We start from the raw sequence: 57,671 nt of genomic DNA on the forward strand, positions 1-57,671 counted from the left end.
CAAAGCAATCTGTCCTGTGGAAAAAGCCTGCTGACCCCCAGAGCGAACAGGGCAGCATCATTGCCAAAACGAATATCTGCGGCGGCAAGCTGGGTCATCCATGTAGCAGCAGTGGGCTCCGCTGCAAGCGCCGTTAATTCACACCGCAGCAGTGTTTTTAGATTGAATTCATAAAGCTGCTCGTATTTATTCAATCCCTGGATACGGGAAACGCCTGTGTCGTATTCAAAAGGTCCGGGGAAAGCAAAACCGATGTGAAAATTGGCAAAAGTGCCCCGGGTCCCTTTATCGGTACTTAGCCTCTCCATGTAGGCGACGTATGCAGCGGCAAGCTCCTGGATCACGCCAGCCAGATTGGAGGAGATTTCATACGCGCTACTGTCGGAGTGCGATGACCTTTTGACATAAAGTTGTGGCAGAAGATTCCCGTCACTCAGTACGACGGCACCCTTCAAAAAGGTCCCCCCGGCATCAATGGCAATCGTGACGTCAGGGTTCATAAGCGCTCACCAGATTTCCAGTGATGCGGGAGCAAAGGCATGTTCCAGTCTGGCGAAACCTGTGCCCGGATCAGAGTGCACGATCGGTCACCCAGAGACTCCAGACGGAAACCTCCGACGGAGGCAGGAACGATATACGCTTCCGCGTACCCCCACTCCACAGCCGCTGCCTCATCATCCAGCGGAGTCAGCCGCACACGATCGCCTTCTACGAGGTTGAACATAACAAACTCTCCAGCCGTGTCGTCGATCCACTCTCCGTCCAGTTTTAATCTTTTGATCTGAAAAAGCAGATCCTCCCGTTCGCCCAGTAGCTCTTCCTTGCTGTCTCCCTGTACCCGGCTTTCCTTTGGAACCGCTATCAACTGCTTCTGAACGTATTCCGTGTCAAACTGTTCCTGCATGTTGGCTCTGGCATGATCGCCGTTGATCGGACGCGGCCGCCCGTCTCTGTCTAGCCGCAAATGGTCGTATATTTTGAAGGTAAACCACCAGGTTGTCGAAGAGATCTCCAGCACCAGATTGTTTTTGCCCGAAAAATGTACGGCTCCCGGCGGGATCAGAAACAGGTCACCCTTATTCGCATCCCAAATATTCACATATTCTGGGATCTTCAGCGGTTGTCCCAAGGTGTGGGCCGATTCAACCGCCTGAAGCAGCTCCTCCCCGGTTGTACCCTCTGTGAAACCCAGTCCCACAAAAGGTTTGGTGCCTTCCTTCTGTTCCATAATGTAATAGGATTCCTGCTGCGTCATCGTTTCGTTGAAGGTCTGCTCGATGTAAGCCTGCTGGGGGTGGACCTGCAAAGACAGATGATCCCCGTCGATCGTATCGAGATAATCAAACCGGATCGGAAAATAGTCGCCAAACAGTTGCACATTGCGCTCGCCCATAATTGCTTCTGGATGAGCAGACAGTAATAGCGGGAAAGGAAGCTCCACTATAAAATCCCGATAACCGATTAATATCGTGTTTTCCGGTGCGATAGGTTCAAACCCCCATGCGCAGTTATTCCAATCCTTAGGTAGGTCGCATAGTTCTTTTAAATACTGTCCGCCCCAAATCCCCGGTGCAAAAAACGGCTTTACTCGAAAAGGCTGCTGGGCTGTTGAAGCCAAAAGTCGGCGCAGCATAGGAACGGTGACCAAAATGGGTCGTTCCCGGTTGTTCGTATCCACGTAGTAGTCAAAGTCATACAAGTGGCGTTTGCGATATTCCTCCCAGACGGGCCACTCCAGAAACAAGGCCTGTTTATAGGTTTCGACCGTATCCAGGCAAGGACCTAACCCCAGAGACCCCATCCCCTGCTGATGCAGTTTCTGCTGTGCTTCTCTCGATAAGTCGCAAAATAGAGAAACGTTCGTTAAACCTGATGCTGTAGAAAGGAAACCAGAGCCAGGCCCAAAGGTCACAACGATGGGGGCTAACTGATCTACGTTCGGCGACTGGGCCTCTGCATGTTCAGGGGAATGATAAAGCCGAAGTTGATCATCTACATCACTGAGCCAGACCGACTGTGCATATGGCCGGAAATAATCCTTAACGCTGACGTCCGAGGCTACAACGCCAAAAGCACGGTTATCCGTCAGATAAGGGTGAAACTGCTGAAGCAAATCTGCAGAAGACTTTAAATAATCAGCGCTGTCAATCTCAATTAAAACCCTGCTCTCTAGGTGGCAGCGCGACCGAAGTATTTCCAGACATTCGCTGAATGCGGCACCATGCGTACCGTCAATGACCATATAAAAAGGAAGCAAATCATTCTGTACACATTCGGGCCAAATTAGATCAAGCCATTCTTCATACGCATTCCAGATCCCCGGTTCTGCCTCTTGGTCGGGCTGAAGCTGAATGAAATTAATTGGGTTGGTTTGAAAAGCCAAAGGGGCTATTCGGGGCATGTTTAAAACCTCCAACTCTATATCGATTTATGTTCATCATTGTATAGGGAGTTGGAGGTGCTGTCTTTAAACGATCAAGCTGTGTTTTTGTACAATCAGGACATTCGGGGTGGGTAATGCATTTTGCCAGAGCGGCCTTCGGCAAACTGATTGCGTCGGAATTTGGCCGGGGAAACACCAAGCTCACGGGTGAATATCCGGGTAAAATAATGCACGGATTGGAACCCGCACTGGATGGCGATATCTTTAATTGGTGTCTGTTCATTTAACAACAGCCCAGCGGCTTGCCGCACGCGCCGTTCCTGAATGTAATGAACGAAGGACTGCCCTAGATTTTCCTGAAACAATCGGGTCAGGTGACGGGATGAAATGTGGAGGTGCCTTGACACCGTCATAAGCGTAAGCTCATTGATCAGATTATCATCAATGTACCGTTTGGCCTGTCGGAACAACGTATTTGGTTCCACGGGCTGCTCTCCCGTGTCGGCCGAGTCTGTTCGAGTCGGAACGTGCAGATCTGCTATCGATAACAGCAGAGAAGCGGAAATTTGCTTTACAGCAAGAGGAAGAGTTGCCCCAGGCTGGTCGAAAGAAGTAATGAGCGCTTGCCATAAATGGCCAGTTGGCGTAAGGTCCGCTTGCTGGGCTACGCTTTGTCCAAGCTCCGCAAGACGACGGAAGAATTCAGTATAATAAACATCTGTGTGGGCTTCATCCAGTTCGAAAGCCACATAAGAAAGTGTCAGTCCGGTCTGGCTGCGAATTTGATGCCATACGCCTGGAAGAGATAAAAATGCTGTTCCTTTATTTAAAGCATAATGCTGGTTTTGCTCTATGTAGCTTCCTTCACCGTCTACCACATAACAAGCCTCAAAAAAGGAATGCCGGTGGAAGGCATTGTCGAAATGATCGGGCATGAATCCCCAATACAAAATGGACAATGAAAGCCCTGTTTGCTCCACTTTTGTAATATAACGATTGCATATGTGATTGGCCCGGCGGAAGCTGGCTTCGATGGTCATGGCGTTCCTCTCCCTTCAAGCTCTCATTATACGTTTGCATCACAAAAAGGCAAACCGGAAGTCGGTCTGCCTTTTTGAGTATTTTTCAACTAGGTAAATCAGATGATGCCCTTTTCGCAATACGATAATAATCTGCTAAATAAAACAGCTGCCTCAGCCCGGGTCAGATTACGTTTCGGATTAAGCTTGTGATCTGGTGTTCCTTGAATGAGATCAAGCTCAATGCAAATCGCTAATGCTTCCATGGACCAGATTCCTGCCTTATCCGCATCTTTGTACTTAGACAGTACCATTTGCGTTGTATTGGAGACTTCTGGCAATCTCCCTTTCATCTCAAGCGTTCTTACTATAATAACGGCCATTTCTTCACGGCTTAAGGGTTTCGTAGGTTCAAATAAATTACCCGCATAGCCTTTAAACAAACCTGCATCCGTCGCAGCACGAACATCATCCTTATACCACTTATCTTCGGTTACGTCTTTAAATGATGATGACCCATCAGCCTTAAGACCAAAAGCTCGAGTTAACATCGCTGCGATTTCAGAACGGTTTATCGTCAGATCTGGAGCAAATTTCTGATCATTCATGCCCTTGATAATACCTTTGCTCACAAGAGCTTCTATTTCCTTGTTTGCCCAGTGACCAACCGTATCGAGAAATGCTTTGGGTTTGGTGTTGCCCATATCCGGCTTATTTCCAGTTTGGTTATCCTGATCAGACCCATTATTTGTTCCTGTACCAGGATTAGGCTGGATATCGGGTTTCGTACCAGTGCCTGGACTTGATCCGGTGTCTGGATTTGATCCTGTTCCTGGATTTGTACCCGGATTGCTGCTGTCCTTCGCCTTTACTTTGACAGTCGCAATCGCTTTAATGTCCGTCCCATTGACCGCGCCTTTCACCTGAAAAGTACCTGCCTGTGCATAAAGGGAAGGATCAATCGTTTCCCATACAACGGCAGCATTCTCAGTCGTATCATTACTCAATGTCACAGTCACTTGCGAAGGCAATATCGGTGTAGAACCAGCTTCCGTTTCAACCTGTACATTCTCAATGGATACGATGTTAACTGCTAATTTTTCTTTAATGTAGAAATCATCCAGAATGAAGGCGTAATCAGAAGTAGGGCCTCCAGCGCCTTTGGATACCATTTTGAAAATAACTTGGTAATCATTTTGATCACCTGTCGTGAATTTTTTCTGGAAGCGAATATAACCTCCATCTTCACCCGCTTTATTACCCGGATTAGGTAGTGTGCTCAGTGTTTCCTTCAGCACAATTTCCCCTGTAGAACGTGATTGTACAGAAACCTCATAACCAGCATACTTTTCTAAGGTATAAATAAAGCCTAAGTCATATTCTGTGTTTGGTTCCATTTTCACGCTGGATTCATTCGTTTTTATTAATTTACCAACATCGGTTTCATTCACTTTCAACGAATTCTCACCATCCAGAACCCAGGTCATTACAGGACCAACCTTGTTCTCAGATGCGGATACAACGGGATTGTTATCCTGTTTATTACTTTGATCGGTTGCAATATGAATTTGCCTATCCCCACCACCGTACTCAAAAGGACCCCAGCCTTCGTACACATTTTCAAAATCCTCATATACAACATAGCTCTTATGCGTAGGGTCTTTCTCTACAGTTGTATGTTTCCAAATTCGCACATCATCAAATTGAACAGTACCCGCTCCCGGATCAGCTACAAGCTTAACTGTCGCGGAATTAATGCCTGCTGGAACCTTGAATTCAACATTCATTCTTTGCCATTTGGTGTCCACGTACTTGAAGGATGATTTATGGATGCCATCCTGACCTGTCACATGATTGGAATAGGTTTGACCATTAATCGTGACCTGAAGCGAGGATTCCCTCCCCTTTTCAGTCTGTGTCCACACTCCGACGGTGTAATCCTGACCAGGCTGCAATCCGGTAATCTCCTGTGAGATTACACCTGAATTACTACCGACCTCTGCGTATCTGTTCCAATTCGATTTGTTCATTTCTTTAGTGATATCGTATTCTGTATCCCCTTGAACAGTCTTGATTGTAATGTTTGCTGGATCATCGACTGTCCATGAACCTGGAACATTGAACTTCTCTGAATTGAAGGCAAAATCCTTGATCAAACTGCCTTCTCCCCAATTCCCTGCATTAGGTACCAAAGTCAGGGCATCAGCAGTTGCTGGATACAATACATAAGGCGTATTTTTCTTTGCCTTCGTAATCGTAAGAGATTCATTCCGAGCGACCAGCGTATCCACCAGAACTTTACCTTGTTGGGTCAATTCGTACATATTAAACTGTTTCACATCTTTAAATTCATCCGTCAACTGCCAAGTGGTCGAGTTACCTGTTGTGTTCCAATGGTACAGCTTCGCACCATCGTTAACACCCAAGATTTGATTAGCTTTGATATCCCAAACCCATGGAATTAACGAGTTAGCCTCACCTGTATGGCGCACTGATTCATCGGTAGTCGTTCCGGTATCTTTCCAAGAAGAGATCAGCTTGCCATTCTTGGTAAGCTCAATCATACCAGTGGATTTATTTCTCTTAGAGACGACATTATTATCAAAAGTTACTTGGTCCTCTTCATATTTCAGTACACCGAAATGCTGTATATACTTCGTCGGCAATACTTCATTGAAGAATACTGTTACACCCTGCTGTACGTCTGGCTTAGAATCGCCCCAAGTGGTCACACCAGGGATTTTTTGTCCTTTAAATAAAGCATTCCCTACAAAAATATCGAGATTGTTCTTCACCATTCTAGAAAGGATACTCTTGTTCCCTTTATTGGGATATCCTAAATCCGGACCCCAGTGAACGAAATCCACACCTGGTTCAATCGGACCTGAGAATTCTGTTCCTACTTTGACTCCAAGACCATTGGCATATTGCAACAATTTATAGGCATTGTAGTCATTGCCGGTATACACGTCTACATAATAGAAATCTAACGCAGGATCATTAGGGTCGTTGGCGTCCTTCGTGAGATTATATAGATTGGTTAACCGTGATTTCAGTTCACCACTCAGGACATCCTTCGTTTGATCTACATAATAAGCCGTATCGATCCAATCCCAACCTTTGGAGAGCTTATCTGTCTTCGGTCCATTAGCTGTAGCCCCAGTTAAATTGGAGTAATCCAGTTCGTTGGCATCGAGATGATATTCGGTTGCATTCAAATGTACGCCGACGTGAAGGTTGTACTTATCCCCCTCATCGATCAAATAATTGAAATCATCTAATCCACCTTGTCGTACACCAATATTAGAGTAGGAAGGAATATCATCATCATGCCCTTCCGCCTGATACCCCTTATGCAGAATCATCTGTCCAAAACCGTCTGTAAAATTGTACAGAACTTTCCCCGTATCCAAACTGTTCAAGAACGGATCATTGGCTTGACTCGCAAAGTTGAAAGCAATGTACATCATATTGTTCTTCATATCCTGTGCGCCAAATGGCTCATTGTAAATTTCCGTTCGGTAAGCAACAGCCGCATCTTGCCAATCTGTCTTTTCGTCGTTATTGCGTTCCCCAGTGACGACCACTTCATACCATGGCAACTCTTCAGTCTCACTACTTTGAAGATGTCGATACGTCCAACTGCCTGGCTTCACCGTTATTTTATTGACAAGCGGTTTTTTCTCTGTGGTGATTATCAATTTATTGCCACCACTCATGACGTTGTCCTCTGCCGATGCTGCCAAGCCATCTCCACTCACCATAACCATCGTTACACCGGTCGTACCGCTTTGCTTCATAAGAGACATATCGTCAACCAGTTCCTCTGAGACTCCGTGCCACTCCCCGTTTGACTTACTCCATGCATACGATGCATCTTTCATTGAACTATTCACATGGATCAGAGCGTTGTTCATTTGAATCGAACGCACTAAGAAATCCGGGCCGTCGGAAATTTTATCAATTTCAAATCGCACTACATTGTTCGCCTTTGCCTCGAGATGTCCATCAATCACAACGCCGATCTCATCAAACGTCATCGTGTACTGATATGTGCTAGCACTGTCTTTCTTCGATACTGTACGCGGTACATAATCCTTATTATTAATCTTCACGCTATTCGTTTGCTCCACGTCGGCCTGTAGCGTGTGATGATTCACTTGATACTCTACAATGCCTGGAAAATCTTTATATACAGTAACGGTCATACCATCATTCTCAATCGTATCTGTCTCTTGCGCCAGTTTCAGCTTAGGTAGCGACTCAAGTTCGACCATTTTGAGGTTACTCACCGTCATTTGTTTGGTTCCATACCATGAACGAAGACCAAACCAACCCGGCACAACAGCCATCGATTCTTCAGATATCGAACCCATATCTGTTGCTACGCCATCAGGACCCGTAATGTTGAGACTAACCGTTGTTCCCACCAAACGAAGCTCAATATGATAATTTGTATTGGCCTTTATCTGATACGTATTGGGAAAGGCTATCTCATTCCCGTTACTTGTTGTGACCTTCCACTTCCCATTAATATCATGAACGACACCTACATATTTGTCAGCTGCCGAACCTCTCACGATAAAACCATAACGGCCACCATCTGCTCCAGCGGAAACATTGGTGTTAAATTCAAAAATGATTGCCTGATCAGCGAATTTAGGGCTATCCTTATCCACGGCTAATGAAACCCCTGGCATGTTCAATCGGATTTGGCTGTCTCCATTGGCGAGAACCTCTGGTTTACTGTTATCAAGAGGACCCCAGTTCTGCGCATTATAATCTGGTGCATACACCCGAACCTCTTCTGCAGTGATCGCGTCTATCTTGGCTTGAATCGCATGGGTCACAGAATTGTAGATGCCAAATGAACCTGGTGTATATCCAGTTACATTCACACTGCCAGCCCTAATTCCATTCACGTAAAGGCCTAGCTCGTTCTCGATCATTTCTACACGTAGCGTGTAATCTTTGCCAGAAGCAAGTGCAGTAGTAGCACCAATCGCAAAGGCATCATTACTGCCTTCCAGCTTGTATTTCCAATTCCCCGGACTTTCTTCGTAAATCACGATATTTCCAAGTGTAATCCCAGTAGCTCCATCCGACTGCATTTTCACTTGATATATGCCGTTGGCTACTGGTGTTACATCCTTATTGATAGCAGCCGTTCCAGCATCCAACATCCCTTGCAAATATCCACTAGAAACTTGCGGCGTATCCTTGAAGCCTTCCCAATTTACGATTGAATCACCTTCATAGTACTCTTCATATCTCAGCTTGCCAACATGGGATGAAGACGTATTCATATCAAGGAATTCTTCAGTAAAAACAACATTATCAATATAAATGTAATTCTGCGCAACTACCCCAAAAGACCCTTCCCCGAGTTGCTGCACTGTCGGTAAGTTTGCTTGCAATGTAGCGCCATTAATACTTAAGATCACAGAATGATCAGAGTATTGAAGTCCAACTTTGTTCCAGGTATTAGGTAAAGGATTGAATTCCATCGCATCAGAAATGACAAAGTCAGTGCTGGTCCCATCCTTATTCAACAATACCCATTTCGTGCCTTCATATTTCACAATAGCACCATCGCCTATAACAAATCCGATATCCGATGTTGCTGGCTTCACATTCAACATATATGTGGCGCTTTGCAAGGACGGTGCATCCAAGTTCATTACATTGTCTTTGATATTGGATAGTCTCAATACCCGATTACTACCTTCTGTAATAATTGTAGAATCAGCACCAGTCCAAGTACCTTTAATTCCATCCTCAAAATCATTACTGTATTGTGCAATTTGTTTGGGTTCAATGATCTCATTCGTATATTGTACATTGTCGATTTGAAGCTCTACAGTGCTTCTAATGCGTAGCCCGAAGCGCCCAGCTGCTTCAGAATACTGTTCAAAAGTAATATCGCCAATCCGCTTTTTATTCAAAAAAACCGTTATTTTCTTACCATTAAAATTAAACATGAGATTGTTCCAACGCCCTTGAATCGGATAAGGAATCTCTTGCTTATCTCCCCAGCCCGTATTGGACTCCGGTATCCAGCTGCTCGGATCAACCCCGAGTTCATTGAAAATACTTGCTGAATCATTCATTCTGAAACCAAACGCAAATCCTTGTCCGCTAATCAATTTGTCCGGATTAACCAGTTTGAAATCTAATGAAAGAGTTCCTTGTTGAATTTGTGGCGAATCCAGATCCACACCTCGTTCGCTAGATCCTTTTTTAAGGGAGAGAACTTTATTGCCCGTAATATCCGTCACGACCGCTGCTTTCAGCCCTGACCAATGGGGGGTATAATTGGAGTCTTCATAATCTTGAACATAATTAACAATGTTTGAAGGTTTCTCCCTCGTGCCCACACCTTCAATTCTCACACTCTTGATGGCAATCTCTCCTGTAGCATAGCGCTTATACAGCCCGACTTGACCTAATCCAGACAACGAACTCAATAAATCAGTATTCTTATTGTAATAAGTCACGTCGTCTACAATGATCAGAAGCTTTATACCATTAAAGCCGATTTGAATGTGATAATCTGTGTCCATTTTTAGTTCTGGTCCGTCAAATGTTTCCCATTTACTTGTTCCATCCGGACTCTGAATAACCCAGGTTGTGCCGGAATCATAACGAATAGCTATGCCTTGGTTACTATCATTAGATCCTAGAACAAATCCAATATTGCTTTGATTTGTGCTGGTATACCGCATCGTTGTATCTATGATTCCTCCGGAGAGCCAAGGAGCCTTATCCCATGTTGCTATAGCTCCACTGCCACCCAGATTGTTAATCGTTACTGTCAATCCATTGTTTACTGAAGTTGTTCCATTTCCTTTGACGAAAGTTATGGCTTCCGGTTCCATGGACTGATAGTTATTCATATAAGAAACAACCTCTTGATTACTTGGAACATTATTTTTTAATTCTGCTAAGAATGTATCTATATCTACATTTCCTGTTGTTTCCATACTCTTTTCATGCACCGTGATTGCAGCTTCAGCTTTAATACTCGTTCCCTCTACAGAACCCTTTACGGTAAATGTCCCTACCTGCGCATAGTTAGAAGATTCGATTGGATCCCAGCTCACCATGACTTCTGCGGTAGTGCTGTCACTGTATACTGCTTGTATTACCGATGGGATTTCTGGCTGCTCTTCAACGTATGTTTCAACCTTAATTGGGGGGATGCTCTCGATCGTTTTTTCCTGTGGCTCAATCGGCAAATCACCAAATTCTCCTGAAGTAGCATAAGCAGTATTGCTTGGGAGTACCATTAACTGACTTGAAGCAACCAATAAAACCATCATCCAAATCCATAATTTGAATATCATTTTATTATTTTTTTTCCGCATCAAATCATTCCTCCTACAATAGAATGCTGGATTTTTTATATTTCGTACCACTTGATCTCATTTGCATCCAGCTTCAGTGAGAAGCTGGAGCCATCACCGCGGTAAACGACTGTTTCCTGTGGCTCATACGTATTATTCACGACGCAGAATTTGTCCTTTTCCACATAAGCATGAACCTCAACATTATAGTTCTCACTGAACCAGCTGTTCAGCTCCTGATCGCTGTGGGCGCTCCAGAGGATCGCACGGTACAGCAAGCGGCTATTCTCGAAGCTATATGGTAAACCGCTTATATATACGCTTCGCCCGTCGCCGAATTCGTTCACCGCAAGTTGAACTTCCTTGTCCGTTTGACGGAGAATCGTAGTATCTTCAAGGGCAAAAATATTTTTTTTGCCTTCTCCAAAGTTGATTTCCTTGCTTCCATCCGGATTGATTTTACAATCTGCCGTAATGAAATGTTCATGCTCATCCCAGTTATATTTATCATAACCCAGCGTAAAGCCACGTTCTTCCTCTACACCGAGGATGTTGGCCAGTTGGAAAAAGCGCCCATTCGCCTGATGCGCTGTGGGTTCGCCAACACCGATAAATCCACCGCCTTCATAAACAAACCTTTTTACGGCGGTAACAATATCCGTATCCAGCCACCATTCTCCACCCGTATAGGCCGTATCTGCATCTCCGACGTTTAATATGACGTCAATATCATCTAAAACGGAAGGATTTTCTTTGATATCGTCGAAGCTGATGAAGCTCACTTCGAAAGGTGCACCAGAGAGAGCTTCAATAATACCGGCATAACTGTAATTTTGCTTGTAATAAAGTGCATGATGGACCATATGGTTCCCCCAGGCCCGCATTTTGCCCCAACAGTTGAGCACGGCTACTGACTTGACGCAATACGGCGAGGTTCCCTGTACATTGTCATAGAGCGTACGGAACTCATCCGTAACGCTTTCTACATAATCAATAAACTCGGGAAAATCAAGGGCTAGCTTAAGATATCCGCCGTAGCCGATCCGATCGATCGGTTTGCGGAGAATCGCACGTCGCGCGGTGACCCAATTTACTTTGGCTTCCTTTACGGGGTCCCCGCCTGTATGAAAGGTATCCGGGAAAAAGTAAGGTAAGAAACGGCCTTCCGTATATTGCACGCCCGGGATATCGCTGATCAGCCTTAGTGTTGAACCGTTTCCTACACTGCCAACTACGGCATCCAGACCGATTGATGCAAATTCCTCCATGAAAGGCTCTGTGCCGATCCAATGATCACCCAGGAACATCATGGCCTCCTTACCACATTCGTGGGTAATATCGACCATTTCTTTGGCAAGGCTCGCCACTTCCCGACGCTGGAATGCTTGAAAATCACGGAACTCTTTCGTAGGTATTCGATAGGTGTTATTGTAGTATCCTTGGTCGATAATAAATTCAGGTCTGAACCTGTACCCGATCTCTTCCTCAAACTGTTCGAGGATATAAGGGCTAACTGAGGCTGAATAGCCGTACCAGTCCACATATTTTTCACGAGCGAGCTCATCAAAAACCAAGGTGAATTGGTGGAAGAAGGTTGTATAGCGAATCACATTGACATAAGGATGATCTTCGATAAACTTGCGAATTCGCTCCATCGTATACTTACGAGTCTTCGGTTGACGAACATCAAAGGTAATTTGATGCTCGACATCTTTCCATTCATTGGTGACCGCATTGTACATATGAACCGGATCCCACATAATATAAGCCAAAAAACTAACGGTATAGTCATGGAACGGCTGGGTTGTGATGGTGACATCGCCGATTTTCTCGTCATAGCTCCATTGTTCGGTCGGAACGACCTCTCCGGTTGTACGATCGATGACTTCCCACCAGCGCTGAATATCGTCGCGACAATTCACTTTGAGCATGTCAGGATAAATCCCCTTCATAAGGGAAACGGAAATGCTTTCGCCTTCAGCCGTATGAATGGGAGTCATCAAATACATTTGTTGAATCTCTTCAGGGTTGGCATTAGCCCATACGTTATCCTTACGGGTTGTATAATAAGTGGAATAGACCTTGGCATCGATATCCCGCAGTTCGGCGGGAAAGTCAGTTCCATCACAATCACGTACAGCGTCGGCTCCCCAGCGTTTCATGATCTCCAGGGTTTGCGGAATAACATCTAAATCAGTAGGGATCGTTACACGTCCTCTTTTTGTACTCATGGTTGAAAACTCCTCTATTTATATTTTCGGTTATATAGCCATAGCAGACCGATCAGCATAGCGAGACCAAGCAACATCAGACCCAGTCCGGGGGCTCCAATGTTCTTTTGGCCGACAATGACCAATCCGATACCGACGATAAAAACAATCAGCATTAACAAATTACGCAAAAAATTCTTTGTAGAGTCTTCCATCATCGCACCTTATCCTTTCAGCCCGCCCATCGTCATACCTTGGGTTAGCTTTTTTTGTACCAGAATATATATAATCAAGGTTGGAAGCATGACCAGCACCAGACCTGCATACATCTGACCATACTGAACTGCGGATTTTTGCGCCGCCATCAGGTTCATTAAGCCGACAGGTAATGTCTTCAGGGTCGGTTTGGTTAGGAGCGTCATAGAGATAATATATTCGTTCCAGTAGGACAGGAAATTGAACAGAATAACCGTTACGATACTGGGTTTGGCCATAGGCATAATGACTTGCACCATAGTACGAAAATAGCCAGCACCGTCCACCGAGGCCGCTTCCTCAAATTCTTTGGGCAGCGATTTAAAATATCCCGACATGAGATAGATCGTAAATGGCAGTGCCATCGCAGCATAAACCACCGCGAGAACAAACAGGTTGTTCAGCAAAAAAGGGTGTCCCAGTATGCCGCGGAGCATCTTGTCGCCGTTATTAAGCATCAGAAAGATAGGAACAATGATATAGTTTACATTAATAAACAAACCCGCCATAAACATCATATTCCAGAATCCGTTCCCTCTAAATTTAAAACGAGAAAGTACATAGGACGCAGGCAATGCCACAATAAGTAGAAGCACCAGTGCGATTACCGTCACCAATACGGAATTGAGCATAAAAGAACCCATTTTTGCCTTGAGCCATGCATCAGCAAAGTTCTGTAGATGCATCCCGGCGGGAAGTGCCCAGGGGCTGCCGTAAAACTCACTGTCTTGTTTGATGGAGGCCATGAATGCCCATAGAACAGGGATGAGGATGAGGATGGCTAAAGCGATCAGTATAACGTAAATGAAGCCTTTGTATAATTTGTCGCTAACACCTCTCCGTGAGCGGTTGTTTGTATTCATCTTATTCCCTCCTAAAATTCCAAATGCTCTCGTCTGGTAACTGCGTTTAGTATTCCAGCAAGCGCAAACGAGAACAGGAACACAATTACACCGATGGCCATCCCATAGCCATAAGAGGAATTAGTATATGCTTCTTTATACATATAACTGAGGAACACTTCGGTGGCACCGTCTGGACCGCCGCTTGTCATCGTCATCACGAACAAGAAACTCATGTTAATCGTACTGATGATGAAAAAGGTGAGCGTCGTCCGTATGTTCGTCCAGATTAAAGGAATGGTTATCTGGAAAAACTGAGCCATTCGCCCTGCTCCTTCAAGCCCTGCGGATTCATATAAGCTCTCTGGAATGTTGGCCATACTAGCCATGTACATTACCATGTAATAGCCGATCGCCTGCCAGATCATCGCGCCTGCAAGACTGAAAATAACTACTTTCTGATCCCCTAGCCATAGAATGGGCTCTGCTTGTAATCCGCGAAACAGCTTTAGCAATGAGTTCATAAGCCCGCTATTCGGATCGTAAATCGCTGAGAAGATCGCACTGATGACAACCACAGACAGAATGTTAGGAATATAGAAGATTACGCGTAAAACATTTTGCCCTTTGAGTTTTTCACGTGTGAGCATCGATGCAAACAGAAGTGCCAGAGCAAAGGTCACGATTGTAACCAGAACAATGAGCAGAACACTATTTTGAAAGGTCTGATAAAACTTATCGCTATGAAACAGCTTATTGAAATTCTGCAAACCTACGAAGGTTTTGTTATCGGTATAGCCGCCCCACTTGTACAATGACATCCGAAAGACATCGATCGTAGGAATAATTAAGAAAATTGCAAAAAGGAGGACGGCGGGTGCTAGACAGAAGAAGATAAAACGTCCTCTTCCTTTTTTCATATCCATGGCTTTCTCTCTCCTCCCAAAGGTCAGATCATGGTGGTCAGCTCAGGTCGCCCACCATGATCCTGTTACATTCTCAAGGCCCAGGCCTCTTTATTATTTCAATGCTCCCCGCAAGGCGTCGCTTGCTTTAATGATTCCCTCAACCCACTGTTGCTGTGTTTTAGCACCTGTTACAAGGGAGTCAATGGACGCAAACACTGCATCCGATATATTCACCCCTTCAACTGGGTCAGTTGTTGCAAATGCACCCATAGCAGCCTTTGCCCCATTGTCATAGATGCTGTAGAAAAGCTTGTTGTCTCCATCCAATTTGTCGGACATACCTTTGATCGGTTGAATCGCGCCAACCTTTGCAAAAATGGCTGCTGCCTCATCGGAATAAAGATAAGCAATAAATTGTTTTGCCAGATCTGCGTTTTCCGCTTTGGCAGGAATCCAAATTTGTTCGAAGAAGGTATACGAATAACGGTCGCCACCGTCTTTTATTGCCGGAAGAGCTGTGAAGCCCCATTTGAAGCCTTCTGCTCGCGGAGCTTTGCTCATTTCGCCAACGACCCAAGTACCGTTAGGCATGAAGAGTGCTTTATTGTCCAGAATCAGTTGTTGGTTTTTGGTAAAGTTATCTTTGTTGGCATTTGCGGGAACCGTTTTTTCGGTGTAAGTAGCCAGTTTACCGATCAGTTCAACCGTTTGTTGAGCTTCTGGGGTTTGCCAAATGCCTTCGTTGTAATGCGTCACTTTAGTGAAGAAATCCGCGCTGCCCACCTCGTTGAGCAAAGCATAGAAGAAAGAGTCAAAGTAACCTGACGTCGGATAAGCAAATAGTGAAATACCCTCGGCTTTAGCTTGATCACCTAGAGCCCACATTTCTTCCCAAGTCGTAGGAACTTTCCAACCTTTTTGTTCAAACAAACCCTCGTTATAAAACAAACCGGTAGGGCTGTAGAACATAGGCATCAGATAGGTCTTTCCATCGTTATACGGATTCGTGATCGTTGTATCAGTGAAACCTGGAATCAGCTTATCCTTGACGGTTACACTTTCGCCGGGTATGGTCATGGACAGCACATCTGAAAGGTCAGTTAGGTTATTATCCTTTACAAAGGTTTCAGTCAAGCCCTTCGGCTGACCCGTTGCCAAATGGATAACATCAGGAAACTCACCAGATTTCATACCGGGTCCAATGACATCTTCAATATTTTTGTCAATCGTCGTTTCGACTTTCACGCCAGGATTGGCGCTTTCGAAGGCAGCCGTAATTTCTTTCCATACATCAGCCCCGTAAGCGGTTTCCAAAGCAGCTAGCTTAAGAGTACGTTGTTCCGTAGATGTTGCCGAGTTCGTGTTGGATGAATCCTTTGTTGAATTAGGGCCATTTTCAGAAGAGCTGCCGCAGGCTGCCAAGCTAAGAGTCAATGCTGCCGTGATCGCAAGGCTAAGAATTTTTTTCATAAATCCATTCCCCCTATATTTAGTGATCATACGTAACCGCTTACATTCTTTCTCGCCCTTTTAATTTATCTTAACGGCCTCTTTATATCTACATACATGTTGTCGTTGATTTTATATATCTTGCTAATATAATAAATTTATAAATTAACAATTTTTTCACAACATAAAACGTTGAAATTGGTTTAACTGTAGTTCACTAAATGAGATTGAGGAAAGGACGGACTGCAGATGGGAAATGTACGCTATTGGCTTCCCGGAAAGGGACGTGGAGAGATTCCCGCAAAGTTAATCTATGTTAGCTCTTCCATTTATGAAGGAGATTGGTTCAGCATTCGTCATTCACATAACTTCGCGGAGCTGTTTTATGTCCGAAGTGGACGAGGGAATTTCATCGTAGAGGATGAGATTTTTTCGGTGCAGCAGGACGATCTTGTCATCGTGAACCCGAACGTAGAGCATACCGAAGTATCCATTGGGAGTGACCCTTTGGAGTATGTAGTGCTTGGGGTTGAGGGGATGAGTTTTGATTTTGGAAAGCAAAGTGGAACCCGTAATCATGAAATTATCAATTATTCAAAACAGAGGAATGAACTCTTGTTGTATTTCAACGCTATGCTTTCGGAGACCGAAAACAAGGATGAGAACTATGAGGACGTCTGTCAAAACTTACTTGAGATTGTAATCATTAGTTTAATGAGAAGATCTGGTCATCCCTTCTCTGTTGTAACCACGCAAAGGGCTGACAAGATATGCAGCCGGATCAAGCGACATATCGACTCGAACTACGCGGAGGAAATCTCGCTCCACTCTCTTGCAGAAAAGGCGCATATCAGCAAATATTATCTGGCACACACTTTCGCTAAATATTACGGTATGTCACCTATTAATTATCTCAATGAGGTCAGGATTCGTGCGAGCAAGGAGCTACTAGAAACCACAGATCTTTCCATTGCTCAAGTTGCGGAATCCACTGGTTTTTCCTCTCAAAGCTACTTCTCACAAAATTTCCGCCGGTGCTGTGGCCTAACTCCAAGCGGTTATCGTCTTCAGACAAAAAAATGAGCTCAAATTAATCGCCAACTAGGTAACTTCTAATGCAACTATATGCTTGTCTCCCTAGAGCAAAAAAGTCCGATTGCGCTCAGTATCAGCAATCGGACTTCTTGTATTATGAATTATTGTTCAGCTAATTTCAGGAAATACTCTGAAGCCAAACGAACAGCCAGAATACTCGCACTATTGAGGGAATTATCAAAGATAACTACATGGTTATTTTTTACTGCCTCCAGAGAGTTCCATACCTTCGAAGATTCCTTTTCCTTCACGGCTGCCTTTGCAACGTCAATATCATGCTGGATAATAATATAATCGGGATTCATGTCGTATAGTCCCTCCAGCGTAAGCGCCTCGCCACCCTCAGGATATCCCTTCGGTGCCAATAATCCAAAGCCTGCAGTTTGATTGTAGTACATTGTATTTTTAGATCCTTGAGCATTAAAATTGGCTTTTCCATCAACCCGCAACAAGGCAAAGGTCTTATCCTCAAGAGTACCTAACTGTTCTTTCGTTTGTGCTATCATTTCTTGGGTTCCCTTAATCAATTGTTCTGCGAGCTCTTCTTTTCCAACAACCTCAGCAAGGAGCATCGTTGTTTTTTCCCAGGTATCGGTGTAGTCGATTAAGATGACTGGAGCAATCTTGTTCAACTCATCATAGATGGTATCCACAGACCCCTTAAAGGTTACAATCACATCAGGCTGGGCCTCAATAATCTTTTCCAAATTCGCTGAGTCGCTACCCAAATCAATAATATCAGTAGACCCGGCGTAAGGCTGTAAAGTTGCAAACTTCTCCATCGCTTCCGAAGCGCTTATTGATGCGATTGGAGGTGTATCCAGAGCAAAAAAGTAATCTAAGTATAATGGATGCAGCACCGCTATACGCTCTGGTCGTTTCTCAAGCATCACCCCATTATCGCTGGCATCCTCAATGGTTCTTGGCCATCCTTCACCCTCGATCTTGCTGGCCTCAGGAGTAACTGCAACGGGCGTTTCGGAGCAACCAGCCAGTATCCCCCCTGCAAGTAAAATTACAGTTAAAATCAATCCAGTTAGTCTTTTCATATGTCCTCCCCAATTACTGTGTATGCAGTGTTTTATGAATTTCCTAAATGATCTCGCAACGTTTCCCCGGTATATTCACTTCTGAACAGACCTCTTTCAACTAACTTTGGAATCAGCTTTTCAAAAAATATTTCCATCGATTTTTCTGAACCGCCTGGCAGGGCGATGAATCCATCAATAGCACCAGCCTCAACCCGCTCAATAATATCATTCATTACGGTCTCGACTGTTCCCACAGATACCCAATGAGCAGATCCGACAACCTCAGGCCGATTCAGGATATCTTTTACTGTAGGCTGATATTTTGTAATATAACGGCGCAACAGCTCAGCATGTGTGCGACTGCGAACAGCCTGATCAGGATCAGGCAGCATATCCTCGGTTACGCGTTGATCTAAGGGGAAACTGCTTAAATCAAGACCCATCAACGATTTCAGAGATGCGTGTCTGCGCTCAAGACTTAAATGGGCATGAGCAGCCTTATGTAATTCAAGCGCTTCTTCGTGCGTATCGGCCAGGAAAAAATATAACCCCGGCAAAACTTTAATCGTGTTCTGATCGCGCCCATGTTCTACAGCTCTTTTTCTCAAATCACTTCGCAATTCCACGCCCGATTCAAGATCCGGCATTGCCGCAAAAATAGCATCCGCTACGGAAGAAGCAAAATTCCGTCCAATATCCGAAGCACCAGCTTGAAACAGAGGAATGGTTCCCGATGGATGAGAAGGTAAAGTGAGTGGCCCTTTTACATTGAAAAATTCACCGGAATGATGAATAGCAGTCACTTTTTCCTTATCAGAAAACATGCCTGACTCACGGTCAATAACAATAGCCTCATTCGGAAAACTATCCCAAAGCTTGCATACCACTTCCGTAAATTCTATTGCCTTTGCATACCGTTCTTCCGGTGATGGCATTGGCGAATTCCCGAAATTATCGGCGCCTTCAATAGAAGTGACAATATTCCACCCGGCACGCCCATTACTTAGCCAGTTTAAGGACTGAAGCTGCCGGGCAACAACATAAGGCGGATTAAACGTGGTAGAAATGGTCGTAACGAGTCCGATGCGGTTGGTTTCACGAGCTATTGCTGCAAAAAACAAAGTAGGATCTGGGCTGCCGAAATTAGAAGAATCGCCTAACATCTGCGGGCTAATATACAGATAATCAGCTCTGAAAAGAAAATCGAGCTTAGAGTTCTCCGCCATTTTTGCCCAATGAATATAATAGTCAATGGTTCCTGTCTGCTCTACTCCGCTATCCCGGTGCCGCCAACCGTCACCTTTATTCCATGTTGCATTTAAGGACAATCCAATACATAGTTGTCTGTTTGAAGTCATTTCTACCAACCTTTCTTAGTTCTTATCATTGTTTTGCTCTAGAAAGCCCTCCGGACAAATTTTGCCCCCACCAAATAATAATGATTCTCATTATCAAAACAAAGTTTAGCAAGGATTCAAGCAAATTTAAATACACAAGTTACAAATTCGATATGCACAATTATCTAAACTATGGTTGGACGGCAAAAGGTCTGGTTCTTGCCCCACGACAAAACAAAAAAAGCCGCATCAATGCGACTTTATCTTTCAACACTCTAACTTGTGTCATTTGTACTGCTTCCACCCTATTGTCTCGGTTCCGATTCGACCTCTAAATTAGTCTTATAATCAAAGTAACTCCAGAGCTTTCAACAACGCATACTCACTAGAGGTGGCACCTATTTGAGAAAAATGTGCATTCGGAAACATTGGAGCCAAATGATGATATCCAGGAAGTACTTGCAATTCGATCAAAACACCGTCAAAGGCAAGTTGTTTGGCAAATAATAAGGTTTCATCTATGAACAAATCAATGCTGCCTATGCTCATATAAGTGGGTGGTAAACCGGCAAGAGATTTTGCACGCGCTGGCACGTAATATTCACTTGTTTCCTCTTGTCCGGGTTCGTGACCTAAGACAGATTTCCAGCCGAAATAATTGCTTTTTTTGGTCCAAACAAACTCGCCGGCATAAGGATGGTCTGGCAAAATACTTGTACGGTCATCGAGCATGGGGCTGCGCAGTCTTAGATGATGGATGTCGAATTCCTTCTGGTCGCGAATGTACAGGGCTAACCCCGCTGCTAATCCACTACCGGCGCTGCTGCCTGCAAGAGCGACTTTCTCGGTATCTAACCCTAATTCCTCGGCATGCTCGATGCACCATTTCAGGCCGGAATAACAATCCTGTAATTGACTTGGCTGAATATGTTCTGGCGCTAGCCGATAGTAAACAGATACACAGCAAAAACCATGTTGCACAGCCAGTGCCGCATTGCTTTGGCGTTCACCGACCGGACTGCCCATAACCATTCCCCCACCATGAATCGAATAATATAACGGCATCTTACTGTTCTTTGGTTGGAGGGGTTTAATAATTTCGATACGAATATCAGGACCACCAAAATAACTTGGAACCGCCCTTTCTTCGAATGTGACTGGAAACAGCTGCGTTACATCGATTTGCTGCATCATTTTTGTTTGACTTTTCCGTGCTTCCATTAGTGTGGCAGCGGAAAGATCGGTGGCTGGTATTAAATCAATTGCACTTATTAGCTCCTGATCGATCAGATGTCTGCTTCTGCTTTTTGGTTCATTCATATTTACTGTTTCCTCGCTCTCTTAATTATGTCCAATGAAGTACTGCTCTCTCCAATGGTCCAGTATTCCCGATTTGAATCCAGATCAAAAGTTACATTTTCTCTCACTGTATCGACTCCTCTTCTGCCTAATCCTATTGTAAAGAGAGCAATTAACTATTCAAATGAAAACAATAAGTTAGAATCGTTTTTGACATAAAAAACACTGATGAATTTCTTCATCAGTGCCGTGTACTACTTATTTTTGGAATAAACAATTTTCTTAATGGTTTCAACAGAGAGAAAGTAGTCCTTAGCAAGTTGCTCAATGCTGCTATTACTCTTAAAGGCTTGTCTAATAGTGGCATTTCGGTGATCTAACCATTGCCTTCCGCCACTCAAACTTCCCCAATGATTATATTCCTTTTCCTGTTTTGGGATGTAAATCGTCTCTCCCTGGACATACTCTTGAATCATTATTATTAACTTTTCGGGCAATATTTTTTTAGCGTTTGTATATTTCACTCTGCTTCACTCCTTATTTTTGAAAATAAGGTGCAAAGCCAAAATATTAGAAAAGCTTATTTAGCGTTAGAAAAGATTTAACCCCATGCAAAGTAACGCTTCTCCAATACTGGCTTTGCACAAGTGAAGCAAGTCACAGACAATCTTAACAGATTCTCCATCAGTAAAGCACCTCCCTTTTTACGTTGCCAGTATAGCATATTTCTAATTACTTCGGACCATCTCATGAACAATAGTTAGTCGCTCCTATGGATATATTTGATTAACTTAACCTTACGTGTATCGATGTCGAATGTAATAAACTCCTTCGCATTTGGAGGATTGTGTGGACTAAACCATAACTTGGTTGCGGCTTCTGAATTTTTTGATAATACTGAGTAATCGCCATTTGTATGGACGGATTAAGTAACGTCAAAGATACCCTTACCTATCAAGTTTCCCAATGGTTGATTTTTTTAACACAAGTCAACGACAAGTCGCTTGGGAGTTTATTTTATAAACCGTATAATCATAAGCAGAGGTGACGTTGATGAACGAAATTAATTTAGCATCGATCCTTGTAGCAAAACGCAGAGAAAAAGGATTAACACAGGATGCGGTTGCTGCATTTATCGGTGTTTCCAAAGCGTCTGTTTCCAAGTGGGAAACGGGACAAAGCTATCCTGACATCACATTTCTGCCACGGCTTGCGGCCTATTTTAACATTAGCATTGATGAATTGATGGGTTATTCCCCGCAAATGGAGCAGTCGGACATCGCAAAGCTTTACACCCGACTGGCCAATGATTTTGCTGCCCTTCCTTTTGATGAGGTAATCGCTGAATGTACGGCGATCATCAAAAAATATTACGCCTGCTTTCCGCTTTTATTGCAAATGGTTAAGCTGTACACAAATCACTTCACGCTGGCGAGAACACAAGAGCAAAAAGAGACTCTTCTTAACGAAAGCGTGACCCTGTGTGAACGGATTCAGGGCGAAAGTGGCGATATGCACCTTTCCAACGATGCGATTTTGTATCAGTCGGTTTGTCATCTTGCGTTAAGGAGCCCTCAGCCTGTCTTAGATTTACTTGGGGAGACTGTCCGGCCCGTGATGCCAAAGGGCGTGTTAATTTCACAGGCATATCAGCTTATGGGCAACATCGCCAAAGCCAAAGAAACCTTGCAGGCTGAACTGTATCAACACGTAATGACAGTCTTTCAAGGGCTACTGAACGTCCTACAACTAAATATTAATAATATCGAAAAAGCCGAAGCAGCTTTTATGAGAGCGTCCGATTTTGCACGGATTTTTGATATGAAACGGCTAAATCCAAACAATGTCATTCTGCTTTACGCACTAGGCGCTCATCTATATTGCGTGAACAAATCACCCGAAAAATCGATTGAACTACTTGAAAAATATGTGGAAACCTGCGTGGAAGGATTCTTTCCTTTTGAGCTCCGTGGAGATTCCTTTTTTGATCTGATTGATCCGTGGCTGAAAGATTTCGACGTCGCCGCTCCCCGCAGCGAGCAGGTTATAAAGAATAGCATGATGAGGGATGTGCTGATGAATCCAGCATTCGATTATTTACGTGAAGTTCCCGAATATCAACGACTAGTTCAGAAAATGAATCATTTTTTAGAAGAAAAATGTTAATTGGAGGTTATGGGAATGAACGAAAAACTAATCATTGGCAAAGAAACGAATTATCCTCTAAATGGAATTTTGTCACTGCCGGAGGATTGCTCATCAAAAGTTCCGGCAGTGGTACTAGTACATGGCTCTGGCCCTGCAGATATGGATGAAAAGGTGGGGAATAACTTCCCTTTTAAAGACCTCGCCGAAGGGTTGTCAGACAAAGGAATCGCCGTGCTGCGATATGACAAAAGAACATTCGTCTATGGAAAAGAAATGAAAAACGATACCGGCTTATCCGTTAAAGAAGAAACGATTGAAGATGCTATCCTCGCAGCAGATTTATTGCGCAAAGACCCACGTATTGATACCAACCAAATATTCATTATTGGTCATAGTTTAGGCGGGATGCTAGCTCCACGAATTGATGCAGAAGGTGGACATTTTGCTGGGATCATTATTATGGGTGGGTCTCCACGCAAGTTAGAAGAGATTCTAATGGATCAAAACAACGATGTTTTAGACTCATTAAATAAGTTTTTGAAAATGATTGCGAAGAAACAAATAGCAGCACTATCAGCTAAGTTTGATAAAATTTATAAATTAAGTGATGAAGAAGCGAAATCAACTGTGGTTTTGGGGAAATATTCTAGAGCCTTCTACTTCAAAGAGATGGGAGAACATCCCTCCATTAATTACCTTAACGTATTAGATAAACCCGTACTCATTTTGCAAGGAGATCAAGATTTCCATGTATCCGTAGACAAAGATTTTAAGGTTTACAAAGACCTATTGGGTGAAAAACCAAACGTAATGTTTAAACTTTATCCCAACTTAAATCATTTATTTATGCCAGCTGTTTATGGAGAAATATTAAAAATGAAAAAAGAGTACAAAGTTGCACAACATGTAGATAAGAACGTGATCAATGACATTTCCGAATGGATTCATTCAATTTAGGAAAAAGCCATCAATAATCAGTAACTGACTGATTTCTTCAATACTTCTATACTTTCCTGAAGGAACGATTGATTTCTTTCAACTCCTCTGTTTTTACACCAAACAACGGCACTGAAAGCATCATAGAAATTATAAAACGGCAATACAATTTCGAGATTTAACATGTTCCGAATGGTCTGATAACCTTCGAAGTACGGGGACTTCGTTCTCGGGTTTACTTCCCAAATATATCTATTGATTTTAGTAAAGTCTATTTCAGAGGAGCCACCCCGAGCACTCTCAAAATCAATAATGCCAGTAACCTTGTTACCATTCACCAATATATTGCCATGTCGAAAATCCATATGTACCAAACAGGGTCCGTCAGGATCTGGTAAAGCAGAGAACACGCCATCAAAATGAAGAATACATCGTTCATACAATGCTGGTTCGAGGAGCTCTTTGCAGGGCTCTTTCCACTTTTCAAAATTATTTTTGATATGTAGTCTCCAATTATTTTGGTCAAGAATATTAAATCCATCGGTTGAATGGTATCCATATCCTGGAGTTTTTACCTCATGGAGCATTGCATGATATACACCCATTTGAAAAGATAGCTTTTCATCCATATTTTCTGTACAAGGCACCCCTTGAATTGCAGAGAGAAGCAATGCTCCAGTATTACTTTCATCCCCATACCAAATGTCAAATACCTTAGGAACAGGTATGACGTCCTTCAATATTTCAAGCATCTGAAATTCGCGAAATAGCTTATCCTTGTTATATGGAATCTTAACATATACGTCTTCTCCACTAAGAAGAGTAAGTTTATATACATCCGAACTAAATGATTCCGGAACATTTTCAATATTCAAGACATTCAATTTCAGCTTTTCTATAACGTTTAGAATGGAACTCATGTGGCACCTCCTTTATTTGCGTTCAATATAAATCAGCGAGCCCTTTTGATGTGGCTCGCTGATTTTATGGGCTCTTATATTAACATATTTATCCTGGAGTTGGCTAAAGAAATTACAGAAAAAGCGGATATAATGCTGCTAAACAGCGATCAATTCTTTACTTTTTCAAGCTTTCCATAAAATCGTGCAGTGCGTTGGATACCCACTTTTTCGGATGAAGAACGAGTTGAATTTCGAGTTGAAGCTCTGCATGTTCAAGGGGTAAGGCTTTCAGCTCCCCCCGCTCGATTTCTTCCATTACAGCCATTTGCGGCAGAATCGAAATACCCTCACCTGACTTAATACTTCTTTTGATCGCTTCCGGATTGCCAAGTTCCAGACCGATCCGATAAGGGATTGAATTTGCGCGAAGCACTCTTTCAAGCAGCTGCCTGTAATTACAGGTATCTTCAGGCATGATCCATTCCATATCCTTTAGATCATTCAATTCAATCTGCGTTTTGGCGATCAGCGGATGCTGCGGATGGACGATCAGCAAAAGCGGTTCTTGGCGAATGGTAATCCACTGCAAAGCCGGATCGCTCGAATCATCTGCGAGAATAAGTCCAATATCGGCTTCACCTTCCCTGACCTGATGCAAAATTAACCCCTCACGATTCGTATGCAGTCGTATGTTCAGATCCGGGTATTCCTTACGGGTGGCTTGCATATATGGAGGTAAAAAGTAAGAAGCGATAGAGTCCATCGTACCGATCGTTAAGGAGCCACCACCCTGCTTCGCCATTTTTTCCTTGGACTGCTCAAACAATTCCAACATCTGTCCGGCAAGCTTGAACAGCTCTTCCCCGGCAGAAGTCAGACGAATCTTGTTATTGCTATAGCGTTCAAACAGTTTGACTTGATATGCTTTTTCCAGCTTCTGAATTTGCGTAGTAACACTGGATTGTGCATAACCCAGCACCTCTGCAGCTCTGGTGAAGCTCTCGCGAATTGCGACTTCTCTAAACGTCTGAAGATAGATTAAATCCAACTTGCTCACCTCATCGAAAATATTGATGACAACTATCATTTGTTATAGGTAACTGTGATGCTGGTTCCTATGTTACATTAGTTTCAATATAACGGGAAGAGGTAGTTGATTATGATGAACGAACAACATGTTCAAGGAATTTATATACCGGTAATTGCCCCTTTTACGGATGACCACAAACTCGACATTGAATCGTATCGCAAATATGTTACCCATCTTGCCAAACACGACATTCAGGGATTGGTCGTAAACGGCACGACAGGAGAATCTCCGACTGTCTCCTGGGATGAAGTAAAGCAGATGGTGGAAGTAACGAAAGAGATTTTGATAAGTCTGAACAAAACCATTCCCCTCGTCGTGGGAACAGGAACCAATGATACCTATTCGACGGTTCATCGGACCGAAATGGCCGCTGAATTAGGAGCAGATGCTGCTCTGGTGGTCACTCCTTATTACAACAGACCGACGCAAGAAGGAATTCTTGAGCATTTTTCCAACGCGTCCCGGACAGGATTGCCGATTCTAGTCTATGAGATTCCGGCTCGAACCGGTAGTCGCATGACCTTGGATACAATGAGAAAAGTCATGGATCTGGATGGGGTTATTGGCCTGAAGGACAGCACTGGCGGTTTGGATCTGCTGCTGGCGCTAACCCAATATGAGACGAAGCCTGTACTTTGCGGCGAGGATGCGTATTTCCATGCGATGCTATGTCAAGGTGCCGCAGGCGGGATGGTGGCCTCTGCCAATATTCATACCCAAAGGTATGTGGACGTGTATCAACGCTTTGTATCTGGTGACGTGAATGCATCAAGAGACAGCTTTAAGCAACTGCAACCGCTGATTAGTGACGTGTTTGCAGAGCCTGCTCCAGCCTCGATCAAATGGTGGCTGGCTCAGCAACAGCTGATTGCTTCTGCAAAACTGCGTCTGCCGCTGACTGCCGCATCGGAAAAAGCAAAACAAAGGTTGTCGGATACACTCGCAGAGATGGTCGTACCTTCTTAAACAAGCGCATATCTTGCTACGATTTATGTATATATCTAGTCTGATTTATTGAGACATCATGGAATGAAAATCAAAAAACAACCAGTATGGATAACATCTATACTGGTTGTTTTAATTTTAAACAGAGGTCTCCAGACGGAGAACGAGATATTGCCAATTCATCATTCATCAGGGAATGCTGATCATTACTTTGAATATTAAAAGTAATCCGAAAAGTAAGGCGCCTGCTGCTCAATAGCATCTTCTAACAAATCAAGCGTTTCTGGATCACATTTAATACGGCCAATCTTATGCAAATACTCAGGACGCTTATAACCTAACAACATGGTCGTCATGGTTTGGATACTTATGCTATCTTCACTACGTCGACTTTGACTCCGAATTACTCTTCCGCTTCCATTCGGTTCAATCTGTAGAGTAAATGTGCCTTGATTCCAAGACAGCAACGGATCTTGCAACGTAAACGTCCACTCTCTATCCATCGCTGCGGGTTTGAACGGATATTTTGAGATAAATTGCTCAATGTCCACGATCCGTGCCATAAAGTAAGGTGAAATGGTTTCCTTAATATCCGCATCTTCCAGCAAAAAGGCAAGCTGTTCATCGGTATGAATATTGCCTACCACTTTAGATATCATTGAAAAATGTGCACTAATGAAATTCCACAGTCCACTGCGTGCCTCTTCATGAATGAAGATCATATCTTTGACGTGGAACACTTCTTCTTCAATCCAATATAAAATGTAGCCATCCGGTTGACCGTCTTCTCCATAATAGACAGCTGCAGTTAAATCATCTGAATCCCATCGCCAATACTCACTCCACGCAAGTTCTTTCCGCAGCATGGCTCCATGGGTTTGCATTGAAAAGCGTTCATAAGCCACCTTCACATCTTCGCTGTCGGGTTCGACACGTGCCACATCACCAGGAACAGGTTTGTTTTTGGGTAATTGGAAGTCTTGAACCTCAAACACGATTTTATCAGAAATGATCTCCCACCCTTTACGGCGATAATACGGTATGGAGTAAGGATACAAGTAAGAAATGGATTGTTTCTGTCCACGCATATTGGTGAGAGCTTGCAGCAGCAGTTTATTCATTAAGCCTTGACCCGAATATTCCGGAAAAGTCCCCACACCAGTGACGCCACCCATAGCGTATGTTTCGTTAAATATCCGAACTTCAAATGGATATATGGATACCTGAGAAATCAGTTTTTCTCCATCAAACCATCCAAGTACATCTGCTTGTTGTAAGACAGGTGATTTTTCATGGAGAATTTCGCTTTCTTTCCAGCCATGTTTGTGAAGATCATTATGAGTAACTTGAAATACATAGCGTAACAGTTGACTATATTGTTCTAAATGCGCTAAATCTACTTTTTTCATTTTTAAATTTTGCTTACGATGCATGCCAGTTATTCTCCCTTGGTTTTAAATTATATTATTTACCAATTGCTGCAGAATAATGCTGGCTCTGATCTAGATCAAGATAATTATTAAGATCTTGTTTTTACCTCTCTAAGTTTCCCTGTCGAATCTCTAAGGATAATATCCAGAAACTTATGTGCTGCATTATGTGAGAAGCTGAGCTTAAGATTCATATCTGACTCCAGTGTTGCTTTAGAGCTATATGCAAACATTTTTTTCTCGTAGTGCTCTAAAGCCGTTTTTAGATCGCTGTGATTAGCAAGAGATAAGCCTAACTCAGCTGCATCAAGCATCGCAATATTCGCTCCTTTTCCTGCAAATGGAGACATTAAATGCGCAGAATCTCCTATGAGAGTGACCCCGTCCTTATGCGTCCAGCTGTGGTCGATTGGCAACATATAGATTCTACGAGGCAACATCTCGCCATCAGAATAACGAATGTAATTTTTCAAGTCATCACTCCAATCGGATAATAATTGGAGCAGAGATTCTTTTGCCATTGTTGGTTGTTCAAATTTAATACCGCAATTATCCAGCCATTCTTTTTCAATCCTGAAAGCCAAATAAACTCGGATGCGGCCGTCACCATTAAGCTGAGCCATAATCGCTTTTTGATCTTGGAATGCAAACATACTCCCTTTCCCGTTGAATTCAGCTAAATCCGGGTGAATTTCATCAACATTTGATATCCCCATCTCAACCGCGCTTATTCCCGTGTAGATCGGCTGCACATCCGAGAGAAACTCGCGAACTCTTGAAAAAGCACCGTCAGCACCAACAACAAGATCTACAAGTTCTGTATGCTCATTCTCAAAATGCAACTCAAGCTGACCGTTGTCTAGTGAATTTATACTTTTTAGGTGATGGCCCCATTTTATTGTGTTTGGTTCAATAGAATCCAATAACAATTTGCGAAGTACGCCACGATCTATCTCAGGTCTATGGTTATCTTCGGGACCTGATATTGCGTCCCAATAGACTTTTCCGGTTTTATCTAGAAGCCGTAAGTCCTGGCCTTCATAACGAGCATTCACTTCGAATTTTTTTATCAGTCCAGCTACCTCCAATGCATATTGACCTGACTCAGGATGCATATCAAGTGTGCCGCCTTGTTGACGAGAGTTGGAGGATGGTTCACGCTCATATACAGTAGCTTTCATTCCATTTTGCTGCAGAATTCGAGCAAGCGTTAATCCAGAAGGACCTCCACCAATGATAGCAATACGGGCATTTTTATTTGACATACGAAAATCTCCCTTCAATCATATTAATAGTTAAGATAAATAAAATGCCGTCAAACGTATTATTATTTACCTGTAAACAATAATAATTGATAAAGATTATCATTGTCAAATGTTAACGTGATAATGTCTATATCTTAGAATACTAACGTTTGTTTTAAAAATCATGCTAGAATTAAGCGAAACGAACCATTTTGTCTATTCATTTGACCTGAAGCTGATAAATTATCGCTTTGGTTCCTTTATCCAATTTAAATGCTACTCATGTGCTCATAAAATATTTCATATTATAATCTGTTTTATTGTAAACTAGTTAACTAAATTACATGAACAAAAATGCTATTCACAATCCGTTTAAACACATTATGTCTTCTGCTTATAAAAAATCCAGACATGTGTTGATCTTCTCATTTGGGACAAGATTTCGTACCAACAAAACAAAAAAAAGCCGCTAAAATAGCGACTTTCAATGGATCCATCTTATTGCCTCGTACCAAGTAGTAATTAATTTTTTAAGTCCAATGTAAATCCTTCCAGCTCTTCTTCAGCTTCATGCATCAGATCCAACAACTGATCTGCGTACTCTCCAAGAGACTTCCGACTTGCCTCAAAATCAATCCACTGAATGGTAAGTGGCATAGGAAGAAATCCAGTTAGGCAATCCCATAATGCGTCCAAATTCCGCCCATACGTTTGACCTAACTCAAGACTGGTCTGAAGTACATCATGTAACTCTTCTTTTCCATGAATGTCCTTTCCATTGATGACTACTGTCTTCATATGATCACCCTTTCTCTATTCGATTTGCTCGAACGTACGATAATGATCGGTTGTTTTATAGATTAATCCATCATTGGAGTATAAAATCCGATCACTGCCCCGCGTTCCTCCCGAATAGTTAATATCTGCTTCGTACCAAGTCCTTCCTTTTTTCTTGGGCAACAGCCCTTCTCGATTTTGAAATACGTCACCGCCAATGCTTTTGCCTGGAGCCACTTTTTCCAAATTACCTTTACTAGGCTCCCATCCTAATTCTCTAGCTTCTTTCTTGGTTATATAATTTTCCGGGAGTTCATTATGCTCCGAAATATACTTGGCTACTTCATCAAATTGCGTTAGAGTTGCATTCTCTTGAGATGAGCCATTTAATGAAACCGTTTCGAGTGAGCAGCCTGTAAACAGGATGGTCGCCAGAATAAAAAGTAAAGCACCTAACCACTTTTTTACAACCATTGATTTTGATCTCCTTCTGAAAAATTAGCATCCTCCCTATCATAACATGTTCCTTTCGTATACTCCTCTTTATATTCGTTTCTCGCGGCTTTCAGCCGTCCCAACAGAAAAAGGCTGGAGTAGGGATATCCCCGCTCCAACCTTTATTATGCTTGCCTGCTTACGGCTCAATTCCCCAAACCAGTTGACCGTTGATATAGCCGGTAACCTGTTCATGGTTTGCGAACTGAGTACTCGATGCCTTAAACGAGTAATCGTTAGCCTGGTTGTAATTGGACCAGTTATTTTTGGAGAAACGTGCTTGAATTTCTGCGCTTTGTCCGGCATTAAGCGTTCCGGCAGAACTCGTAAAACCAACTTCCAAAACATAATCCGCTCCGGCAACTGGCGTTGCCAATTTAACGAATTTGCTGGTTACATTTGCACTTCCGATACTGGCCCAGTCAGACCAAAAACTCTGTGCTTCTTCCCCGTCGATCGTATAGTAATACCGGAGCTTTACATCACTTAACTGAATCGCCGAATTACCGGTATTGACCACTTTGAATTTAGGTGAGATTCCGTTGGTGGACACACTTGTATTGCCGTTAAAGGCTTGGATCGTCAAATTCCCAGAGGGTACAGAAACACTGCTGTCCACTACGTTTACTGTTAGAACAGCGTTATTTCCTCCATTAAAATGAAACGTTATCGTATTTTGGCTTAGCGGCAGCGTGGAAAGGTAGGATTTGCGCAGAACGATGGCATTGCTTGATGCCGTATAATCCTGGCCTGATACAAGTGTATAATTCCCATTCGTTATGCTTGTAAGCTGTCTTCCGTTTAAGGTAAGAGTCAAGGAAACATCCTGTGCTAGATTCGCTGCTTTATCAAATGTTGCATTCACGGGCGAAATTACAGCGCTTGTGCTTGGTGTTGAATCAACAATTTTAACTTTTAATACAGGATCTTGCCCTTGATTAAAATCAAAAACGATGGAATGTTCGCCAACCGGCAGTCCGGCTAAGAATTCTTTTTTCAGCAGTAACGTACTTCCGCTTAACGTATAATCCTGATTTGCAGTCAATGCAGAGGTACCTATCCGTAGACCGGTTAACGTATTACCGTTAAAGTTCACGGTTATGGCCTTGTCGCTTGGATTGGGCGTATGTTTGTCAAATTCAACGGTTGTAGGTGTGAGGGACGCGTTTGATGTTGGATTGTTAACCTTCAAATTAGGCAGTTCATTCAGCGTAATGACATAATCGCTTTGATAAAGCGTTTTCAGAGTTGCCGGATAATTAAAGGCTGAACTCATGAGATGCTCGCCGTACCACGGGCAGAAGTAGAGCCATCCTGATTTTTCCTCTGTCAGATTCTGTACACTTGGGACGGTATCATTCTCCGTCATGGCCACCATTTTCTTGCCGCCCGTTAAATCAACCAGTTGATAGAAGATCGAGGTAATGGCATCCTCATTCGGTACGCCGGACAACCCGTCAGTGCGGTTGTAGATCGTATTGTATTTATCATAGCCGACAATATCTACCCGATCGTCACCAGGGTACCATGCAGGAGAAGTGTTATATACGTAGCTGTTGTAAGTCCAAATCAAGTTGTGCAAACCGTAGGTCTCTGTAAGTTCAGTGTAGAGCATATCCCACAGTTGTTTGTACACATCTGCACCTGCGGAAGCCCACCAGAACCAGGCGCCTTCTCCATTTAACCCACCGTTGCCCTCCGCCTCATGATAAGGACGGAAAAGAACGGGCACATTGTTATCTTGCAGAATCAACAGTTGTTCCGCCAGATCATCAATCGTACTCATTACGTATTGATATTCTTTCGTACCAGGAATTACGGCGTTGGCTGTATTAAAATTGGTTTCTGTTGGTTTATAAGTAGCCTCTTTCCAATCCACATGGTCACCAAGCTGGTAGGTCGTGAAATTTCGGGGTACATTAATATGCCAGGAAGCTGTCGCAATTCCATCCCGGTTATTCACCCAATCGATCATTCGATCGGTTGTGCCGTCTTCCCATCCGTAGAGCGGATTATAGTTCATAAAATCAAATCCGCGGATAGCCGGATACTTTCCGGTTAAATTATGAATCCAATCAAACTCCAACTCCGTATTGCCATCGTTTCCACCACCGTATATCTCCTGTTGACCTGAGATAATATGATTGCCATAAACCTCCGTTAAATAATTCATCAGAAGTTGTGTTTCCGGTGTGGCTTGAGAATCAGTAAGGACAGGCTGAACATCCAGGGGATCAAGATTGGCATAGTCCACAGTGAAGGTGTCGAAATAAGCGAAGCCCCAACCAGCCTTCAGTTGAATCGTGTTGCTTCCCTGATTCAGCTTCTGATAACCAAAATTGAAATCAGACCATGTTGTTGTGTATGGCAGCATATATGAGCCCTTGGTAACACCATTAACGGATAGATATTGAAGTCGGCCGTCGGCACTAAGCTCCTGCATGTATCGGGTAGAAATTGCATACATGCCTGTTTCGGGGACAGTCACAGTGAAGGTTATCGTGCCGGAATTCTGCATCCAGACAAATCCACTTCCAGAAAATCCGGGCTTGGGTTGTCCGTAAATTTCTGTCGTCACTTGAAGATCGGAGGAAAGTAAAGCGTTTTCGCTTTCGATCGTAAAAAGTGGGGAATCTGCATGAACGGGTACTGTCATCAATCCAAGAAGCAGAGTCAATGCCAGCATTAATACGCCTGTCTTTTTGAGCAAAATCATCATCATCATCTTCCTTCCCATTTTAAAATATGATAAAGAATGATCCCTCTGTTTACTCATGATGGCGCTTTCATTGTAAACATAGCATATGTATCAAGTTTTGCAAATATATGGACGAAAAAAAGCCGCAATTTGCGGCTTTCATTGGGAGGCTGTTTTTATCTCCCAACATTTTATCCTGTCCTCCCCTCCAAGTAGTCACACGGTCAACTTAAGGGGAGACTATCAAATTGGCGACTTCCTTCATAAGATCATACATGTTTGCCTTCTGGCAGGTTACCTACTATTCATTAATCAGCGGGATAAGACAGCCTCTTGGTCCTGACAGAAGTAATGCTACCTGTCATTCCATTCGGCAACCGAATATCCAGTTCGATATTTTCAGGAGCGGTTATCCTGAGAAACATCGTATTATCTTCAATGCGCCAATCCACCTCGATTGTCCCAGCGCCTGGCAGCGGTACCGCTCCCCGAGCCCAGCTCAATCCACATGGCACCGGTTCGATACGCACTTTGGACCAGCCTAATGCATCGCGCTTCACCCCGAGCACGCTTCGCCCCAGGAAATAGGCAGGTCCGGCAGACCATGCATGGCAATGGCTACGCGTAAGCTGGTCAGGATTGGCCCGGTTTTCCTTGAAGTTCGGGTACATCTCCCAACAAGTCGTTGCTCCATGCTCGATCATTCTCCCGAAGTTTTGGCGAATGTCGCCCAACATGACCTGTTCACGTCCCATCGCCTCCAGTGCTTCGTAATAAAAGAACGACATAAATGGGCTGCCGCTCGGAACGAAAGAGACAGGCGGTTTATCTAAATAATTTTCCAATTGTTCTTTCCGGTCACCTTCGGCGACACCGCATAACAGGGCGATGACCTGCGTCTGCATACTGAAGATATCGGAACGGCGGCCATCTGCGTGGATGCAGTCGATATATGCGCTCTGCTCATCATCCCACAACCTCTCGTTGATTGCCTGAGCGAGTGATGATGCGGCCTGCTCGAATTTCAAGGGATCCGCTGTGGAGATTTCCGCTTCGGTTGCGAGTTTTACAGCCTGACGCAGAGCCATGACAAGCAACTGATTCTGATGAGTCACGACACCGTTATTCGGTTGATCGATCGGTGCCCAATCCAGCAGATTCCATGCTCGTATCTCCAATAGTCCTTCTTTGTTGAGATGCTGTAAGTAATGTTCCAGTGTATAACATACATTTGGCCACATCTCAGCCGCAAACTCTCGGTCCCCAGTGTGCTCGACATATTCCAAGCAGGCGATTGTCCAGAGAAATGTCCAGTTCGGAATGACACTGTTCCAGCCGCTGGGAACCTGATCAAGATAAAGTGGTGATTGATACTTCGAGCCCGGCACAAGGCGTAGACAACGCTTCACAATATCAGTGGCCCCAAAAACATAATAGTTAACAAGTGCTTCATTGCGACTGTCGCCTATCCAAAATGTCTGCTCATATGCCGGGCAATCAACAAATGTGTCTTCCATGCACAGTTGTGTCGTGTGTCGGCTAATTTCCCAGATGTCGTTTAGCAGCGGATCTGAGCATTGGTACGAACCAACCTCCGTTACGGGATACGTGCTTTGAACTATATAAGTCTCATACAGCTTGACCGGATCTATTGCTCCACGTATCGTCAGCACCGCATATCGTAAACCTCGACGGATCGGTGATTCATAACGCTGCCTTCCGCCGCTGCTAATAAAACGGAGTGTATTGTCGAGAGAGTAAGTATGTTGACGATATTCCCCCTTCATATACTCAATGCCATAGAAATCGATGACGGTTCCCTTCGTTGCCTCAATTTCGAACCCGAGAAACCCGGAACGTTGCTTGCCAAAATCGATAATAAGCTCCATATCACTGTCCATGAATCGAGGCAACTCGGCGTACTCCGGTGTTGCCAGCAGACAACGCTCTAGTTGCTGCGGCACCGCGTACGACTCCGCTATAGGACGCCACACATTTGCTCCGAATACATCGTGTTCGGTGTAATATAAGGAAGCCAGCGGTCGAATCCACTCTCGTACTGGCTCTAATTCGAGCATTGATGCTGCACCAGCGGACTGATTGAAGTGCGGATCATATGAATTCACATGACGCTCCTGCAGCGTGTCGATGCAGATCACTTCGTCGAAAGGTCCGACCAGCACAAATGGCGTTTCTCCCCCATGCAATGGGCATTGGAAGGAAAAGGGTATTGATGTATCAGCGGCAATGTGGAACGTACCACCATGGTCCTGCTCGGATACATCCATAAGAAGGAAGTGCTCCCCTGCATCCAGATGCACATCAAAATACCGCTCCGGGAATACTCCGTACCAATCTTGGACTAGCTGTCCGTCGATCCATACCCGCTCTTTGCGTGCCGTGTTGGGAAATCCTAATGTAATGTTACCTGTCTCGGGAACAACGAGCATCGTTGCAATATACCCGATATACTGAATCTGATTGGCATGATCAGCCGAGCTCGGAACCATGGCGTTGCGGAGATCAATTGCCGCGTTCCAAGCCGGTGGTTTAACACGCTGTAAGGACTCGACGCGCGATGGATACAACTTTTCCTCTGTAAGGATTGGAATATCTCTGGGGATGAGTGTTTTCCAAGGTCCAGCACCTACTGGCCCCACGACGTCAGCTAACGACCATGACGAATCACAAAATGATGACTCTTTCCAACCTTCCTCCCCTGCTCTTGCGTCGAATACCTCAGCGAATGCTTGCTGGCATGACATCCGCGGCGAGATTAAATGTGCGCCATGCTTTTCCGTTCGCCACGAATCATCTGTCGCCGTTATCACCTCTCCGTTCAGTGTAATCTCCGCAAGTAAACCGCCACGTCCTCTAACGTAGTAAAAATTAGATACGCCGTAATGCATGACAAGCACTGCGAGCGTATTTTTGCCTCCAGGTTTAAGCAGATGTCCGATGCGATGTGTATCATAAAACTGTTGCGCTGGCCACGACCGGATAGGGCCGCGTCCAATGCAGATCCCATTTACATACGCTATATAACGAGAGTCCGCACTGATGCGCAGCACCGCTTCCTCGGCGTTGTCCGTAACATCAAAGTTCTTACGGAAACGTCTCCACTCATTGCGTGGACTGTCCTCATCGCCGCCCCAGATCCATCTCGCCTTCCATGTTAAGTCGGTCATTGACTTTCCCCCACATTTGTATTGACAGGACTTCCAGATCGAAGTATCCTAGCAAATTGCGACTATTATGCAGCTGTTAATTTACATTTACAAATCGCATGGCCTCTCCCTCTCGGGCATTCACCGTGACGTGATCCAGCACAAGTCCGCGGATGTTATTCGCTATAAAGCCATGCTTGCCAACGGCAGTGATGTTTTCAAGGCGGATATTCTCAAGCGGACTCTCTACTAGGCCAGTGAGATAGATAGCGTTACCGGCAACCGTATCCAATGTGATGTTCTGGAACAATATATTTCGAATGACCGGAGTTTCCTCATTCTTAGGCTGGGTTCCATGCGGATCAAAAATCAAATCGCCGTAGAATTGGTCCACATACAATGCCCCACGGAACCATTGGGTATCTTGAAGTTCAAGATTTTGGTTGGTGAATGTGCAGTCCCGGTAAGTAATATTTTCGATCACATTACCTCGACCACGGATGGCTTTAACGCTAGCGATACTGAAGACATTATGGAACTCGCAGTCTTCTACCAAGACGTTACGCACACCGCCGGACATCTCACTGCCCATAGCCACCCCGAAACCGCTGGTAAAGCGGCAGTTACTGATACGCACATTCTCCGTCGGAATGCCTACTGCTCTACCCTCGGCGTTTCGACCGGACTTGATGGCAATACCGTCATCCTGGCTTGCGATGTGGCAGTTAAAGATATATACGTCACTGCAGGAATCGGGATCCAGCCCGTCGCCGTTCACAATACCTTCATACAGGTTGCCCTCTTCGTCATATTTTGTGTGAATGCCTACACCGTTGACACTTACGCCATTACAGTAGACTATATGCACACACCAAAAGGGAGATTGACGCACGGTGACCCCGTGGATGTACACATTATCAGTATTTCGGATACATATGGCTGACCCCGGTTTGCCCGCAACTTCCGATAACTCTTTTTTGCGAAGTGCGCTGCCGTTGGCATCTATTTTACCGGGACCAGCGATGGTGATGTTGCTTAAACGACCACCCTGCGTATCCTGTGTGTTAACAAGGCTGGCGTAACATGTTCTTTGCAACCCCTCCCAACGAGATTCCAAGAGAGGGTAGTCCTCTGTATCGGGACTGCCAAGCAATACTGCTCCCTCTTCAAGATATAGGGTCATGTCGCTTTTAAGGTATATGGCTCCAGTCAGAAACACACCTTCGGGAATAGTTACTAGGCCGCCTTGGCTGCAGGCGTCGATAGCAGATTGGATTGCCGATGTGTTCAACGTTTCGCCGTCTCCCACTGCGCCGTAGGCTGCAATATCAAACACTTGGGGTTGAGGCCTTGTTATGATGCATATCGTGTTGCTTTGCAGCGGTTCCTCTGTCGACATATACGTAAGAACATATATAAAATACTCGTGTTCAGGTGCAAGACCTTGCAAAGTGTAGTCTGTGTTCTTAGTGGTTGCAGCGAGGGAATTGTTCACATACACCTCGTAGCGTTCCACGCCGTAAGATGCGGGCTTATCCCACAAAAGGGCTATACTGTCTGCTGTTTGGGCTGCGGGCGGCGACGTAAGACTGAAGGTTAAGTGTGTTGGTACTTGTTCGGTCTGCATTATGCGTTCTTCCCTTCCTATTCGTTCCGTAGAATACCTTGCTTGATATATCGTTGTAATCATTCTATCGTTCACACATTATCCTTTGACCGAACCTAACAGCATCCCCTGTGCGAAGTGCTTTTGCAAAAAGGGATAAACGATCAGCAATGGTAATGCCGTTATCAGAATCGCAGCCATCCGAGCCGATGGCGTATATGAGAATATCGGCTCAGCCAATTGACCGATCTGTTCATCATTAATGATTAACATCTGTCGCAAGAAGACTTGGAGCGGCCATTTCGAATTATCATTGAAGTAAATAATTGCCGAGAAATAGGTATTCCAGTTTCCTACCATATAAAACAATGTAAATGTCGCAATCGCGGGCTTGGCTAGAGGAAGAATGATCGTACCGAGTAAACGCCATTCCCCACAGCCATCAATGCGTGCTGATTCCTTCAATTCCATGGGAATCGAACCAAAAAAACTGCGCATGACAATTACATTGAAAGGAGAAACCGCTGCGGGAAGCCAAATAGCCCAAAAGGTATCTACTAACCCCAACCCATTGACCACCAGGTAAGTGGGAATCAAGCCTCCACCGAACAACATTGTAAAGAGCACCATAAAGTTGATTACTGTTCTGCCTTTTAACCATTGCACGGATAACCCATAGGCCATCAGCGAAGTGACTGTAATATTGATAAATGTACCGACCACTGTAATAATGACCGAATTTTTAAAAGCATCAAGGAAACCAGGATTATACAGCAAATATTGATACGCCTCGAAGGTCCATTTACTTGGTAAGAGAAAGAAGCCCCTTGAGTAATAATCGCTTTGTGGTGCAAATGAAGTGACGGTGACGTAAAGGAGCGGCAGAAGAATAAAGACAGAGGCAAGCAGCAGCAAGATATATATAACCGTTCTAAATACTTTTTCTCCAACCGTTAATCTTGCATTCATCAGTAAACCCCTTCCTCTCCAAGACGTTTGGCGATCGTATTTGCCGTAACGACCATTACAATCCCGACAACCGACTTGAACAGACCAATGGCTGACGAGTAGCTGAAGTCGCCCTGCACGAGACCCTGTCGGTACACATAGGTATCGAACACGTCAGAAACACTTAAATTCAGCGAGTTTTGCAAGAGAAAAACATGCTCAAATCCAATGTCGATAAAGCTGCCAAGCCGTAATATGAGCATAATCAATATGACGGACTTCAGCGCAGGAAGAGTTATATGCCATATTTGGCGCATCTTTCCTGCACCATCCACCTTTGCGGCCTCATACAATGTGGGGTCAACGGCGGCGAGCGAAGCTAAATAAATGATTGCTCCGAAGCCAGCGCTTTGCCAAATATTTTGGAATAACCAAACCAACCGGAAATATTGAGGATCAGTCAACAGTTCAATACGGCTTAAGCCCAAACTGTTTAACAATTGGTTGATCCCGCCATCCTGTGTACTAAATAGCAGTACCGTAATTCCGACTATGACCACCCAAGATAAAAAATGTGGGGCGTATAAAATCGTTTGAACCGTGTTTTTGAAAAATCGATTTCTCACTTCGTTTAACAATATGGCTACTATGATGGGAGCCGGGAATGCAACGAGCACGTCAAGTAGATTGAGGAAGAGTGTATTTTGCAGTAGCAGAAGAAAATCCTTCTCAGTGAAGAGGCGTACAAAATGATCCATACCTACCCATTCGCTTCCCCATACCCCTTTGAAGGGACTGTAGGACTTAAAGGCAATGAGAATGCCCCCCATCGGACCATAGCGGAAAATTAAAAAGTAAAGCAAACCTGGCAGGATCATCACATAGATGGGAAATGCTCGAATCAAATAACGCTTAAACTTGCTGGATTGAGAAAACACTCCGTATCTTGATGCTGAATGTCTGATTTCCTGATTATTCATTGCGTTTGCTCCTCCTGCGAACTGCTTCCATTAATTCATCTGGTCATTTGGCGGCGGCTTCATTGACTTCGTCTATGATGTTTTGACCACCATTGGCGAGCCATTCAGCCGAAGCATCTGCAATACTGTCAATGGGAGCTCTTCCTACGATAATTTTGGATGCCGCCTCTTCGAATTTCAAATTTAAATTCGCAAGCTTCGTCTTTGCGGTATCCGAATAATATTCAATCCCGGGTGCCGCATTAGGCCATTGGTATTTCAACACGTTTTCCGCATATTGTTCATTTCGTTTCATTTCCTCTTCATCGGTCCACAGATACAAATTGAAATCCGTCCCTGGACGTTTAAACAAACTACTGTTTAAATAACGCGGCATTTCAGGCTCCCACCGATCCGTAACTTCATAGCTTCCATCTTCCTTTTTCACATAATGGATACCTTCAATTCCATTTTTCATGACAGTTGTACCTTCATCCGTTACCCACCAATCCAGAATTTGCAGAATACGGTCTTGCTTTTCCTTACTGGCCTTCGCGTTGATTACCTGTTTATTGGTGCCGACGGTCCAATTCAAATTACCGCGCTGACCTTCTGGTCCAATCGGCGGAGCCAAAGGTACAATTTCGGGGTTCGAGTCCGGGAAATTATTTTTAATTTGCCTTACGAGATCCGGATAGTTGTTGTGATAAGTAAACAACCCAAGTTTATTGCTTTTATGGAGTTCCTCAATATCACTGGATTTACGCAACGCGAAATCTTGATCTAACACGCCTTCCTCATATGCTTTGCGCATGAAAGCGAGATAGGCTTTTTGTTCTTCAATTTGCACTTGCGGTGGTATCAGTTGTCCGTCTTTTTCAATCCATTCGTTAGCAAGCCCAAAGGCGCTTTTCAATGCCAAATTGTCCTTTGAGAAGCCTATCGTATCCTTTTGGTTATTCCCATCGGGATCTTCCTGTACAAATGCCTTCGCTATTTCATAAAATTGGTCAACGGTGAAATGTTCTTCATCCGGTACGGGTATCCCCAATTGTTCTAACCAATCTTTACGGACTTGGATGGTGTCCCGCGCAAGCCACGATATTTCTGGCAGTCCGTAATTTTTGTCTATCGGATTAAGGATAGTCACGGCCGGATCATCAGCAGGAAAAGCCTCGCTCAAGTTAGAATAGTTCGGGAGTAATGGCTTAAGATCAACGAAAGCTCCTTCACCCTGCCATTTCAGATACGTATCTGGGTCAACCCGATAGAAATCAGGAAGGTTCCCAGAAGCTGCCATTACCTTTAACTTCTCTGCATATTCAGGACCATTAATAAATTGCAGTTTTAAATCGATATTAAATTTTTCATTCAAATACTGAATGGTGGGATGATCTGCTGCCCACTTCGATCCACTCCAATACTGCACTGCCATGTTAATCGTCAGCTTTTCCCCAGCAGCTTGTTCGTTTGAACCTTCTTGATTGACGCTACTCCCGGAACATCCTGCTATAAGGCTCATCACTAAAATAATGGCCACTATAGTTGTGATTACCTTGTGGTTCATATGCGTCCTCCTTTACCAATGTTCTTTACAGACTTAAGTATACGCTTTCAAAAATATCGAAAATTGCACAATCCAACGATATGTTATCTGATTTTCTTTTTATTTGATTATCCAAATGGCAACCGAATGGATACCACAGTTCCTTTCCCTGGAAAAGAACTGAGATGAACGCCATAACCTTTTCCGTAAACCAACACCAACCTGTTATGAATATTGACAAGTCCAAGCGAGTCTTTTTTTGATATGTTATTTCCGGTTGAATACGTTATATCAGCTAATTCCTGCTGCAGTTTGCTCAGAAGTTCTTCCTCTATCCCTTGTCCGTTATCCACTATTTCAATAATCAAATCCCCTTTGTCGGGATATGCACTGACGATAACCGCTGCTTTACCGTTTCTCGGCTCTACAGCGTATTTGACAGCATTTTCCACAATCGGTTGCAACGTTAATTTGACGATGCGAATGCCAAGATACTTGGAATCCACATAAAGCTTGCTCTCAAAATGTTTTGAATATCTGACGTGAATAATATCCAAGTACTTAGATAGTTGTTCAAGTTCTTCGCTTAAACTTACTTCTGTTTGATCAAATCTGGCCGTATACCGATATAATGACGCCAAATTATCTGCCATACGCTCTACGCGTGAGGAACCTTCCAGGAAAGCAATGCTTTTAATAATGTCCAGGGTATTGTAGAGAAGGTGCGGGTTAATTTGATTTTGTAACGCTCGGATGACAGCCTCTTTCTGCATTAGCTGAAGCTCCACTTCTTTTATTTCCATCTGGGTAACGGTCTTCACTAATTCATCCAGTCTTTTGGTCATCCGGTTAAAACTCAAATTTAACAACTGAATTTCATCACGCCCAGGTTTTACGTTCGTCTGGACTGTCAAATCGCCTTTCTGCACTTTGTCCATAGCTGCTTTCAACTGAGTAATCGGCTTAACAAATCTGGTAGCCAGAATCGGTACAGTTACAAAGATAAGCAGAGCAAGCACAGCCATTGCGATAATCGCCGAGTTACGCGCAATTTGCTGCCCAGAGGCCATTTCATCTAACGGCACGATTGCGACTGTCTTCCAGCCGGTTAATTCTGATACACTGTAAGAATGTAAGTACTTTTCACCATTCCAATTTTGGATCTCGTTTTTGTGTCCTAACGATAATCCTTCCAATCCCGTTTTCTCTATTGGTAACGACAAATAAGAGGAATCGGAATGATAAACAACCGAATTATCCTCGGACACAATAAACATATAACCCGTCTGCCCAATGCGCATTTTTCCGATGATTTCCTCGATTTCGCTTAATCTCATATTGATAATGAGCTTTCCCGCCAACCCTACGTTTTCAACGTCGTAAATAGGAATAATGAGTGATAAGACAGGATAAGAGGTTCCTTTTACATAAAAGGTGGGCTGTAATTGTAGATGTTCCGTAAAATCCAAACCATACCATGGCTGTGTCTCAACAACATCTTTAGAGGTGTTCCCTTGCGCTTGTAGCACTCGATCATCCAATGACATCAAGTACATGTTGTCTATTTCCGGATAATTGAAAGAGATGTATTTGTTTAAAATGTCCTTAATGACTCTTTGTTTTTCCGTGCTTAGATCGGAACTCCGTAGCCACTCTTGAATGAGCCCAGAATCTTCATTGTCAGATAAGGGACTGGTATAACGCAGCGGACCGGCAATCATGGTATACGTTGATTTCGCCATTTGTTGAAAGTAAATATCCAACTGGTGATTAAGGCTAACGGTTGTTCCCTCGGCTATATTATAAAAGTCTTTTTCAGTTGCCCTGCCGTAATATAAGTTAGATAAAAAATTCATTACAAGTACTGAAAGTAAGGCAACGCCAATAAAAGCAACAATCATTTTTTGGTTTAGTGTAAACCTACTGAGTAACGTCTTCAATGCTCACCCTCCCATCCGTTTCCGATACTCGCTTGGAGTCATGCCAGTAAGGCTCTTAAACACGCGTATAAAGTAAGGTTGACTAGAGAAGCCCGTATTCTCAGCTATCATATAAACTTTATCATTGGTATTCAGCAGCAGCTTCTTTGCTTTTTCTATCCTTACGTTATTGATATAAGAAACTAGTGATTCTCCAGTATATTGTTTGAATAAAAGACTGAAGTGGGAGACACTCACCGCAGAATACGCGGCCATCTCCATAAGGGAAATATCATCTTTGTAATGCGATTGAATATATTCGCAAGCGCGTGTGACGAGTTGACGATGCTCTTTTCGGTTAAGATCCGGCTGTAAAAACCATGATTCCAGCATCTGACTAAGGTGGCGGCGGATCATTTGATCATTCATACTTTTAAAATCATTGATTAGCTCACGGGATATTCCAGTCGTCGCTGTCCATAAATCACTGAGTTGCGTTTGCACAATTCGCAAAAAGCTGAGATATGCCCCATGATTGACTGTTTTCAACTTGAAAATGGCATCCAGTAATTCACTGAATTTTTTCATACCCACGATGGGTTCCAATTCGTTCACGGTCTCAAAAAAAGTTTGGATCCGAATCAGATGATGATTCATTTCCGATATAGCCGTTAGCTTTTCCATCGTTCTTAACAAGGTTGATTTCAACAACTCCATCTGAATAGGTTTTAACAAATACTCTGTGACGCCGTATCGAATTGCTTTTTGTGCGTAATGAAAATTATCGTAACCACTAATAATGATGGTGGCCATTGGTATTTTTTCTTCCTCTATGTTTTGAATTAATTCGAGCCCATCCATCTCGGGCATCATAATATCGGTAATAAGTACTGTCGGCCACAGTTGCTGTATCATAAACCAGGCTTCCAGACCGTTTGTAGCCTCACCGACTACTTCAATGCCATGACCAATGCTTTCTACCATTTCCACGATAGCCGCCCTTATCCACGGTTCATTCTCTGCTATAAGCACCCTAAGCATCCTCGTTCCCCTTTCAGCTCTCTAACCATCTTTTTTTTAAAACGCTTTCATAAAAGATTCTACCATTCTTAATTAGATCGATTATCGCCCGTTCATAATGTAAGTGCAATAAAATTCAATAACATCATTGCTATGGATCCCTCCCGGATCGGTTAACTTTAAACTGAAACGCAACAAAACCTGAAGTCAATACTTCAGGTTTTGTTGCGTTTCTATATGTTAAAGATCCTCATTTTCGGACGTAACTTACTCCTCTTATTGGGCGGTGTATCCACCATCCACGATTAGACTATTTCCTGTCATATAGGATGAATCGTCGCTAGCTAGGAACAGTACGGCTTTGGCCATTTCATCTGCTTGACCAAGCCGCTTCATTGGTGTTGCCGAAGAAAGAGCCTGTTTGCTCTCTTCTGGAATAATCGGTGTATCGATGAAGCCTGGGCAAAGTGCGTTCACCCGAATATTTTTCTCAGCATACTCAAGCGCAAGTGAACGAGTCAGATTCACAACGCCACCTTTTGCTGCATTGTAGGCTGCAGAACCAGGTGAACCAACCCATCCGTACATGGAAGCCGTGTTGACGATAGTCCCTCCGCCAATTTTGAGCATTTCTCGGATCGCTTCACGTGCGACCAAGAATACGCCATCCAGATCTACATTCACCGTATTGCGCCATTCAGCATATTCAAGCTCATGCGAAGGATGAACACGTCCGATTCCTGCATTGTTAAATACGATATCCACTTTACCGAAAACCTCTACGGTTTTTTTGAAAATCTCAGCAACCTCTTGTTCACTCGTAATGTTTGCTTTAAAAAACAGAGCATCAGCTTTAAGCGCTTTCAGTTCTTGCTCAAACGCCTGACCTTTTTCTTCATTCAGGTCCACCAAGACCACTTTGGCTCCTTCTGAAACGAATAAGCGTGCTGTCGCTGCGCCGATTCCGGATGCCCCTCCCGTAATAACTGCCACTTTGTCTTGAAGTTTGCCCATGATTAAATCCTCCAGTATACTATTTTGAATAGCACCTATTCGCATAAGTGCTATATGACGTTTACAAACATAATTGTATGCTTAAAATTGTAACAATCCAATCATTAAGATACGATGATATGTCTACTACATAGACACTTGGTGAAACAATGTCTATTTTTATAGGAGTTTTTATGTATGAATGATGAACAAATTTTGAAATCTCAACAGCGCAATCGAACAGAAAAGCATCTTAAAAGCGCTCTGATCCAACTCATTAAGAAAAAAGGCTATCATGCCATCTCTGTCAAAGACATCGTTGATCAGGCAGGTTATAATCGCAGTACTTTTTACTTACACTACCAAGATAAATTCGTGCTCGCCGAAGAATTGTTGAATACGAAGCTCGAAGGTTTGAGACTCGCCGTAGGCAAGCCATATTCGCATGGTCAAAAGGTCTACACCAACAAGCTTAATTTTGAATCCTTTCAAATCATCGATTATATCTATGAAAACCGAGACTTCTTCGAACTGATTCGATATGGTGATACGTTACCTGGTCTGCATACAGGTTTTCCTCAGACAATCCTGAAAATCTATGAGGAGCAGTTTATCTTCGAGACGATCAACGATTCCCCCGTTAACATGGAGTATTTTAAGTACTATACGGCTTACGGTTTTTTTGGAATATTGAACAATTGGATATTAAGCGATTTTCGTGAATCACGTGATATGTTTATCAAGAACGTAATCGAACTATCTAAAACACATATTCATTCTTTTCATTATGTGGGGGACAATTAGTTAAATTTCATTTAGAGACAAAGAAGAGGAATCGTATCCTCCACTCTTTGTCTTTTTTTGTCTTTCCCCCTCTTTTTCTTATGGAATTTATTGAATGATTATTTCTCAATCTTCTTATCTATAAATTCGCCTCTTGAGTAAATTTGCACAATGAGCAAATTAAAGTTATGATAATTTCGAGTAAATACTAAGGAGTTGAGTGAATACCAAATGAAAACAATCTACTATCGAGAGAGTTATTTTCTCCAGAAGCATGCATGTGGAGGTGTACGCATCTGATGGCCAAGCAAACCCTGCGACATTTAAAAAAAGAAGCTACTGAAAAAGCGCTAGCGACTACAGCATTTGAACTAGCACTTGAACATGGGTTGGACGGTTTTGTTGTCGAAGATATCGTGCAAAAAGCCGGTTATTCCAGAAGAACTTTCGCAAACTATTTTACATGCAAGGAAGAAGCAGTAGCCATTGGAGCTACTTCAGTTAATAACACAACTGAGTTTGAGAATTTGATCACCAAAATTCCACCAAATGCCTCTTTGCTTGACATTTTGTATCAACTAATCCAGATGCAGCTTACAGCAGACCTTATAGGAAGATTGCGTGAACTTCTGTTACTTTCCCAAAAATATCCTGTTCTCGAACCGCATTTCCTTGGAGTAGTACACCAAATGCAGACGACTGCTCAAGAGACATTATTAGACTTATCAAACGGGAATGATGACGAGGTATATACTTATCTACTTATTAACGCGGCCTACGGAACCATTCTTCCATTAATTGACGGAAGACTTAATGTGCTGTTACCAGGACAAAACATAAGTGACCACCAAAGAACTGGGGCTGTATCGTTCGATGAGTTTTTAGAAAACATGTTTGGTCACTTGCGCAAAGGATTCTAATACAGTAGCAATCCATATTCACCATAGAGGGAGTGTAAAACAAAGATATGTCTACATTATTATATAGAGTGGGGAAAACCGCTTTTCGCAAACCGGGGTACTTTATACTCGGATGGATTTTAATTTTAGGAATTGTCGTCTCGATGATCAGTGTGAATGGTGTGCATATCAGTTCCGAAATGAAGATTGAAGGCACAGAATCTCAAAAAGTTCTGGACCAGTTAGCCAAAGAATTACCTGCGGCCTCAGGCGGTCAAGGGAGTGTTGTGTTTGAAGCACCTCCAAACGAGCGTCTAGATACGCCAGAACGATTGGCAGCAATCACAAAGGGTGTTAATGATGTTTACGGGATAAAAGATGTGATTAACCCTGCAGATTATGCTGCTGAAGCCAGCGGATCAACTGCTGAGATGGCTCAGGCTTCCAATACAGAGCAGTCTGCAACAGTGGCTACTCCCTCCTATGGTCCTCTGATGGTGGATGGTGTTCCTGTGCCGGGTGTTCTTCTCTCTCCCGACGGCAGAATCGCTTTGTTCCAATTTCAGTTTACCATTGAGCAGTCTGCTATCACGCAGGATGTTTTTGACTCCGTAATAGATTCCGTCATGACTGTTGAGAAAGGAACCAATATTACGGTCCTACCAGGCGAAACACTAAAAACCGTATCCATCGGTGTAGGATCCGCCGAAATCGTTGGACTTGTTATTGCCGCGGTTGTTTTGCTGGCCACACTTGGGTCCGTTGTAGCGGCAGGACTGCCTCTTGTAACTGCACTTCTAGGTGTCGGCATCGGAGTGGGCGGAGCATTCTCCATTTCCAAATTCATTGAAATGCCTAGTGTCACTTCGGTTTTGGCTCTTATGGTTGGACTAGCAGTCGGAATCGATTACGCTCTATTCATTGTAAATCGTCAACGCCGGATGATTATCGATCAACGTTTGAGTGCACAAGAAGCTGCTGCCAGAGCAATTGGTACATCGGGCAGTGCTGTATTTTTTGCAGGTTTGACGGTTATCGTAGCTCTATGCGGTATGCTAGTAATCGGTCTTACGTTCTTATCGACAATGGCGTTGGTAGCTGCTGCAACCGTGCTCATCAACGTATTCGTTGCCTTAACCCTTTTACCGGCGCTGCTCGGGTTGGTGGGTGAGCGTATCTGTTCGCCTAAAGCTCGTGAGAAAAGCGCCAAGTCTAACAAAGCGGCTGGTCGTGGCGTAGCTGACAGATGGGTTAAATTCGTTATCAAGTATCGTTGGGCCACAATTGTTGCCATCATCGTACTTCTTGGTGTCGCAGCAATTCCGATTACAAAAATGGAGATGGGCATTCCTGGAGCTGCTTCAGCGAATCTGGACACGACTGCAAGACAAAGTTATGAAGCAATTTCTGAAGGCTTTGGAGAAGGCTTTAACGGACCACTTATTCTGGTCGCTGAGCCCAAGGATTCTTCAACGCAGGTCTCTCCAGAACTCGTAGGTAATCTTGTGAAAGAGCTTCAAAGTCAAAAGAATGTTGCGCAGGTTTCACCTTTAGGCATGACTGAGGATATGGCTATTTTTAGTCTGATTCCTGAAACTGGCCCTAATGATAAAACCACCAAAAACCTGGTAAATGATTTACGTTCTTCTGAGTCGAGTATTGCACAGACGTATGATGTTAAGCTTGGAGTTACCGGATTCACTGCCGTAAATATCGATATGTCGGCCAAGCTGGCAGAGGTATTCCCTATATATGTAGGAATTATTATTCTGTTGTCCCTAATCATTCTACTCTTGGTATTTCGTTCAATCATCGTGCCAATCAAAGCAACTATCGGCTTTCTTCTTAGTATTCTTGCTACGTTCGGAATCACGACAGCTGTGTTTCAGTGGGGCTGGCTCCACTCTCTCTTCGGCTTCGATACAGGTGGTCCGCTGCTAAGCTTTATGCCGATCATTGTTACGGGTATCCTTTATGGACTCGCAATGGATTATCAGGTTTTCCTTGTTAGCTCCATGCGGGAATCGTATGTTCATGGTCATCGGGGGACTGAATCCGTCGTTCACGGGTACAAACAAGTGAGTCGTGTCGTAGTTGGAGCCGCTGTAATTATGGTTTCTGTTTTTGCAGGGTTTATTTTCACGGATGATGTCATGATCAAACAAATTGGATTTACGTTAGCTGTAGGAATCTTGATCGATGCCTTCATTATTCGAATGGGATTGGTCCCGGCCATCATGGCTATTTTCGGGAATAAAGCGTGGGCGCTTCCCAAATGGCTGGACCGCATTCTGCCGAACCTTGATGTCGAAGGCGAGAAACTGATTGCTTCACTCAATGCTAAAGATAACGAACATCACAAGTCTTGATGCGGCAAATTATTTAGATTTGAATTCCTTTGGATGAAAAATAAGAAACAGCGACCACGTTCTGGTTACTGTTTCTTATTTTTTTTCATATTAATTTAGCTTAATGGATCTGGAGTTCCGCCACCAACATGATGGAAGCTTAGTTCCTGAAGTACTGCCTCTTGGTCACTTTCGATGATTTCAACAATAACACCCCGAATTTTGATCGCAGGGATACGAATAATTGCCTTATGACCTATATGTTGCCCTTCATAAATGGTCACAGGTCGTCTTGACTTCTGAGTAATGATGTCAATCTTGAAGCTTCGTATATTTTCACCAGCTGTAAGATCCTCTTGGATGATAACGTGGTCGAGCAACTGGGGCACCTCTGTCTCGTAAACCCACGATTTTTCAATTCTTCTGCATTGCTCGATTGTTGCAAATGGACGTTCGAAACGGCGAATTTCCGATCCGAATTCCAACAGTCTCTCTACGTCTTTCTGTGGAAGCAGACCGTTGCGATCCGGTCCAATATTCAGGAGCAGGTTTGCACCACGGCCAACGGAATGATAATAAATGCCCATAAGTTCTTCCGTACTTTTCAGGGTAAGTTCATTGCTATCGCTATAAAACCAATCTCCCCTAATTTGGACGTCACATTCCGCTGGCAGCCATAGGTGTTCAACCAATTGCTCTTTCTTTTCTGTCAAAATTGAAAACTCCGTTGAATCCACTTCATTCCAGCATGGAATAGGTGCAATACCATCCTCGTTCCCAACCCACCGAAAGTCGGGGTCACCCATATTAAAAATTAAAATATGAGGCTGCAAGCGGCGAATTTCATCAATAATACGTTTCCAATCATATGAATGTGCCTCAGAGCCACAACCGTCAAACCACAGAATATCGATGTCGCCATATTGCGTGAGCAACTCTGTGATTTGATTGACGAAATAATCGTCGTAGGCCTTCGCATCTTGGGTGTAAAAGTCAGCTGAACCATCATACGGTGAATAGTACAAGCCTGGTTTCATATCATATTTTCGGCAAGCATCAACAAATTCGCGTATGACATCCCCTTGCCCACCCTTCCACTGAGAAGCCGCCACACTAAATCGACTGTAGTCGGAAGGCCAATTGGAAAAGCCGTCATGGTGCTTCGCAGTTAACACAGCATAGTTCATTCCGGCTTCTTTGGCCGACCGGATCCACTGCTCACAGTCTAAGTCAACAGGATTGAAAGCAGCCGGATCCATCTGCCTTTCATCGAAATCGACATATCCTTCATAAAAGGTGCGAAGTCCGAAATGAAGAAACAATCCAAATTCCCATTTTTGAAAAGCAAGTTGTTTGGCTGATGGCGTTAATTTTTGAACAAGATTCATATGATCACACCTTTCTCATCCCATTGTTTAATACAGCTGTTCATTCTGTTTGTCCGTTCTCAATCTCATATAATCGATCGTAGTCCTCGATATTAAAACTGTATAATTGCATGGCCGTTTTGCCAGAGGAGGGTGCAAGCTCTCTCGGATGATCGAATCGAAATACTCGCTGGAGAATCTTTTCAACCTGCTCTTCCTGTCCATTCTGCTTTGCTATCTGCATATATTCATAATCGCGGATGCCTCGCTGCAGCCACTTATAACGTAGTGAAAGCAGCGGTTTGCCCCTTTTTCCCGGGTAAACGAAATTGGTATCCCCAGCCTTCCAAATCATAGGACGATAGGAAAGCCTCTCCAGAGGTTTGTCGGGCCACACGGTATAATTCCACCGTAGAAAGCCATCCAATTTCAGCTTTTCTGCGAGCCAAGGGATCACCCGAGACTCAATTGACGGCGAACTGAGGAACGTGTTGGGTTTCTCTGGCGAGCAGCAAACGTAAAATGTAAATGTCCCCTTCACTTCTTTTCTTAGCTGCTCTAGCTGTTCATACTCTTCTGCAGCACAGTCAAGCACAGGCACATAATCAACGATTCCTTTAATATGTTTACGAATAAATTCGGTATGATTGATTGCTGCTTTATAGAGGAATGATGGCGCCATCTCGCGTAAGCATGCTAAACTTTCCTCAAATAAGCAGATATCAGCCGGTTCATCCGCAACAACACGAACGCGGTCAATCCACTTTTTCGAGATAAAATGCTGCTCTAATGCCACTACATAAGCGCTAAGATCTGATTTATTTCGGATAAACTTATAGCTCCCGGTTTCTTCATCATAATAGCGGACGCGAATGGCATCGGGGTAATCATCCACAACTCCCCCAAACCCTTCATCCTCATGCTTCCAAATATTGATCAAGCCGAATACTTCTATTTCTTTGCATATTCCGTGCTTCTCTCCTATCTCAACATACCGATCCAAGTGCGTAAAATCATAGTCAAATCGACCGTCGCTCCGTCTCACGATTTGAACGATACTGTATTCATTCAAGTCGGATGGCTCAGCATCGATAAATGATCGTTGTCCGCTCCATGGCTCCTCTGAAACAACAAGCGTCAACGCCTTTTGTCCGAGCTGAGACAAGCTGTGAAGATACGAATCAAGAAGCGTAAAATGTTCATCGGACCAATAGGAAACATCATATTTTCTTGCAATATTACAGTTATGCTGCCACAAGTCCAAAACGAACGTATAATTTTGAGGCTCTGGCAGCACTTGTTCACTGATCGTTAAACGAAACGTCAGTTCTTTCTCCAAAACCTCATCCTCGAACATCGTATGCGTGTAGAATTTCAGCTTGCCTTCATATTGACCGCTTACAACGGAATCATCGGCATGAAGCTCCACCCACAAAGGTTGGATCTGACGCTTCCTAAGCCATTGGTAGGGTTCATCCAGCAGAACATCTGAAGTCATAACGCGATTATCGTCCTCTATCAACCCGATAAGCTGAAGATCGATCTTGCAGGGAGCATCCGTCTCCACCTCACAGCGCACGATTTTGATCGGCCCGCCCTTCCATAACAATGCATCCCGGTTAATCGTAACGAGCATATCCTCTTGATCTGAGTTGACCAATGCCTGGAAGGCGGCGCTGTCATTTTTACAGCAGCGAAGTTCCAAGTGTTTCACCTGCGTGTCTTCACGTCCCTGATTCCACCAATTGGACGACCACATATACTTATAGAACATGTTTTGCAAACCACAGTTCACTTTAAACTGCACCTCCGAGTCTAATCTGAAATCCTCCAGCTCCTCCTCCAGGTCAGACTTGAAGGTAGAATTATTTAGGGGAAATTTCGAATTATTTCGTATCAATTGCCTTCTGGTAAATTTCTATATACTGACCAAGCTGCAGACCATCCAGACCTTTTACATAAGAATCCCATTCTTTCTCGATGTCCTTGCTGCCCGTAATGAACTGAGCCATGTTTGACTTGACGTAATCTCGGATTGATGTTTTTAGTTGAGCCGCAACCTGAGTGTCTTCCAATGCTATGAATACGCTGGACGGATAATTCTCCTTCGATTGGAACGGCTCATATTTGGCTGATTCACGCTTCAGACGAACCTCGTAAGCGCCTTCAGCAAGCGGATCCTGCAGAGCTGCCCATGAGTCACGATACTGGTATGTGCGGAGGGACGGTCCAAGCTGATCCCAGCGATCGTTATACGTAATTTTGGTTTCACCATCAGAAATAATTGCATAAGTTGCCGGTTTGCCGTCCATACCCAGCTCGCCATCCTCCGCTTTGCGCCATCCTTCACCTTCTGGACCATGCTCTTGATTCACAATGGCTTCTTCTGTATATAAATAGTCGGCCAAACGGATTGCGGCAATTTTCTGTTCATCGGTCGCTTTATTCGTAATGGCCATCTGCGACACACTTACTCCCGCAAAGTATCCTGCTTGCTGCACACCGTTCGGTCCTTTAAGGGGAGGCACGGTGACATACTCTTTATGACGCGGGTGTTTGTCATCGGGGCTGTGGGCGTAACTGATTAGAGCGGTTGTAATGCTGCCAATTACATTCGCGTCTTGACGGTTGCCCAACTGCTGGATGGCATCGGAGTTCTGTGTGAATGATGCTGGATCGATCAGGCCTTCCGTATAGAGCTTGTTCAGGTACAATAATCCCTGCTTCCATTCTTCCTTATTGGCGACGAAATCCACTTTGCCGTCCTTTACCTGGAGAAAAGTCCCGTTGTCTTTGTCCACCTGATCGTCGATGATAAACGAATTCATCAAGAAGGAAGCGACGTTCCCTGCCCACATGTCGTCAGCGCCGGTAAGCGGAATTTCGTCTTTTATACCATTACCGTTCGGATCATTTTCTTTAAAAGCTTTTAGCACTTCATAAAACTCGTCCGTTGTTGACGGCATTTTTAACCCAAGCTTATCCAGCCAAGACTGATTGATCCATAGCTTCTGTGCATAGTTGCAGTGATAACACTCGTTCACTTGCGGAAGTGCATAAATGTTGCCGTCCGGTGAAGTGATAGAGCTCTCCAGGTACGGCAGTTCAGCCATTGCTTTTTTGAAGTTAGGCGCATATTTATCAATCAAGTCGTTCAGTGGAATAAACACACCCTCTTTGCCGTACTTCATCTGCTCTTCTTTGGTTAAGCTCCCATGCAAAATTACTTCAGGATAATCACCGCTTGCCAGCATCAATTGTTTGCGGTCGTTTAGCGCTTTTTCGGGTACGAGATCCCATTTTATTTGAATATTCGTCTTGTCCTGGAGGTATTTCGTGAATGTATTGGTTTCCATATTCTCTATGACGGCGTACTGCGGAGCAAACATTTTGATCGTCATGGGCGTATTGACAATCGGATATTCTCCAACGGGCGTAAACACGTCGCTTGCTTCTGGTGCACTAGCAGAAGGTGTATTCGTAGTTGTGCTCGAATCCCCGCTACAGGCGCTCAAGATGAGTGATAAACAGAGTGCAGCTCCGAGGACGCAAGAGAATGACTTTTTCCATGTTTTCATAGTTATGACCCCTCCCATTTATCGAACATTAATTTCAATTACGGAAGCATTCTATCTGGTCTTCAACCCCTCACCTCCTTAAATGCTGGTTGAGCTACCTCCCCGTCACTATCCTTTTAATGAACCGATCATGACACCTTTAACAAAGTGCTTCTGCACGAACGGATAAATGATCAGGACAGGTGCACTTGCGACAACGATAAGTGAATATTTAAGCAAGTCCTTCAATCCTTGCTGCGCCAACATCTGATCAACATTGGTCACCATAGTCGGATCGATCGAGTTTAGAATAAGAATGTTACGCAACACGATCTGTAACGGGAACAAATCTGGAGATTTCAGGAAAATCAATGCATCGAAGTAAGCATTCCAGTGGCCCACAGCATACATCAACGTCAGCACAGCCAAAATGGGTTTGGAGAGCGGAATTACCATACTGGTAATGAACCGGATGTCACTACAGCCATCGAGTTCGGCAGCTTCCGCAATTTCCTCGGGAATCGTGGTCTGAAAAAAGGTCCGAGCGACAATCACTTGAAACACCGCCATGGCTCCTGGCAAAATCATCGCCCAACGTGTATCGAGGATATGAAGGTTTTTTACTACGAGATATAAGGGGATAAGCCCTCCTTCGAACATCATCGTGATGACTAGAAGGACCATGATGAAATTACGGCCGTAGAACGTTTTTCTGGCGAGCGGATAAGCAAGCATAACAGTCAAAGCAACGTTGACTGCTGTACCTATGACAGTATAATAGAGCGAGTTCAAGTAACCGAAAACGATTTGTGGATTTCGAAACACCGCTTTATAGCCTTCCAGCGTAAAGTCGACGGGCAACAGCCACACCTTGCCGGATACGACGGCTTGAGGTGAGCTAAACGATGATGAAATGATAAAGATGAGCGGAAAAAGGACGACAATCGTCACTACGCTCAAAAAAGCATAGACACCGAGTAGAAACAAACGGTCACCATACGATTCCCGAATCCTTGACGCTTTGAACATATTTGTTCCTCCTTTCTGCTGATTTGCTGCTACCATAAACTCGAATTGGATAACTTCTTGGCAATGTAGTTAACGCTCACAAGAAGAATCAGATTGATGATCGAGTTGAAGAAACCGATTGCAGTCGAAAAGCTGAAGCTGGAGCTGAGCAGTCCCACCTTATACACATAGGTAGAAATGACTTCAGAAGTGCTGATGTTTAGGGGATTTTGCATCAAATATACTTTTTCGAATCCAACCTTCATGAAATTCCCTAAATTCAATATGAGCAGAATGACGGATACAGGGATAAGGCTCGGTAAGTCAATATTAATAATTTTCTGCATCCGGGACGCACCATCCACTTTTGCCGATTCATATAGTTCAGGGTTGACTCCTGCCAAAGCTGCAATGTAGATAATCGCACCATAACCTGAAAATTGCCATACATCCGACCAGACATAAATCGATTTGAACAAGCTCGGAATTCCCATGAAATTTGTATTTTCAATGCCGAGTAGTTGTGTGAACTTGCTAATAATCCCAACACTTGGTGACAAAGTTACGATGAGAATGGAGACCATGATAACCGTTGAAATAAAGTAAGGCGCGTAGGTGATCATTTGTACACTGCTTTTGAAAAAACCGTTACGAATTTCATTTAATGCCAGTGCCAATAGAATCGGAGCAGGAAAACCAACAAGCAAACCGTACATATTAATGCCAAGCGTGTTCTTCAAATACAGCCAAAAGTTTGGTGATTCAAAAAATTGTTCGAAATATTTCAGTCCGACCCATGGGCTACCCCAAATACCTTGGATAACGTTGTACTCTTTGAAAGCAATGACAACGCCAGACATAGGTATATACTTGAAAATAACCAAATACATCAACGGCAGAAATACGACCAAGTATAACTGCCAGTGACGCTTCATTTTTTTCCCAATGAAGCGTAATGATGATTTGCTGTCAGGCAATGCCGGTTCATGTGGCTGGCCTTGCATTGAAGTTTCGGATTTCCTGATTCTCTTTTGCATGCTTGACATATGCTCCTTCTCCTTTCGTTCGATCTGATTGTTTGCGCTTACATTCTACATAGTAAAGTAGGATAACGAGGTGCAGCAAGAAACAATAATCGTTAACTTAACCGTCTTCGCATCGCCTGAAAATGCGCAGCAGCTCCGGTGTTTAGCCGGAGCTGCTGCATGAAATACATTATGAAACTGCTGGGTAAGCAGGCGTAGCAAACCATTTTCAACCAGTTAACCAAATTCAACCGATCTGTCTGCGCGCTGCTTCTTCGCGAAATTCGCTTGGGGAGTAGCCTACCACTTTCTTAAACACACGGCTGAATGAGATCGCGCTTGTATAACCTACCTTCTCAGCTACCTCCTGCATGGAACCTTGTGTTTCCGTGAGCAAGCGCTTTGCGGCCTGCAGGCGGATGTCAATCAAGAAGTCGACGAATTTCTGTCCGGTCTCTTCCCTGAACAGCTTGCTTACATATTTCCCATTAATGTTAAAGATTGAACTGAGATATTCAAGCGACATGTTCGGATTGGCATACTCCTCTTCGATCATTTTCCGCATATCTCGAATGGTAGCTGCATGCAGACGCCTGTTTTGCGCTTCCTTCAAATCTGTGAAAAAGCTGTTCAACACGCTCAAAGATTCTTCGCGCATTTGCTCTAGTGAATGGCACTCATCTATGA

At 43.8% G+C, this 57,671-nt stretch carries 41 protein-coding genes (2 of these 41 running past the window's edge); 7 read left to right on the top strand and 34 right to left on the bottom strand.

Annotation, left to right across the window (positions count from 1 at the left end; translation table 11 throughout):
* The 9 genes from BLS14_RS08340 to BLS14_RS08380 all read right to left on the bottom strand — a co-directional run.
* On the bottom strand, window positions 1–500 hold the 5' portion of the coding sequence (locus tag BLS14_RS08340; protein WP_090951017.1) for an ROK family protein. 469 nt of this gene lie to the left of the window's left edge; 500 of the gene's 969 nt are visible here — the first part of the coding sequence; its start codon is at window positions 498–500; its stop codon lies beyond the left edge, outside the window.
* On the bottom strand, window positions 497–2,401 hold the full coding sequence (locus tag BLS14_RS08345) for a class I mannose-6-phosphate isomerase (protein ID WP_090806950.1): 1,905 nt from the start codon (window positions 2,399–2,401) through the stop codon (window positions 497–499). Before BLS14_RS08345 ends, BLS14_RS08340 begins: the two co-directional genes overlap by 4 nt.
* Before the next feature lie 95 nt (window positions 2,402–2,496).
* On the bottom strand, window positions 2,497–3,423 hold the full coding sequence (locus BLS14_RS08350) for an AraC family transcriptional regulator (protein ID WP_090951022.1): 927 nt from the start codon (window positions 3,421–3,423) through the stop codon (window positions 2,497–2,499).
* A gap of 98 nt (window positions 3,424–3,521) precedes the next feature.
* Window positions 3,522–10,769 carry an endo-alpha-N-acetylgalactosaminidase family protein gene (locus BLS14_RS08355; RefSeq protein ID WP_090951026.1) on the bottom strand — a complete coding sequence of 2,416 codons (7,248 nt, stop codon included), beginning with the start codon at window positions 10,767–10,769 and terminating at the stop codon, window positions 3,522–3,524.
* A 35-nt stretch (window positions 10,770–10,804) separates the two neighbouring features.
* Window positions 10,805–12,979: a 1,3-beta-galactosyl-N-acetylhexosamine phosphorylase gene (gnpA, locus tag BLS14_RS08360; protein WP_090951029.1), complete on the bottom strand. Its 2,175-nt coding sequence runs from the start codon at window positions 12,977–12,979 to the stop codon at window positions 10,805–10,807.
* Window positions 12,980–12,993: 14 nt separating this feature from the next.
* Window positions 12,994–13,176 carry a DUF6903 family protein gene (locus tag BLS14_RS08365; protein ID WP_256336288.1) on the bottom strand — a complete coding sequence of 61 codons (183 nt, stop codon included), beginning with the start codon at window positions 13,174–13,176 and terminating at the stop codon, window positions 12,994–12,996.
* Window positions 13,177–13,182: 6 nt separating this feature from the next.
* Window positions 13,183–14,076, bottom strand: a complete 894-nt coding sequence (locus BLS14_RS08370) for a carbohydrate ABC transporter permease (RefSeq protein ID WP_079693845.1) — start codon at window positions 14,074–14,076, stop codon at window positions 13,183–13,185.
* An 11-nt stretch (window positions 14,077–14,087) separates the two neighbouring features.
* A complete protein-coding gene (locus BLS14_RS08375; RefSeq protein WP_063562707.1) occupies window positions 14,088–14,981 on the bottom strand; it encodes a carbohydrate ABC transporter permease in 894 nt (297 codons plus the stop codon).
* 93 nt (window positions 14,982–15,074) lie between these two features.
* Window positions 15,075–16,433, bottom strand: coding sequence for a carbohydrate ABC transporter substrate-binding protein (locus BLS14_RS08380; protein ID WP_090951033.1), 1,359 nt, complete (start codon window positions 16,431–16,433; stop codon window positions 15,075–15,077).
* A 228-nt stretch (window positions 16,434–16,661) separates the two neighbouring features.
* Between BLS14_RS08380 and BLS14_RS08385 the strand changes: the two genes are divergently transcribed.
* A complete protein-coding gene (locus tag BLS14_RS08385) occupies window positions 16,662–17,495 on the top strand; it encodes an AraC family transcriptional regulator (RefSeq protein ID WP_090806964.1) in 834 nt (277 codons plus the stop codon).
* A gap of 113 nt (window positions 17,496–17,608) precedes the next feature.
* Here BLS14_RS08385 and BLS14_RS08390 read toward each other — a convergent pair whose 3' ends face one another.
* The 4 genes from BLS14_RS08390 to BLS14_RS08405 form a co-directional block, all read right to left on the bottom strand.
* Window positions 17,609–18,556, bottom strand: a complete 948-nt coding sequence (locus tag BLS14_RS08390; RefSeq protein WP_090951036.1) for an ABC transporter substrate-binding protein — start codon at window positions 18,554–18,556, stop codon at window positions 17,609–17,611.
* A 32-nt stretch (window positions 18,557–18,588) separates the two neighbouring features.
* The gene (locus BLS14_RS08395) at window positions 18,589–19,896 is read right to left on the bottom strand and encodes an NtaA/DmoA family FMN-dependent monooxygenase (RefSeq protein ID WP_090951037.1); all 1,308 of its coding nucleotides are present in this window, start codon (window positions 19,894–19,896) and stop codon (window positions 18,589–18,591) included.
* Window positions 19,897–20,223: 327 nt separating this feature from the next.
* Window positions 20,224–21,195 carry an alpha/beta hydrolase gene (locus tag BLS14_RS08400; RefSeq protein WP_090951040.1) on the bottom strand — a complete coding sequence of 324 codons (972 nt, stop codon included), beginning with the start codon at window positions 21,193–21,195 and terminating at the stop codon, window positions 20,224–20,226.
* A gap of 233 nt (window positions 21,196–21,428) precedes the next feature.
* The gene (locus BLS14_RS08405; RefSeq protein ID WP_079693852.1) at window positions 21,429–21,698 is read right to left on the bottom strand and encodes a CD3324 family protein; all 270 of its coding nucleotides are present in this window, start codon (window positions 21,696–21,698) and stop codon (window positions 21,429–21,431) included.
* Window positions 21,699–22,227: 529 nt separating this feature from the next.
* Between BLS14_RS08405 and BLS14_RS08410 the strand changes: the two genes are divergently transcribed.
* Window positions 22,228–23,340, top strand: a complete 1,113-nt coding sequence (locus BLS14_RS08410; RefSeq protein ID WP_090951043.1) for a helix-turn-helix domain-containing protein — start codon at window positions 22,228–22,230, stop codon at window positions 23,338–23,340.
* Between the two features lie 15 nt (window positions 23,341–23,355).
* Window positions 23,356–24,279, top strand: coding sequence for an alpha/beta hydrolase family protein (locus BLS14_RS08415; protein WP_090951046.1), 924 nt, complete (start codon window positions 23,356–23,358; stop codon window positions 24,277–24,279).
* Window positions 24,280–24,296: 17 nt separating this feature from the next.
* Here the strand turns inward: BLS14_RS08415 and BLS14_RS08420 are convergent, their stop codons facing one another.
* Window positions 24,297–25,178, bottom strand: coding sequence for a phosphotransferase family protein (locus BLS14_RS08420; RefSeq protein WP_090951049.1), 882 nt, complete (start codon window positions 25,176–25,178; stop codon window positions 24,297–24,299).
* A 157-nt stretch (window positions 25,179–25,335) separates the two neighbouring features.
* A complete protein-coding gene (locus BLS14_RS08430; protein ID WP_063562717.1) occupies window positions 25,336–26,208 on the bottom strand; it encodes a LysR family transcriptional regulator in 873 nt (290 codons plus the stop codon).
* 111 nt (window positions 26,209–26,319) lie between these two features.
* Between BLS14_RS08430 and dapA the strand changes: the two genes are divergently transcribed.
* Complete coding sequence (gene dapA / locus BLS14_RS08435; RefSeq protein WP_063562718.1) at window positions 26,320–27,216, top strand: 4-hydroxy-tetrahydrodipicolinate synthase; 897 nt, start codon at window positions 26,320–26,322, stop codon at window positions 27,214–27,216.
* A gap of 197 nt (window positions 27,217–27,413) precedes the next feature.
* On the opposite strand, the gene eis is transcribed toward dapA, so the two are convergent.
* The 13 genes from eis to BLS14_RS08500 form a co-directional block, all read right to left on the bottom strand.
* On the bottom strand, window positions 27,414–28,628 hold the full coding sequence (eis, locus tag BLS14_RS08440) for a GNAT family N-acetyltransferase (protein ID WP_063562719.1): 1,215 nt from the start codon (window positions 28,626–28,628) through the stop codon (window positions 27,414–27,416).
* Between the two features lie 86 nt (window positions 28,629–28,714).
* Window positions 28,715–29,890 carry an FAD-dependent oxidoreductase gene (locus BLS14_RS08445; RefSeq protein WP_090951055.1) on the bottom strand — a complete coding sequence of 392 codons (1,176 nt, stop codon included), beginning with the start codon at window positions 29,888–29,890 and terminating at the stop codon, window positions 28,715–28,717.
* 501 nt (window positions 29,891–30,391) lie between these two features.
* A complete protein-coding gene (locus tag BLS14_RS08450) occupies window positions 30,392–30,667 on the bottom strand; it encodes a barstar family protein (protein ID WP_063562721.1) in 276 nt (91 codons plus the stop codon).
* A gap of 15 nt (window positions 30,668–30,682) precedes the next feature.
* Window positions 30,683–31,120, bottom strand: a complete 438-nt coding sequence (locus BLS14_RS08455) for a ribonuclease (RefSeq protein WP_063562722.1) — start codon at window positions 31,118–31,120, stop codon at window positions 30,683–30,685.
* A 160-nt stretch (window positions 31,121–31,280) separates the two neighbouring features.
* Window positions 31,281–33,860 (bottom strand): glycosyl hydrolase, encoded by a 2,580-nt coding sequence (locus tag BLS14_RS08460; protein ID WP_090951058.1) that lies wholly within the window; start codon window positions 33,858–33,860, stop codon window positions 31,281–31,283.
* 287 nt (window positions 33,861–34,147) lie between these two features.
* Window positions 34,148–37,027, bottom strand: a complete 2,880-nt coding sequence (locus BLS14_RS08465; RefSeq protein ID WP_063562724.1) for a family 78 glycoside hydrolase catalytic domain — start codon at window positions 37,025–37,027, stop codon at window positions 34,148–34,150.
* A 76-nt stretch (window positions 37,028–37,103) separates the two neighbouring features.
* On the bottom strand, window positions 37,104–38,633 hold the full coding sequence (locus BLS14_RS08470; protein ID WP_090951061.1) for a glycoside hydrolase family 28 protein: 1,530 nt from the start codon (window positions 38,631–38,633) through the stop codon (window positions 37,104–37,106).
* Between the two features lie 78 nt (window positions 38,634–38,711).
* Window positions 38,712–39,581, bottom strand: coding sequence for a carbohydrate ABC transporter permease (locus tag BLS14_RS08475; RefSeq protein WP_063562726.1), 870 nt, complete (start codon window positions 39,579–39,581; stop codon window positions 38,712–38,714).
* Window positions 39,581–40,540 (bottom strand): ABC transporter permease, encoded by a 960-nt coding sequence (locus tag BLS14_RS08480; protein ID WP_090951064.1) that lies wholly within the window; start codon window positions 40,538–40,540, stop codon window positions 39,581–39,583. The genes BLS14_RS08475 and BLS14_RS08480 overlap by 1 nt, the downstream gene beginning before the upstream one ends.
* 43 nt (window positions 40,541–40,583) lie before the next feature.
* The gene (locus BLS14_RS08485; protein ID WP_063562727.1) at window positions 40,584–42,086 is read right to left on the bottom strand and encodes an extracellular solute-binding protein; all 1,503 of its coding nucleotides are present in this window, start codon (window positions 42,084–42,086) and stop codon (window positions 40,584–40,586) included.
* Window positions 42,087–42,193: 107 nt separating this feature from the next.
* Window positions 42,194–44,005, bottom strand: coding sequence for a cache domain-containing sensor histidine kinase (locus tag BLS14_RS08490; RefSeq protein WP_063562728.1), 1,812 nt, complete (start codon window positions 44,003–44,005; stop codon window positions 42,194–42,196).
* 3 nt (window positions 44,006–44,008) lie between these two features.
* The gene (locus BLS14_RS08495) at window positions 44,009–45,025 is read right to left on the bottom strand and encodes a response regulator transcription factor (RefSeq protein ID WP_063562729.1); all 1,017 of its coding nucleotides are present in this window, start codon (window positions 45,023–45,025) and stop codon (window positions 44,009–44,011) included.
* 255 nt (window positions 45,026–45,280) lie between these two features.
* Window positions 45,281–46,018, bottom strand: coding sequence for an SDR family NAD(P)-dependent oxidoreductase (locus BLS14_RS08500; protein ID WP_072733222.1), 738 nt, complete (start codon window positions 46,016–46,018; stop codon window positions 45,281–45,283).
* 177 nt (window positions 46,019–46,195) lie between these two features.
* Here BLS14_RS08500 and BLS14_RS08505 point away from each other — a divergent pair, with 177 nt between their 5' ends.
* From BLS14_RS08505 to BLS14_RS08515, 3 genes are all read left to right on the top strand, one after another.
* Window positions 46,196–46,801, top strand: a complete 606-nt coding sequence (locus tag BLS14_RS08505; protein WP_079693860.1) for a TetR/AcrR family transcriptional regulator — start codon at window positions 46,196–46,198, stop codon at window positions 46,799–46,801.
* 278 nt (window positions 46,802–47,079) lie between these two features.
* The gene (locus BLS14_RS08510) at window positions 47,080–47,700 is read left to right on the top strand and encodes a TetR/AcrR family transcriptional regulator (protein ID WP_063562732.1); all 621 of its coding nucleotides are present in this window, start codon (window positions 47,080–47,082) and stop codon (window positions 47,698–47,700) included.
* Between the two features lie 47 nt (window positions 47,701–47,747).
* Complete coding sequence (locus tag BLS14_RS08515; protein WP_090951067.1) at window positions 47,748–50,048, top strand: MMPL family transporter; 2,301 nt, start codon at window positions 47,748–47,750, stop codon at window positions 50,046–50,048.
* A 95-nt stretch (window positions 50,049–50,143) separates the two neighbouring features.
* Here the strand turns inward: BLS14_RS08515 and BLS14_RS08520 are convergent, their stop codons facing one another.
* The 6 genes from BLS14_RS08520 to BLS14_RS08545 form a co-directional block, all read right to left on the bottom strand.
* A complete protein-coding gene (locus tag BLS14_RS08520) occupies window positions 50,144–51,415 on the bottom strand; it encodes an alpha-L-fucosidase (RefSeq protein ID WP_090806981.1) in 1,272 nt (423 codons plus the stop codon).
* Between the two features lie 40 nt (window positions 51,416–51,455).
* Window positions 51,456–53,201 (bottom strand): DUF4091 domain-containing protein, encoded by a 1,746-nt coding sequence (locus tag BLS14_RS08525; protein WP_256336293.1) that lies wholly within the window; start codon window positions 53,199–53,201, stop codon window positions 51,456–51,458.
* A 79-nt stretch (window positions 53,202–53,280) separates the two neighbouring features.
* A complete protein-coding gene (locus BLS14_RS08530) occupies window positions 53,281–54,972 on the bottom strand; it encodes an ABC transporter substrate-binding protein (protein ID WP_176854438.1) in 1,692 nt (563 codons plus the stop codon).
* Between the two features lie 108 nt (window positions 54,973–55,080).
* A complete protein-coding gene (locus BLS14_RS08535; RefSeq protein WP_063562736.1) occupies window positions 55,081–55,980 on the bottom strand; it encodes a carbohydrate ABC transporter permease in 900 nt (299 codons plus the stop codon).
* 29 nt (window positions 55,981–56,009) lie between these two features.
* Entirely contained in the window at window positions 56,010–56,996 is a 987-nt protein-coding gene (locus tag BLS14_RS08540; RefSeq protein WP_371121624.1) for an ABC transporter permease, read from the bottom strand.
* Window positions 56,997–57,231: 235 nt separating this feature from the next.
* Window positions 57,232–57,671: the final stretch of a helix-turn-helix domain-containing protein gene (locus BLS14_RS08545; protein ID WP_090951075.1), read on the bottom strand. 1,783 nt of this gene lie beyond the right edge of the window; only the last 440 of its 2,223 coding nucleotides appear in the window; its start codon lies off the right edge, out of view; its stop codon occupies window positions 57,232–57,234.

The organism is Paenibacillus sp. OK060 (assembly GCF_900101205.1).
In the GTDB taxonomy this organism is placed as follows: Bacteria; Bacillota; Bacilli; order Paenibacillales; family Paenibacillaceae; genus Paenibacillus; species Paenibacillus marchantiae.

What these genes read in the sequence shown, in the direction of transcription:
- BLS14_RS08410 (WP_090951043.1), top strand. Translation starts at nt 22,228, where the DNA reads ATGAACGAAATTAATTTAGCATCGATCCTTGTAGCAAAACGCAGAGAA.
- BLS14_RS08470 (WP_090951061.1), bottom strand. Translation starts at nt 38,633, where the DNA reads ATGCAGACCGAACAAGTACCAACACACTTAACCTTCAGTCTTACGTCG.
- eis (WP_063562719.1), bottom strand. Translation starts at nt 28,628, where the DNA reads ATGCATCGTAAGCAAAATTTAAAAATGAAAAAAGTAGATTTAGCGCAT.
- BLS14_RS08520 (WP_090806981.1), bottom strand. Translation starts at nt 51,415, where the DNA reads ATGAATCTTGTTCAAAAATTAACGCCATCAGCCAAACAACTTGCTTTT.
- dapA (WP_063562718.1), top strand. Translation starts at nt 26,320, where the DNA reads ATGATGAACGAACAACATGTTCAAGGAATTTATATACCGGTAATTGCC.
- BLS14_RS08485 (WP_063562727.1), bottom strand. Translation starts at nt 42,086, where the DNA reads ATGAACCACAAGGTAATCACAACTATAGTGGCCATTATTTTAGTGATG.
- BLS14_RS08445 (WP_090951055.1), bottom strand. Translation starts at nt 29,890, where the DNA reads ATGTCAAATAAAAATGCCCGTATTGCTATCATTGGTGGAGGTCCTTCT.
- BLS14_RS08540 (WP_371121624.1), bottom strand. Translation starts at nt 56,996, where the DNA reads ATGCAAAAGAGAATCAGGAAATCCGAAACTTCAATGCAAGGCCAGCCA.
- BLS14_RS08450 (WP_063562721.1), bottom strand. Translation starts at nt 30,667, where the DNA reads ATGAAGACAGTAGTCATCAATGGAAAGGACATTCATGGAAAAGAAGAG.
- BLS14_RS08385 (WP_090806964.1), top strand. Translation starts at nt 16,662, where the DNA reads ATGGGAAATGTACGCTATTGGCTTCCCGGAAAGGGACGTGGAGAGATT.
- BLS14_RS08475 (WP_063562726.1), bottom strand. Translation starts at nt 39,581, where the DNA reads ATGAATGCAAGATTAACGGTTGGAGAAAAAGTATTTAGAACGGTTATA.
- BLS14_RS08365 (WP_256336288.1), bottom strand. Translation starts at nt 13,176, where the DNA reads ATGATGGAAGACTCTACAAAGAATTTTTTGCGTAATTTGTTAATGCTG.
- BLS14_RS08415 (WP_090951046.1), top strand. Translation starts at nt 23,356, where the DNA reads ATGAACGAAAAACTAATCATTGGCAAAGAAACGAATTATCCTCTAAAT.
- BLS14_RS08505 (WP_079693860.1), top strand. Translation starts at nt 46,196, where the DNA reads ATGAATGATGAACAAATTTTGAAATCTCAACAGCGCAATCGAACAGAA.
- BLS14_RS08355 (WP_090951026.1), bottom strand. Translation starts at nt 10,769, where the DNA reads ATGCGGAAAAAAAATAATAAAATGATATTCAAATTATGGATTTGGATG.
- gnpA (WP_090951029.1), bottom strand. Translation starts at nt 12,979, where the DNA reads ATGAGTACAAAAAGAGGACGTGTAACGATCCCTACTGATTTAGATGTT.
- BLS14_RS08530 (WP_176854438.1), bottom strand. Translation starts at nt 54,972, where the DNA reads ATGAAAACATGGAAAAAGTCATTCTCTTGCGTCCTCGGAGCTGCACTC.
- BLS14_RS08350 (WP_090951022.1), bottom strand. Translation starts at nt 3,423, where the DNA reads ATGACCATCGAAGCCAGCTTCCGCCGGGCCAATCACATATGCAATCGT.
- BLS14_RS08515 (WP_090951067.1), top strand. Translation starts at nt 47,748, where the DNA reads ATGTCTACATTATTATATAGAGTGGGGAAAACCGCTTTTCGCAAACCG.
- BLS14_RS08460 (WP_090951058.1), bottom strand. Translation starts at nt 33,860, where the DNA reads ATGATGATTTTGCTCAAAAAGACAGGCGTATTAATGCTGGCATTGACT.
- BLS14_RS08535 (WP_063562736.1), bottom strand. Translation starts at nt 55,980, where the DNA reads ATGTTCAAAGCGTCAAGGATTCGGGAATCGTATGGTGACCGTTTGTTT.
- BLS14_RS08345 (WP_090806950.1), bottom strand. Translation starts at nt 2,401, where the DNA reads ATGCCCCGAATAGCCCCTTTGGCTTTTCAAACCAACCCAATTAATTTC.
- BLS14_RS08420 (WP_090951049.1), bottom strand. Translation starts at nt 25,178, where the DNA reads ATGAGTTCCATTCTAAACGTTATAGAAAAGCTGAAATTGAATGTCTTG.
- BLS14_RS08395 (WP_090951037.1), bottom strand. Translation starts at nt 19,896, where the DNA reads ATGACTTCAAACAGACAACTATGTATTGGATTGTCCTTAAATGCAACA.
- BLS14_RS08465 (WP_063562724.1), bottom strand. Translation starts at nt 37,027, where the DNA reads ATGACCGACTTAACATGGAAGGCGAGATGGATCTGGGGCGGCGATGAG.
- BLS14_RS08500 (WP_072733222.1), bottom strand. Translation starts at nt 46,018, where the DNA reads ATGGGCAAACTTCAAGACAAAGTGGCAGTTATTACGGGAGGGGCATCC.
- BLS14_RS08370 (WP_079693845.1), bottom strand. Translation starts at nt 14,076, where the DNA reads ATGAATACAAACAACCGCTCACGGAGAGGTGTTAGCGACAAATTATAC.
- BLS14_RS08495 (WP_063562729.1), bottom strand. Translation starts at nt 45,025, where the DNA reads ATGCTTAGGGTGCTTATAGCAGAGAATGAACCGTGGATAAGGGCGGCT.
- BLS14_RS08400 (WP_090951040.1), bottom strand. Translation starts at nt 21,195, where the DNA reads ATGAATGAACCAAAAAGCAGAAGCAGACATCTGATCGATCAGGAGCTA.
- BLS14_RS08455 (WP_063562722.1), bottom strand. Translation starts at nt 31,120, where the DNA reads ATGGTTGTAAAAAAGTGGTTAGGTGCTTTACTTTTTATTCTGGCGACC.
- BLS14_RS08510 (WP_063562732.1), top strand. Translation starts at nt 47,080, where the DNA reads ATGGCCAAGCAAACCCTGCGACATTTAAAAAAAGAAGCTACTGAAAAA.
- BLS14_RS08375 (WP_063562707.1), bottom strand. Translation starts at nt 14,981, where the DNA reads ATGGATATGAAAAAAGGAAGAGGACGTTTTATCTTCTTCTGTCTAGCA.
- BLS14_RS08480 (WP_090951064.1), bottom strand. Translation starts at nt 40,540, where the DNA reads ATGAATAATCAGGAAATCAGACATTCAGCATCAAGATACGGAGTGTTT.
- BLS14_RS08380 (WP_090951033.1), bottom strand. Translation starts at nt 16,433, where the DNA reads ATGAAAAAAATTCTTAGCCTTGCGATCACGGCAGCATTGACTCTTAGC.
- BLS14_RS08390 (WP_090951036.1), bottom strand. Translation starts at nt 18,556, where the DNA reads ATGAAAAGACTAACTGGATTGATTTTAACTGTAATTTTACTTGCAGGG.